The sequence below is a fragment of the Sporolactobacillus pectinivorans genome, from assembly GCF_002802965.1.
In the GTDB taxonomy this organism is placed as follows: domain Bacteria; phylum Bacillota; class Bacilli; order Bacillales; family Sporolactobacillaceae; genus Sporolactobacillus; species Sporolactobacillus pectinivorans.
Window position 1 is genome coordinate 2,661,062 of record NZ_NXGA01000001.1, and the last position, 57,671, is coordinate 2,718,732.

The following is a 57,671-nucleotide window of genomic DNA, read 5'->3' on the forward strand; positions in this document are numbered from 1 at the left end:
AAAGAAAGAGAATGTGATCTTTCTCGGCAACAGCGGTACCGGAAAGACCCATCTGGCGATTGGCCTGGGTATTGAAATGATTCAAAACGGTTTTAAAACCAAATTTATCACGGCGTCTGAATTAGTCGAAGAGCTGCTTACAGCCTATGAGGAGCAGAAATTAAATGCGCTAGAGAAAAAATGGTTGAAGTTGGATGTGGTCATTGTAGATGAACTCGGCTATGTCCCCTTCTCCAAAACCGGGGCTGAGCTTCTGTTCCAATTCTTCTCAAGCCGATACGAGCGGGCCAGTCTGATTCTGACAACCAATCTGGAATTTAATGAATGGACGAGCTTGTTTGGCGATGAAAAGATGACTGCCGCACTCCTTGATCGGGTCACGCATCGCTGTCACATTCATCTGCTTAATGGGGAATCCTACCGATTCAGGCAGAGTATGAAACGGCAAGAAGACAAAGGGTAAGCCTGGAATTAGCGAAGGTTTAAGGGGGCAATGGCCCTCCCCGGGCCATTGCCCCCTTAAACCCATATTATCCCATTAATGGTATTTCAGTTTCATAAAGTGGCTCACTTTTAATGTGATCACTCTGGCTCAATATCATATTGACAAAAACAACTATTTTTGACTTCTTCTTTTATTAAAATAAAATGATTGTTACTTAAAACTTTTTGCGAGCCTTTATTACTCGCTTTAACAATTCCGTAAATGGAGCTTACACCTAGATTGTTCTTTGCCCATGTTGTAAAAGCTCCGACCGCTTCCGTTGCGAAACCATTGCCTTGATCGCTCATATCAATTGCATAGCCAATCTCAATACCATCCGATATTTCACTTAAACCAACATGACCAATTAATGTGTTGGTTGTTTTCAAAGCGACGCCATAAACGAGTGGATAAGATTGAGGATTAGTTTGATATTTTGCATTCAAGAATTCGATCACTTTTTGAGCCTCATTTTCGTTCTCATACACTTGGTCTGGCAGTTCTTCTTTCATAGTCCTTTCAATACTGTACTTGTAAATTAAGGAAGAATCACTTAAATCCAGTTCACGTAGGATCAACCTTTCAGTCTCAAGAAGGATCATAGTCACACCTCAGGTATTCTTTTCTACAAGAAATCACTTACGTTAAAATCCATTGCTGTTAAATTACACTGTACAACGCATGCTTACAATTAATTTCTTCTTTCAAAGGCAAGCCATGCCCCCAAACTAAGGAGTGTGAAACCACTTATTTTTTGTTGCCACCATAATACCCTTTTGTTCTTTGACAGCTTTTGGCGTAGCAAACTCGCCATTATCGATGTAACGATGTCAATGACTAAACCTACAACACTGAAAATCAATCCAAATATAAAAAACTGCTCAATAGTATTTGATACTTGTGGATTGATAAATTGTGGGAGAAAAGTTAAGAAAAATAACGCAACTTTAGGATTAAAAATGTCAGTCAGTGCCCCCTGTAAGAACGCTTTGCGGACACTAATCGTGTTTTTTTCTGAAGTGATGTTTATTTTTTTCCCTCTTCTTAAGGTCTGAATACCCAAATAAATGAGATAAGCCGCGCCAATATATTTTACTATTTGAAAAGCCCAGGCAGAAGTCATCAGAATGGCTGATAATCCAAAAGCTGCCAAACAGATATGCACAAACACACCTACCTGCATCCCCAACGCTGTTGCGATTCCCGCTTTTCTTCCCTCTCCAATGCTTCTGCTCATGATAAATGCCATATCCGGTCCCGGCGCGATTAAAATCACTAATGATGTAAAAAGAAAGGCGGAAAAATATGATATGTCAAACATTCAATGGCCTCCTCAATCTAAGTCGAAAGATCTTTTTTTTGCCAAAAGAGGGCTTTCTAAAAGGGTTTTCGAATACACATTGCAGTAAATCCACTGCTCTCTGTTTCAAAGCCCAATTTTTCGTAATAACTTTTCTTACCGGGGCTGGCAACTAAAGTTGGATATAATTTGTTCTCCCTTAGCATATCTAGTGATTCATTCATTATCGCTGTCCCAATTCCTTGTTTTTGAAATCCGGGATGAACAATGACACTGCATATGTAGGCATGGCGAATGCCATCTGACAAAATTCTAGCATATCCAATTAATTGCCTATTTTCATTTCTTACACAGACATTCCCCCAAGATGCTTTAATTCCTTCTTCTAATCTCTCTATTGGGTGAACATCCCAGTTGTTAGTGGCAAGAAGTTCATTCAATTCGACTGCATTCACTAACTCATTTCTTAGAATAGATGTGTTCATATATATTCTCCCTGGGTGCAGTTTCCAACCGTATCAATTTAATATTTTTCAAAATCCAGCCTGATGAATTGCTTACCATTAGGAAGTGAATACACTTTACTGCAACTAAATTCTTTGGCAGCGAATATCTTTTTTAAGCTCTGTGCATTTGCATTATGAAGAATAGTTAACAATGTATCAAATGCCGATGTGTAGCTGGAATGGCTGACAAATTCTTCATCAAGATTTTTTTGAATGGTACAAGAAACAACGTTTACACGATCCCTGTTCCGACTAATAAATGAGACAAAGGTTTCTTCTCCCACATACTCAATAATTAAATTTCCAATAAGCATCCGTTTTTGGTAACAAGAAGGAACCGTCACTTATGTCGCATTGGATAAGTAGCTTCAATTATCGATTCATTAAAAAATCTTACCATTCTGCCATTTCCTGTTGCACACAACTGCCACAGACCTAAGATAGCGTTCAGGAGAACCTATTAAATCTGCACCCAGTACCTTTGTGTTATTCTATTCCCGTCGTCTTCCTCATTCTCAAGGACCCCTCTATTGTTCGTGATCGTTTTTGCTGAGCCGATATTCTTTTTATCACAGGTAATCAAAACACGTCTCAGTCCCAGTTCTTCGGCCTTTTTTAAAGAAAGTGAGAGCATTTTTGTGGCCAGTCCTTTTTGCCGTTCGGAAGGCCTGACACCATATCCGATATGCCCGCCAAGTTTCAGCAGCTTCTCATTCAGTGCATGCCTGATTTGCAGAGCACCGTATATTTTTTTATTTTCATCGATCAGAAAATAGAGCGATGCCGGAACCCATCCTTGTTCGTACATCCGATCTGTTTTCTGGGCACCCCATTCTTGAACTAATTGTTTAAAAGGCTTACCTTCTCTTTTTGCGGCAGTTGGAATGATATTCTCCCCTGCTTTTTCCCACTCATCAATATAATTGTTATAACTCTTCTCCAGATTCATTGACGGTTCTGCCAGCTGATACATGTATACCCCTCCCTCGTTCTTAATGGTCAGATACAGGCCATTGACTGCCATTGCAATAAATGAACCGGCGGCTGCTGCCTCCACCTATGACATTCTAGTTTAACAAAATTCTCTGTTAAACTAGTCCGTTGCTCTTCGTGCCATCCTCTTCCAGCAAAATCAGCATGGTACTTCAACATAGCCTTTCAATTAAGTATAAAACAATGTTAGGCGCCAATTTATGACAATATTATATTAATTGGAAATATGATTGAAAGAGGGTTTATCCCAAATTAACTTTCTGTCTCTTTTTTTGAAAAATATGACAAAAGTTATTTTCAAAACAGTTTTGATTCATCCCGATAAACGAATAACAACTTTGATAATTGGCAATCAACAAGGTGACAGGACAACGACATTAATCAAAGGAAAATATGTTGTGAAAATGGTGGGGAGAAATGCAGAAGGGCAAGTTAATATATCTGTTAGTGAAAACGCTAAGATCAGCAAAGAGACTTTTGACTGATTCTTATCGTCAACGCCATTTCATTAAAGCCCTTAAATGCAACTTTTGGGAATCGATTACATTTATTGAGGGGGCCGATGGCAGTAAAATGAACTACATCAGCATTAAAAACCCGATGTAGTTCGCAAAGCCCGGATTTCCGGGAATTTATAAACTGGCCGAAAATGTGCGTCGGTAAAAGTTTTTGGGCATGGCAGATTCCGCCATTGATATCAATATACAAGGTGCAATGGTCCAAAAAATACCTTAGAGAAAATACCTTAGCATCAGGTTTTTTCAAGGCTTTGGTATAAAAATGCGGACACGCAATCACGAAGCCTCGGAACATGTTTTTTTTGACATGACTTATGACCCGTTACGGTACGTCTCCATCCCTTAGGTCCTGACCATTATTTCAGAATCTGCTGTTTTGTTTCCGGGCCGCAAAAGATGGTAAAGACGGCGACTATAACCAGAAAAATACCCATGAGAACAAAGATACTGATCATGCCCTGATTAATGAGCAACCAGGCGACGGCATAGGGGGTAACAATGGTAAATAACCGTCCGAAAGCCTGCGCCATTCCGTTGGCACGCAGACGAATCGGTGTTGGAAAAAGCTCCGGAACATAAACAGCTAAACCGACGGCCATTAACACATACAGACAAACCGTCATGAAAAAACCAATCACCATAATGGAAATAGGGTCTGTCTGAAAGGCATAGGCAATGCCAAGGATGGCCGTCATGAGAAATGCGCCAACGATATTCCATTTACGTCCGATTTTATCGACGGTCACCCGCCCGACATAAGCCCCAATTGGCGCACCAATCATCATCAGCATGGTAAAAACCAGTGAATGAGAAATTGTAATACCCTTTTTAACGAGCAGTGTCGGCACCCAGGTTACAAAAGTATAAACAGATGTATTGATGGCCGCAAGGATTAAACAGGCTAAAATGAACCTGATGACTGTCTGTTTATCAAACAACGCACCGGAACCGCTTTGCTTGTCCATGATCTGATGATACTGATTGACATCGTCTTCATAGCTAGTCTGGTAAGCCTTGCCGTATTTTTCTTCAGCCTCTATTTCGAATATATGAACGACTTCTTCGGCTTTTTCATATTCGCCCTGTGAAAAATACCACCTTGGCGACTCAGGCAGACTTCGCCTGAAATACCAGACAACAACAGAACAGGCACCGACAATAGCAAACATCCACCGCCAGCCAATGTTTGGAATGACTAAGTAAGCAACAAAAGTAGTGACTGGCGCCGTGCAATTGGCCAGAAAAGAAAGCGTCGCCACCCACTTTCCTCTTGAACGTGCCGGAACAAATTCTCCCAGTAAGGCAAATCCGGTCACAATTTCAGCACCGAGACCGATCCCGCTGATGCCCCTGAGTACAATCAGTGCGGTCATATTCGGCGCAAAGAAACTGGCCAGTGACGCCAGGCCAAAAATGAACAGATTAATTTGGTAGGCAAATTGACGTCCCTTCCAATCGCCGACAAAACCAGTGACAATGGATCCAATGAACAATCCGATAAAAGTTGTAGAAATAAATACGGCGTTTAATGTAACGGAGGACCAGCCCGTCTGAACCAGTTGACCGAGCACGCCAGCAGCCAGATAAACATCAAAACCGTCGAGCATCATGCCAAGCGTAATTAATGTAAAGACTTTGTACATCGTCCGAGTTGCAGGAAGATTATTAATGCGTACCTCAAGCCGTTGCTTTTCACGCTCCGAGTAGTGATGCACTGCCTCATCACCCATTTTACCCTGGCTCTCTGCTCTGCGATTGCCGATAACCCCTTCTGCATCCATATATCCTATCTCCCTTGTTGATCTGCCCGGGTTCGGCAATTCTGCCTTTACTTCGGACAGATCTTTTCTGAACAAAAATCTTTTTTCTCTTTTATGCTCTTTTTATTGTTACGCTGATCCTTCATCTCTCTGTTTTAAACAAAAACTGTACATGGTTTGCTTATGGAGTATCCGCCTAGTATAAAATTTTCCATTATATACAATGTCTGTATGTTTGGTTAAAGTACAGATTGCATATTACGCCCGGACTGTCTGCTTCTGTTCGTAAGCGCTGATTTCATCTTCATAACCCAGTGTCACCGCAATGTCGTCCATGCCCTTAATCAGCATTTCCTTCCGATACGGTTCAATGTCAAAATGATCGTGAATTCCATCTCCGGTTATGGTCTGCTGCTCCAGGCTGACTGTTAAACACAGAGATTTCTGCTGGCTGGCGCTGATCAGTCTGTCCACTTTATCCGCTTCAAGTAAAATAGTCAGAATCCCGTTTTTCTGACAGTTGTTATAAAAAATATCCGCATAACTCGGGGCAATGATCACTTTAAAGCCATAATCCTGAAGCGCCCACGGGGCATGCTCACGGGACGATCCGCAGCCGAAATTATTTCTTGCCACAAGAATGGACGCCTTTGCATACTTGGGCTGATTCAGAATAAAGTCCGGATTTTCCCGGCCCTCACTGTCAAATCGCCAATTATAGAAAAGGAACTGTCCAAAGCCCTGACGCTCGACCCGTTTAAGAAATTGTTTGGGTATAATCTGATCGGTATCGACATTAATCCGGTCAATGGGGCAGACAAGCCCTTCAAATGTCTGAAATGGTTCCATTATTTTCCCTCCTGTTTAATGGACTCCTGCGATTTCACGTACATCGGCAAAATGGCCGCAGATAGCAGCAGCGGCAGCCATTGCCGGACTGACGAGATGCGTCCGCGACCCGGCTCCCTGACGTCCCTCGAAATTGCGGTTCGATGTCGATGCGCAGCGTTTCCCGGCCGGAACTACGTCGTCATTCATTGCCAGGCACATGCTGCAGCCGGGCTGGCGCCATTCGAACCCTGCATCGGTAAATACTTTGTCCAGGCCTTCAATCTCAGCCTGTTTTTTGATCTGCTGGGAACCGGGAACGATCAGCGCACGAACACCTTCATGGACACGGCGCCCGCGGACAACCTGCGCGGCCTGTTTCAGATCACTTAGACGGGAATTCGTGCACGAGCCGATGAATACTACATCAATCGGAATGTCGCGGATCGGGGTTCCCGGTTTCAGGTCCATATACGCTTCTGCCTTTTCAACAGCCTGGCGCTTTTCTTCAGAATCAAATGATTTGGGATCCGGCACGACATCACCGATTGAAGCACCCATTGACGGATTTGTCCCCCAGGTGACCTGCGGCTTGATTTCATCCGCATTGATTTCAATCGTCCTGTCATATTCAGCGCCTTCATCCGTAGCTAGAGCCAGCCAGCCCCGGGCTGCTTGTTCAAAAGCCTCGCCCTTCGGCACAAACTGTCTCCCTCTCAGATAATCTACTGTCGTCTGATCCGGACTGATCAGGCCTGCGCGTGCCCCGGCTTCAATCGACATGTTGCAAACAGTCATCCGTTCTTCCATGGACATGCTTCGAATGGCTGCTCCGGTATATTCAACAATATGGCCTGTTCCAACGGCGATGCCGAATTTTGCGATAATCGCCAGAATCAGATCCTTAGCCCCTACGCCAAAACCTAATTCTCCGTTTACTTTAATCTGCATCGTTTTCGGCCGTTTCTGCCAGATCGTCTGAGTCGCCAGAACATGTTCCACTTCGCTTGTACCGATCCCGAATGCCAGCGCACCGAAAGCACCATGTGTCGATGTATGGCTGTCACCGNAGATCGTCTGCCAGAACATGTTCCACTTCGCTTGTACCGATCCCGAATGCCAGCGCACCGAAAGCACCATGTGTCGATGTATGGCTGTCACCGCACACAATCGTTTTCCCCGGCTGCGTCAGGCCCAGTTGCGAACCGATTACGTGGACAATCCCCTGCATCGGACTGTAAATATCGGCAAGTTCAATACCGAAATCCTTGCAATTCTTCTGAAGTGTACGTATCTGAATTTTGGAAACCGGATCTTTTGTCTCACGGTTCGTTGTCGTCGGCACATCATGGTCGACCGTTGCAAACGTCCGATCCGGACATCTGACCGGCCGATGATTCATCCTCAGTCCCTCAAATGCCTGAGGTGAGGTCACTTCATGAACAAGATGCAGATCAATGTAAAGTAAGTCGGGTTTTCCCTTCTCCCGGTGCACAACGTGGTTTTCCCACAGTTTATCAGCGATTGTTCTTGGTTTCACCGTGTTTCCCCCTCATTTTCATTTGTTAGTCTGCAAAAAATGCAGCATTTGTTTTCTTAATCTAAAAAATTCAGTTAACCTTGGCTGCCTGTTGAGCAATAGCGTTAATCACTTGATCTGTCATTTCTGAAGTGTTTACCAGTGTTGCGCGATCCGCACTGACATTCAGATCCGGTGTGTGATAACCCTGTTCAAGCACGTTTTGCACCGCCATTTCGATCAGTGCGGCCTCATGGTCCATATCCAGCGAGTAATGCAGCAGGAAAGCAGCCGATAAAATGGTGGCAAGCGGATTGGCCTTTCCCTGACCGGCAATATCCGGCGCTGATCCGTGAACCGGTTCATATAAGCCCAGCTTATCGGTCCGCAGGCTTGCCGATGGCAGCATACCGAGTGATCCGGTAATGACGGAAGCCTCATCACTCAAAATATCGCCGAACATATTCTCCGTCACAATGACATCGAACTGGCCCGGATTAACGATCAGCTGCATTGCTGTTGAATCGACCAGTGCATGGCGGACTGCAACGTCCGGATGGTGCTTCGCCACTTGGTTGACGACTTCCCGCCACATCCGGCTCGACTCCAGCACATTGGCTTTGTCGACTGAAGTCAGCTTCTTTCTTCTTTTTTCCGCCATCTGGAAGGCTTTCTCGACAACACGCTCAATTTCGTGCTCGCTGTAGACCAATGTGTCGACAACCTGCTCCTTATGTTCCCCGCGGCGCTCACTCGGTTTGCCAAAGTAGAGCCCGCCAGTCAGTTCGCGGACAATGACAAAATCAACAGGCTCAACATAAGACCTTTTTAGTGGCGACGCATCGATCAGCGGTGCAAAGGCTTTTGCCGGGCGGATGTTGGCGAACAGCCCCAGCGCTTTGCGAATACCGAGCAACCCCTGCTCCGGCCGCACATTCATCGATTGCCCGTCCCATTTCGGCCCGCCGACTGCGCCGAGCAGAACTGCGTCACTCGCCAGACATTGATCGATTGTTTTCCGTGGAAGCGGCGTTCCGTCTGTATCAATCGCCGCCCCGCCGATCCGTTCTTTAACAAAACGTACATCATGATGAAAAGTTTTAAAAAGATAATCCAGCACACTGACTGCTGAATCCGTGACTTCCGGCCCGATGCCGTCACCCGGAAGCACCGTTATGGTTTTTGACATCATTCTGCTCCTTTTTTCCGAGTCAAATAGAAATTTTTTCATTCTTAAAAAAAGAGACAAGATCATCATCAGAAATATTTTTCTGGTTGTCCGCCATCTTTTTGAAGGCTTGAAAATAGGCATTGACGAAATGATCAGGAATGTGAACACCCAGCTCCGATGCTTTCTCTACAAGTGCGTGCCGGCCGGAATGTTTTCCAAGGACAAGCCGGGTTTGATCCAGTCCGATCATCGATGGAGACATGATTTCATAGGTTCTCGGATCCTTTAGCACACCATCCTGATGAATGCCGGCTTCATGGGCAAACGCGTTAGCACCGACAATCGCCTTGTTAGCCTGAATCGGGCTGCGCATGAGCTCGCTGACCATATTACTCGTCCGCTTAATTTCCTTCAGGTTCAACTGTGTCATGACATGGAAAACATCTTTCCGGACATACAGCACAGCCGCCGCCTCTTCCAGAGCTACATTTCCCGCCCGTTCACCGACTCCGTTGACCGTGCACTCAATCTGGCGGACTCCGGCTTCAACCGAGGCCAACGTATTGGCCGTGGCCATGCCAAGATCATTATGGCAGTGACAGGAGAAGCACACTCGGTCGCTATCTGCAACGTGATTCCTGATGTACCGGAACATATCTCCATATTCCCCAGGTGTCGCATAACCGACTGTGTCGGGAAGGTTGATGACTGTTGCTCCGGCCGTCATCACTGCATCAACAACTTTTGCCAGATAAGCCCTATCACTTCGGGAAGCGTCTTCTGCGGAAAATTCAATCTGCGGGAAAAACTTCTTTGCATATTTTACAGACTGGACAGCCATTTCGAGAATTTCTTCCGGTTTCTTTTTCAGCTTATAGGCCATATGGATCGGCGATGTTGCGATGAACACATGCACTCTTGGGTTTTCGGTGCCCTTCAGCGCTTCCCAGCATGCATCGATATCATGTTTCATGCATCTGGATAGACCGGTCACCGTACTGTCTTTGATCTCATTTGCAATATCACGCACAGCCTTAAAATCATCAGGCGATGATGCGGGAAATCCTGCTTCGATCACATCGACGCCGAGCCGTTCCAATTGTTTGGCCACCCTCACTTTTTCTTCAACGTTCAGACTGCATCCGGGTGCTTGTTCACCGTCACGCAGCGTCGTGTCGTAAATTTCAACCTTTTCCATTTTCCTGCTCCTCTCTTTTCAGGTTTTAATTTCGCTCTCCATCGTGTCTCTCTATCTGTTTTGTTTATAAAAAAAAGCCAATCCTCCCCCGTACCCGGTCGAACGACCGGCTTGCAGGGGCGAAAAGGCTTCTTTTCACGGTACCACCCAGCTTCTGATACTCTTTGCAGAATATCAGCTTAACGGCATCCCCATCTGATCAATCAGACTGGTGACGTCTTTTTTTTAACAAGTGTCTGGAACACTTGGCCCGTCCTACTTTTTTCAGACAGACACTCTGAGGTGAGTTCATCATTGGGCATGCTGCCGGATTTCACCCTGCACCGGCTCTCTGGAAGCAACAGCGTCAATGATTTTTTCCTCGTCACGGATTTATTTTATGATCCTGAATTCGAATGCTTTTCAAACAGGTTTGTGCCATACATGTTACTCGTCTCAAAAGATTTGTCAACCGGAATTTTTTCTTTTTTTGAAAAGAACGTTAAATTCATAAAATTTCGTTGACATTCGTTTAGCCCAATGTTATATTTGTCCATACCAAATTCAGAACATTCCCAAGTGAGGGTATTCTTATGCTGAACCTGTTCGATGAACGAGTCTTGTATGTCGTGATTATTATTTAGGGCCCTGGCAATCGCTGAAAAATTTAACGATTGTCCGGGTCCTCATTGACATCGAATGGGAACCGGAAAGAGCTCCCGTTCATGATTGAACGGGGGCTCTTTTTTTAGGACAACAAGCACAAAAAGAAAGGATGAAGAAAAATTGAGAAGTGATGAAATCAAGAAAGGATTAGACAGGGCCCCGGCCAGAAGCCTGCTGCGGGCAACCGGTATGGTCAAAAATGAAGAGGATATGCGAAAACCATTTATCGCTGTCTGTAATTCCTACGTGGACATCGTGCCCGGACATGTGCATCTTAGAAAACTGGCCGACGTCGCCAAGCAGGCGATTCGAGAAGCTGGCGGCATACCGTTTGAGTTCAACACGATCGGTGTGGATGACGGGATTGCGATGGGTCATATCGGCATGCGTTATTCCCTTCCCAGCCGGGAACTGATTGCCGATGCAGCAGAAACAATGATCAACGCTCACTGGTTTGACGGCGTTTTCTACATGCCAAACTGTGACAAAATCACACCGGGCATGCTGCTTGGCGCCGTTCGCACCAATGTCCCTGCCATATTCTGTTCGGGCGGTCCGATGAAGGCCGGTCTGTCGGCGCAGGGCAAAGCGCTGACTCTGTCTTCAGTCTTTGAAGGGATCGGTGCCTTTAAAGAAGGGCGGATCACAAAAGAACAATTTCTTGATATCGAAGCTTCTGCCTGTCCGACCTGCGGCTCCTGTGCCGGCATGTTCACCGCCAACTCGATGAATTGCCTGATGGAAATGCTCGGTGTCGCGCTTCCCGGAAACGGCACGGCATTGGCTGTTTCCGAAGAACGGCATGACCTGGTCAGGCGGTCGGCTTTCCGGTTGATGGATTTAGTGAAGAACCAGGTCAAGCCTCGTGATCTCATCACCCCGGAAGCTGTTGACGACGCATTTGCCCTGGACATGGCCATGGGCGGGTCGACCAACACGGTGCTGCACATGCTGGCTGTAGCCTCCGAAGCCGGCATTCATTATGATTTGAACCGCATCAATGAAGTTGCTGAAAAAGTACCTTATCTCGCAAAAATTGCTCCGAGTTCTGCATTCTCCATGCAAGATGTTCACGAAGCCGGCGGCATCTCCGCAATTATCAAAACCCTCATCGATATGGGCGGCATTATTCACCCTGATCGGATCACTGTTAGCGGACGAACACTTCGTGAAAATGTCACAGACGCTCAAATCAAGAATCCCAAAGTCATTCATCCATTAGAAGATGCCTACAGCAAAACAGGCGGCCTGTCTGTTCTGTTCGGCAATCTTGCGCCAAAAGGTGCCGTGATCAAGGTCGGGGGCGTGGATCCGTCGATTAAAGTCTTTACTGGGAAAGCAATCTGCTTTAACTCACATGATGAAGCCGTTGAAGCGATTGACAATCATACCGTCCGAAAAGGCCATGTCGTTGTTGTACGCTACGAAGGACCGAAAGGGGGCCCGGGTATGCCGGAAATGCTGGCACCGACCTCATCAATTGTCGGCCGCGGACTTGGAAAAGATGTCGCTCTGATCACGGACGGCCGTTTTTCCGGAGCATCCCGCGGTATTTCAGTCGGCCATATTTCACCGGAAGCCGCATCGGGCGGTCCGATTGCCCTTGTTAAAAATGGCGATACAATCACAATTGATCTGACCCATCGGGCGATCCATCTTGCCGTATCAGACGAAGAACTTTCTGAACGGCAAAAGCAGCTCAAACCTTTTGTTCCGAAAGTCAAAACCGGTTATCTGGCCCGTTATGCCGCACTGGTTACTTCTGCTCATACCGGAGGCGTCATGAGACTTCCGGAAGCATGGACGAATGAATCGAAAGAAAAGGAATCAGCGGCACCATTAACTAAGTGAAGACGTTTAAGGATGATGAAAAGAATGGGGTGAATCGCGTCACCGGCTTGTCGATTGGTGCTTTAAATCACCCGTTCACTTTTCAAATTCTTTGAACTTCATCAATAAATAGAAAAAAGGATACACGAAAACAGAAGGGATTGAAGACATTGAAAGTTATCGTTTCAACGGGGAAATTTTTAGGAAAATATTTTGCCTTATTTGTTTTGGCAGCTGCAGCCATCAGTTATTTTCAACCCAGTTTAATTACCTGGGTACTGCCTTACGTTTCCTATTTGCTGGGCATCGTCATGTTTGGGATGGGGATGACTCTGAAGCGGTCCGATTTTGCCGAAGTTTTTAAACGACCGAAAGATGTTATTGTCGGCGTTTGCGCGCATTATCTGATCATGCCGCTTGCCGCTTACGCGCTCTGCCTCGTTTTCCATCTTCCGAGTGCTGTTGCCGTTGGTGTCATCCTCGTCGGTTGCTGTCCCAGCGGAACATCGTCCAATGTCATGTGCTATCTTGCAAAAGGCGATGTTGCGCTCGGTGTCTCGATTGGTGCCGTCTCCACACTTATCGCGCCAGTCATGCTGCCCCTGATTCTCTGGCTGCTTGCCGGACGCTGGGTGAAAATTCCGACAGGATCGCTCTTTATCAGTGTCGTTGAGATCGTGATCATCCCAATCGTTCTTGGTGTACTTGTCAACACATTGTTTGGTAAAAAAGTTGAAAAAGCTACCGAAGCACTCCCGCTTGTATCAACGCTATCAATTATTATGATCGCAGGTGGCGTAGTAGCGGCAAACAGCGTGACATTGTTCGCCGCCAGCACGCTGATCCTCATTCCGGTAATCATTCTGCACAACCTGCTTGGGTATACTTTAGGTTTCTTCTTCAGCAGGCTGCTCGGCATGGATCATCCTAAGAGCCGCGCGATCACGTTCGAAGTCGGCATGCAAAATTCAGCATTAGGTGTCACATTGGCGATGGCTTTCTTCTCGCCGATTGCAGCCGTACCCGGAACATTATTCAGTGTCTGGCATAATATGTCCGGATCCGTTCTGGCCTCTTACTGGGAGGGAAAAAGCAAAAAGGAACGTGCAAAATCAACGGTTAAAACCGCACCAAACGCTGTAAGCTGAATCAGGTTCATGATCATAGATTCAGCAATAGTTGCTCATACGGACTTCATTAATATTCTTACAGGCGTGTCAGGCAAAAACTTGACGCGCTTTTTTGCGTTTCGTATCAATTATTAGAACGACGCGCAGAAAAATGGAGTAGAAAAAACCGTGTCTGAGTAAGCAATGAGATTACCCAATTGTTCCCGCAGACTATGGTTTTATTTTTTTCTTACGACAAACGTGATTGCCTTAGTCCTCAACAAAACCGGCTTTCCCTGCCTTCTAATCTCGAATTCCAATGGCTTTGTAACAACCAATAATTCTTCCCAGTCCTTGTATATCTTCCGAAGTATCCTCATGGTTTGTTTTATAGACAGGTTCACTTCAACGAGTACATCCCGATGCTCTCCTGTTTTCTCATCGACCTCTTCTTCTTCAGTATTCACAATAATACAATTGATCCCTTTACTCTTCGTTCCTTCTTCCATACGGAACAGAACATTTTCAAAAGTTTTCTGAGAGTCCACATGTTCTAGGGCAGAAACGGCAACGATATAATCATATTCTTCCGGGTGAATGATGAAATCTGAAATATCCATTTTATAGGGATTGATGAGGTCTGCTACGTGATGCTGCTCACTGTACTGTATAAGCCGTTCTATCGCGGAATCAAGTAAATCAACACAGACTACTTTTCCACCTTGACCATTCAGCCTCTGTGCCATAGGAATACTGTTTCTTCCTACACCACAGCCAAGGTCCAGCACTGAAACATTCTTTTTGTCATCAAATTGGGCCATTAAATTCATAACCGTCTGCACAGGTTTGTTTAACCAGGACCCCGGTTTAAATAGTGTGAAATTTTCGTAGCAGAAATCGTGGTACGTTTTTTCTTCATCTCTGATATACTGAATACGGTCTTTATCCTGATTCATGATGTCCTCCGTCCTGCACCGGTTTCACAATTTTTTCTTCATATGTACGACCTTAAGGTTTATCCCGCCCGGCTTATGCACTATTTCCTGATCAAAAATATGAAAGCCGATTGATTGATAGAGTTTCAGGTTACGCCCGACGTTTTTACGCACCCGGCAGACTGCCATATTCTTTCCATTTCTTCTAGCAACCTCTTCCATCTGGTACACTATCGTCTTTGCGATACCGTGTCCCTGTCTTTCAGGAATGACCGCCAGCCGGTAAAAATACACATCATCACGCCGCAACATAAAACGGACCATTCCGACAGGAGTAGATCCGTCATCATAGGCGATCAAAGCTTGTTCACTGGCCGCCAGCGATTTTTGAATCGACGCGGCCGTCTCTTTCATAGCACTGGATGGCGCTCCCGATTTCTGATATTCCGCAAAAGCACGGATCATTAAACTGTGAATGAGTGCTGCATCGGAACACGTCGCAAGTCTGCAATGGATCACGATTACCTCCTTAAACTTGATAGAATATGTACGTTAAAGTAGCGATCACAGATAACGATTGGCATAACCACCAGCGGGGAGAATGACTGCCCTGTCTCTTATTATAGAATAGGTTTCCAGCAGGTCAACAACACCAGTAAGCTTCTTTTTTTAACCTCTGCGATCTGATATCATTAACTGTGAACCGGGATCATTTAAAGATATTGCTAGACTGCCTTCTTTCGGGGACGTCTTTGCGAAAATTAAGATCCTCTCCGTTTATTAAAGTGAACGTTATTTTCTAAAAAAGATACGGGGGAAAAGAGATGCGAACTCCTCAATCCTTAGAAAACAGTTTTTCTGCTGTTGAATTACAAAAACTCAAAAAAAGCTTTGAGGAGGTTAAGCCAGAATCCATATTGGATCGGATTCAGATGACTGCTGAGAGCAGGCGTTTTGTGGAGAATGACAGTTTCGCCCTTTTGATTGCGGTGATCGCCGACCAATCGGTGAAATCGGAGGTGGCATGGGACTTACCCAACAGGCTCAGCAAAAGGATCGGGATGGATCACTTTAACGCTGAATGGATATTCAATAATATTGAAAACGTTAAAAACGCCATTGCGAAAAAACCGGCACTTCACCGTTTCCCCGGGAAGATGGCCGATTATATTTTTTCCCTGTCAGCTGTCATAGAAAACAACTACTCTTCTCCAAGCGGACTGCTGAATAATTCTTTGGATTACAACAATTTTATCGTGAATATAAAAGGAGTTTCCGGCATCAGTGACAAAAAGGCTAATTTTCTATTTTTAATCCTACTGCTGGATTTTCATTATGACTTTAAAAATATAGAGAATAGTACTGTCCTTTTTGATACGCATGTTGAAAAATTTTTATCCAAACGATTCAACAAAAAAATCACCAAAACAGAAGCAGACGAAATTTGTCATTATGTTTCCCCGGACAATCCGGCTCTTTTTTGTCCCTATATGTGGCGTATAGATCGTAAAATGAAATGATGAATAATATAGTGTATCAAGTCTCTTTATAGAAATCAGACCGATCAAAACGTTTACAGTGGTAGTCTTCTATTATTCACTTAATACCGCCTTTTTTTCTTTGAGAGATATACCATTTTTTGAAGAAATCCGATCTTCAAGACGCGGAATGATCAAATAATAGATCAGTGTTCCAGTCAGGCCTATGCCTGTAATAATGAGCGAGGTCGCAAGTGTCGGCAAAAAGGATCCGATAGTTATCGTTAACGATGCAATCAGCATCGCTGTATTGTATTTCAGTCCATTAATGGCCATATATGTACTTCTGGCACTATCTGGGGGAATGGCCGCAGTATAAGACTGTTCAACAGGCACACGAAATACTTCCCCGATCGTCAGAACAATCATGAAACCGATCAGTAACCAGATATTATTCGCATACGACAATACGCCATAACCGATTGAGAATAAGGTGCAGCTGAAGATTAACGTCGTCTTGTCTTTCATCAGACCGCTTAATTTGGATACAAACAGGACGAGTAGAGCAACCAGAATCGTATTCTCACTTCTTAGAAACCCCATCATAGTCAGTCCATTGACCGGCCAGAATAATACAGTCTGGGTTGGCATATCCCTGCTCAGCCGGATACCGATATAATTGGTCAGCTGCAGCTCCATTGAGAAAACAAGGACACCGGCCAATACAAAGAGAACAAAGAGTTTATCCTGGAAAACAGTATGATAGTTTGAAAATAACTGAGCGAGGTGTTTCGAAAAGCCCAGAGTACCAACGTGTCCGATATGGCTTTCCTCAATAAAGAATGCAACGAGAATGACCACTTCGCATTCAACAACACACAAGGCGATAAACAGTTCAAAAAGATAATGCTGGAATAGCAACACACCCAGTATCCCGCCAATTGCGATAGACAGATTGTTCGCCCAGTACGTAATCGAATACATCATTTTCCGCTGTTCAGGCGTACTGACATCAATCAGCATCGCGTCATTTGCCGGACCGGCAAGTCCCCAGGAAATACTGTTCACAACCATCATCATAAAAGTGACCGATGGGGAAACAAAAAATGGTGAATTGCACAGCATCATGATGATAAAAGCTGTGAGACGTGCTATTTCAGCGCAAAGCATCACTTTTTTGCGGCCAAACTGATCGGATAAATAGCCGCCAAGAAAAGAATTGGCAATACCTATAAAAACAGTAATCAGCAGCAGCAGGCCGGTTGACTTGGCACCAAAATGCTGTGCCAGATAGATTGTCATAAATGGAAAAATCATTCCACCGACAAAACGGCTTGTGAATGTTTCGATGATTCTGATCTTAATATTTTTATGAAAGTCTCTGAATCTCATATTATTCCTTCTTTCCGGCCAAACACATTGGAAAACAGTCAAAAAATACCGCTGACCTGCAGTACCTTTACTTTATAGTGAAAACATCGGGAAAACCAAGTATAGCATGAAATAACGACGGGAGGAACCCAGTCGTGTTCCTTTTTTGAAATAGCGGCTCTGTCTCTCTGCTTACCCACGGGTGGCCGGCTCTAAAGAATCAGGAAGGACTCCATTCCATTTAATTGGAATTGCCGTGGAACTTGCGGATTATTAACACCCAACAGCATTGTTTTTATAAGATGAAGAAAATAATGTGCTACGATAGAATCAAATATTATTTTTATATCTCCTTTGAATCTCAGTCAAAGAATCGAGGCGAGAGACCGATGAAGATTAAAGTCAATGATGTGACTTTATTTTATGAAAAAAGCGGAAATGGTCCGTCTTTGATCCTGCTGCATGGCAACGGGGAAACGCATCGTATTTTTAATAAAACGATCCGCAGGCTCTCTGAATCTTATACGGTTTACGCGATTGACAGCAGAGGCCATGGAGAAAGTGAAACAGTAAAAGACATCAGCTACCAATTAATGACTGATGACATCGCCTGCTTCATTAAAAAATTGCAGATTGACCGGCCCATATTAGTCGGTTTCAGTGATGGCGGCATCGTCGGCCTCTTGCTGGCAGGGCAGTATACTGGACTATTATCAAAGCTGATCGTCTGCGGTGCCAATTTAAATCCTTCAGGCATCAGATCAAACTACCTCTTTCTTTTTAGGTTAGCCTATTTGATCACGAGAGACCGGAAGATCGGCCTGATGCTTCGAGAGCCAGATATCTCCGCTGATGATCTAAAAAAAGTAAAGCTTCCTGTCCTCGTTCTGGCAGGAAGCAAAGATTTGATCAAGGCCGATCATACCCGGTATATAGCTGAACATTTGCCTAACAGTACACTGCAATTACTGGATGGAGAAAATCATACCAGTTATGCCGTCCACTCAGAAAAATTATATCGGACTATTTTGCCCTTTTTAAAACAGTGAAATGAAGCAGAATTTTTTTATAACACCTGAACATGCTTCATTTAACATCGTTTAAATCAAAATGTTGTTCTTTCCGTAACTCCAACAAATAAGAAATGATTTCTCTTCTTCTGATAATGCCAATAAATACCCCTAAGTCATCCACGATCGGTACAAAGTTCTGCCTCAGGGACGTCTCAATGATATCGTCGACTTCGACATCGATCGAGATCGCTTTGATGTCCCTGTACCTTGGAACCTCTTTCAGCAAAACCTCCCGGGTTCCCTGAAAATCAAGCCCTTCATTATCCCTTAATTCCCACAAAAGGTCTCCTTCGGTCAGCGTGCCTACATAAATCCCTTTTTTGTTCAAAACCGGGATCGAAGAATAACGGTAATGCTCCATTTTTTCCATGGCCTGACGCATCGTCCAATAATCGTATACAAATTTGACTTCGCTTTTTGGTGTGATCAAAAAAGCAGCATTCATCACATATCCACTCCTGACTGGCAAAAATCTCTCACAATAGTCTTTCGTGATCATAGTATACGCTTTGTGCATGAGTTATGAAAACGTTTCATTACAAGTTGAAGACTTTTATGTTATAACTTTTTTAAACCCTTATTGAGCTGTATCGCTACGTTTCTATTGTACAGGAAGGAAAAAAACCAGATCAAGAGATACAGAGATAAAAATGAAAATAGCGGCCAGAAGATAAAGGAATAACCAGTCTGGAACCAGCCAAGCCATTGTCCGGCAATCATAAATCCAATGATCATGAGCAGAAAGTGCAATCCGGTCCGCCAAAATAGAAAAAGGGCAACCCTTTCTTTCCGCAGATTTTTCTTCCCCGATTCGAAAACAAATGAAATAATGCCGCAATACGCTCCGAAAGCCATCGACCCGAGCAGTTCTTTAAGCATTAATCCCGTACTGAGTACCGGAAGTCGGAGACGCAGTGCAATGATCAAATAAACAGCGGTTGAAACGGCTCCAATACCAAAACCGATCAATACATTCCGAAATATTTTCAATAAGTGAGCGATCCAAGCCATCCTTTTTACCTCCTTAAAAAAGTCTTTTTTTGAGATCAGCGACATATTTTCTAGACACAGTCTCTTTCCACTCATTCTTAAAATTCAGCATCAGATTACCGCTGAAACCCGCCTCAAAGAAATCCATCCAATCGATGTTTGCGAGGCAGTATTTCGATATGCGTATGAATCGGCCGGAGTTGGCATGTGTTTCAAAGTATTTCAGAGATTGTTTATAAAAATACTTTCTTTTTCTGGAAACGGCTACAATCTTTCCGTTCTCAGTCATTAGATGTGACACTTGCTGCAACGGTAAAATGTACTGACGGTCATCTCGCACGACCGCGATAGTGCCCTTTGATTCGTCGGTTTCAACGATTTTCCGGATTCGCTCCACTTTTTCCGTCACTCGCCGTATATGCATGACAACCTGCTCCTCAAGCAACTCCGGATCGATGTCTATATTCAGTTTCAACTGAACCCCTCCTTCCCTTTACCTGCATTTTAGCAGTTTCAGGTGGGGAAGAACCGTGTTCTCCGTAACATGTCGGATTTTTAGATTGAGAGGCCGATTTACAAAATAAACCGGTAGTCTGGATGATTTGATTTCGTTTTCAAGTTGATACTTGTATTCCCGTGTCTTTATACCAAGGTCACGAAAAACCCTGATACTAATTTTTTTGACCAACAGCAGCTTCTATAATTATACCCATGAAGAAATGGTGCTTTGCTAAAAATCCTTTATTGGTACAGATTTTCAGACACCTTGTTATAATTTTCCGGGAATCTAGGTTGATAAGCATAAAAAAACATAGCGTGGATGGCTATGTTTTTTTATTTCAAATATTTATGATCTTATTGAAACTAGGCTGACTGCTTGATTAATTTTAAATCAGTGCTTTGACAGCATGGAGTGCTGCCTCGTAATCCGGATGCTCTTGCATTTCTTTAACATACTGAACATACCGGATCGTATTATGTTCATCAAGGACGAAAATGGAACGCATGTCCAGCTGAAGTTCCTTGATCAGAACGCCGTAACTCTGGCCAAAGGAACGGAATTTATAGTCTGACAGGGTGTCCAGATTGTCAATTCCGGCAACCGTGCAGAAGCGGCTCTGTGCAAAGGGCAGATCCACAGAGATGGTCAAAACAGCAACAAGTTCACCAAGTTTTGCGGCTTCCTCATTGAAACGGCGTGTCTGGGCGTCACAGACCTTCGTATCCAGCGAAGGAACAACAGAAATTAATTTAATTTTTCCTTCGTAATCCGAGAGACCGGCTTCCGTAGTCAGATCTTTGTTGATTCTGAAATCTGGGGCCTGTTCGCCCACCATTAATTCCGGGCCGATCAAAGTAATTGGACTGCCGCCAACCGTTGCAACTCCCGTACGTTCCTCGGTCATTGGATATTCCTCCTTATTTTTTGTTACACGTCCGTGATTAGCATCAGATAGTATGCCTACTTCAAATGTACAAAATGAGAATGGAATCCGTCAACAGATCTGATCGTTCCACACGCATAAATTACAGTTTAAAACTTATTTAACCGCTCGCAGAAAAAGGAGACAATTATTAGAGACCCAGCAGCATAACTCAGCCTTTGTATTCATAAAGTGCCGACTGGCCGCCAAAATCGTTTTGGCTACCGGAATTCTGACTGAACCATTGGCTGGCCGGTACTTTCACACAGTATTTCTGTATCCATGCCGTGACACTCGGATTCTGCGCTCCATCCTGTCCGCTAGAAATCAGGAAATATTTTATTTCTCCCGCTTTGACCATTTTTTCCAGCTTGGTCACATTCATTGCAGGATCACTGCCCTGGAAGCCGCCCATGGTCATAACCGCATAATTTGTCTTAAGCATGATCGAATAGGCTGACTGCGCTCTCTGAACAGCTAGAATGAATTTCTCTCCATGATCATTTTTTTCAAGATAACTGAGCAGCTTGTTATCTACCTGCCCGCCCATTCCGAAACCGAAATTACCTTGCCGTCCTGCACCTGCATTGCGGCGGAAATTAAAGTCTCCATTCATCCTACTTCCGCTTTTGTTTCCGTTCCACTGCTGAAATGTTTCTGATCCCTGCTGAGCTATTTGATTCCGGCCGTCGCCTGCAAAGTTCATTGAACGTCCATCACCCATTTGCTGTGGAAATCCGCCCATTGCCCCGGCAGTCACCGAACTCGGTCCGGCCGAAGGAATGGAACTGTTTGTCTGGTTCAATACTGCGGGCATGGTCCAATAGAAAGGCGGAAGAAGCAAAGCACACAAACCTGCAATAGCAAGCCCCCGCTTGGCCCCCTGTTGATTGCTCGTCCGCCAGATCAGCCCAAATACAAGACACAGAACCCCGGCAACCGCCGTGAGTGCCGTCCAAACCGAAGAGATGTTGTTTTGATAGAAGATCAGTGCTTCAAATAACAGGGTGATACAGGCAGCCACCGGCAGAAGCAGGCTGGTCCAGGAATTCCTTTCCAGCTTAAAGAAGGACCACAGCGTGATGGCTTCAATTCCCACTAGTGCGGCAATCGGCGGTCCCATCAGGCTGAGATAGTACGTATGAATAAAACCGGCAATACTGAAGAAAACCATTGCAGGAAGCAGCCAGGCCAACCAGAAAATAGCAAAGGTATGCTGCTGCGTCAATTGCCTCCTGCGAATAAAATCAACGACAAGGCCGATCAATCCGAACAGAGCGAACGGCAGCAGCCAGCTCGCCTGGCCGGACAGAGATTTTGAGAACAAACGGAGTGGGCCGGCCTCCCCGGTACCAAACATGCCGCCCTGCTGCCCCCCTGCCCGCATCATATTTCTCCCCGACATTTCTGCTTGCCCCTGTGGCGGAAACATACTATCTCCGCTTCCAGATTGATCAGTCTTGGAAACAGACGTTCTTGATCGATTGGCGGCGGACGTCCCCCCCTGCATACCTGTACTGCCCGAACTCCGCTGCCCGGTCAGCCGTGAAATCCCATTATAACCGAGAGCCAGTTCAAGTACGGAATTCGTCTGACTGCTTCCGATGTAAGGACGGTTGCTGGCAGGTACCGAATCGACGATCACTGCCCATGACAGGGAAACTGCGGCAAGGACAACGGTAGCCAGTCCTAAGTGGATAAGCTTTTTCTTCCAGCCTGTTTTCATGGCCAGCCAATAGAAAAGATATACGGCCGGAAGTACCATAAACGCCTCGAGCATCTTGACGTTAAAACCAATGCCGACAAGCAGGACACTGATGATCAGCCAGCGCATTTTTCCACTGTCGGCCGCTTTGACAACCGCCCACGCGGCAATCATCAGAGTCAGGATTAAGATACTATCCACATTGTTGGTTCTGGCAACAGTTGTAAAAATCGGTGTCAGTGCCAGTGAAATCCCGCTGATAAAGGCAGCTGTCCGACCGGCTTTCTTCTTGACCATCTGATACAGAATCATGCAGGAGATAACACCTGCCGCTGCTTCCGGGAACAGGACGCTGAAATTGCCGAAACCGAAAATCTTTGCGCTCAACGTCTGAAGCCAGAGTGCGACCGGCGGTTTGTCCACTGTAATAAATCCTGCCGGGTCAAATGACGCATAAAAGAAATTGTGGAAATTCTTCATCATGCTCTTGACCGCTATAGTGTAGTATTCATTTGTTCCGGCCTTGTTTAACAGAAAAAAATTCAAAAGCAGTGAAAAGACAGTAACGGTAAGAAAATAATAATCCAATGTTTTTTTCTTCAACCTGTCCAAGCAAAGTTCCTCCTCAGCCGTTGCGTTTTTGATAGTTCAGAATGGCCATCTCATAGTACGATTGTCACCTAACTGTCTTAAAATAAGCTTAACTTTTCTTTTCTTTTCCATAAAAATGGATAGTGTACCGGGAAACTTAAAACAGCCACCCGTGAAACAGGTGACCGTTTTGAATTTTTACAGATCATCATTCATCAAAAGTATATATGGTTTCATTTCATAGTTGACAACCGTGATTAATGCGTTTATGATGAGGTCAATTGAATAACTTTCCTACTTATCCAGAGAGGCGGAGGGATTGGCCCAATGAAACCTCAGCAACCGGTCGTTGTAGACACGGTGCTAATTCCAATAAGTGTTTTGCTTTGAAGATAAGTTGAGAAGATCTAAAAGATCGCCTTCTCTTCTTTTCTGAAGAGAAGGTTTTATTTTTTCACACAAGAAAGGAGCACATGTTAAATGAGTGCTTTATTACGACAGGTTGTGGAGATTAGACGTCAAGAACTTATTGATCAGCTGATCGAGGCAGATGTATTCAAAAAAGACGGAAAGCAGCTTTTTGAATTGACGTTAACAGAACTGGAAAACGAATACAGATCCCTTCGATCAAGGTCACATTTTTAAAAAAGGACCGACAAAAAATTCAAGCTTTTTTCAGGTCAGAGAAAGCTTTCACCTCCGGTTTTAGATTTGGGTGTTATGCAGATAAAAAGGACCAGGGCAATGAGGATGTTCATTTGGACTATACGATCCTCCGACTGTGAAAACCGATATTTTTTTGTGTGACGACTGATTTATTTACAGGATGACCGATATTTTTCCGTGACGGCTGATTTATTTGTGGGAACCTAATTTTTATTATTCTAGTTTTTATAAATGAGCCGTGGTACGGCAAACGAGTGAGATGAGTCCTTCATTTCATCTCACTCGCTAAGGTTATTGCTGAATTTCATTGCTTCAGTTATACCCGAAAGACACCGGCAAGATTTGTACCAATAGGGCTTCCCATACCGGTACACGCATCCCATCCTGTACGGGCATCATAAGCGTTAGCTTCCCGGCTTGAATCATTATTTCCCTTTGTGATATCTCGCAGTGAAGAACGTGAAGATCCTCCATATAGCGTGGGATTCATAAATCCAACCGGGCGGCCGAGATCCTGATTGATCAGAGCGATAAGTCCTGCCCAAAGCGGTGCAACAGCACTGGTCCCGCCAATGACTGTCCGCTGCCCGTCCACTAAAATCCGGTAACCCGTTTCGGGATCCGCATTGCCGGCAACATCCGGAACTCCGCGACCAACCTTTGCCCCTGGGTTGGCAGAAGGCGGCACTTGAGCGGACATCTGCCATTCGGGAAGAGCAAAATATTGGCTGACGCCGCCTCCCGTGCTACTGTCCGGCCCGTCATTCCAAACGGTTTCGTCCGCAATGACCGCCCCTGTCCCTTCCAGCCTTGTGCCGCCACAGGCAAGATTATTCGGGCTGGATGCGGGAAAATCTACATGAACGAGACCGTCATCGACACCATCAGAAGAACCGCGATCCCCTGCCGCACTGCAAATTGTGACACCGAGCGCACGAGCGTCTTGGAACGCACGATCCATCGCTTGCATCGCCTGTTCTGACCAATTACTCTCCGCACTGCCCCAGCTGATCGAAACAACAGAAGGTTTATTTTCGTTATCATGAACAGCTTTGTTGATTGCATTCAGAAAACCAGCATCCGTATTGGAAGCGAAATAAACAGCGATTTTCACTCCCGGTGCAACCGCCCCCGCTACTTCAATATCCAGAACAACTTCACCATCCGCACCATTGGCGTCCCCAGTCGGCTGATTGCCGGCACCATTCACCGGAACTGCAATCACTACCGGTGCATCAATACCCAATTCTGTAAAATATTCGTTCAACTCACTTGGATTATACCCACCTCCCAGTTCAATAATCCCGATACATTGCTGACTTGCCTTGCTGTCGGTGGGAAAACTGTATAGTTGAGCGACTTGCTCTGGTGTATACGATTTCGATGTCTGCCGACTCTGAACCGCGTTCTTAGTCTCACGGAGAATCTGGAAATGCGTTCTTGCCTGGGGACGATTGTCAAGTCCAAAAACATTTTCAATAATCCCGGCAAGGTCCTTTGGAATTTTGATCGAATCGCTGTGCCCACGATAGGTAAAATTCGGATGTTTGTATCGCTGCAACTGAACACCGAACGCATGATTAAAATCAGCCGTTTTGCCTGAAAGAATGATCGTTCCGGCAGCGCCATTAACCTCTTTCACACTTAAATGATGGCCCTTTGCAAAAGATTCCACCTTTTTCAAATCCTCCTGGTCTGCTCCGTAAGAACCGGCAAACTCTTCCCGGCTCAGCTGCTTTACCTGTTTTTCACCAAACAAATGGTCAATCGAAGGGCGGCGCACAAGAACAGTGACTGTCATTTCTTCGTCCGGATCTGCCGGCCCGATTTTTTGAGCATTCACTACTTGAGAGCGCTCACTGTGAGGCAATGGCATTTTCTGCGAGCTTTCCTGTCGATCTTGTCCATTCAGCGAATGTTTATCCATAATCTTTCTCCTTTTGATCTTGTTTAATTTTAATTTATCATAATCTTCTCGCTTTTTCATGATGCATTCGTTCGATTTTGTTCCAAGTAATAAAAATTTCCACCCCAGCGTGATAGATTCCATTTACAAAAGGGAGACGTAGCCTAAAGAATAAGGGAGAGCCCATGGAAACGGCTCCCCCTTATTTCTAAACTTCTTCGTTTGATAGATTACTATTTAATAAATAACAACTGGTTCATTTTGCGTGAGATTATCATAGACCTGTTTCATAACATTCGGCGGGGTATTGACGCAACCGCCCGATCCTTGGTTCAGATAGGCATTAGGTGCCCAGTTATGGCGCCAATAGGCATCATGAAAACCGCATCCGCTGTCCGTAAATGGTGCCCAGTACTTCACTTTTACTGAATAATGCGGATCACCAGATTCGCTGCCTACAAGTGTTGAAGGGGATTGTTTATACATGATATACCATACTCCCTTAGGCGTATCTTCATGGGTATCCTGTCTGCCCGTGACAACATTGGTCGTCACCTTTAATTTACCATTTTGATAAATCCAGATACGTTGCTGTTCAATGGACACTTCTGCGTATGTGTCGCCGATACCGTGATTCGCTGTAACATGGTAACCAATGCCGTAAGTGCTGTAACCGACTCCGTACACATTATAGGCGCGCAGCGACGTATCCCCTTTTTCTAAGGCATCCTGAATCCGTTTTGTTTCGGCGGGAACATCAAGTGCCCATCCATAGGATTGTCCTTGAACCGAGATCACCGACCCGGAATGCGTTTTGAATTGAAAATTTTTATTCAACGTTGACTGGGAACGGTTGATCGCAGCGACTCTATTCTCAAGGCCGCTTGTGTCAATCGTCATCTTCATGTCTTTGGATACCGTCGCATTTTTAATTAAATCACTGGCTTTTAGTGTGTAAGTTGTATTCTGAACTTGGTAAGCGACAGACTTCTGAACAAGTTCCTGCAGTTTTTTCTTTTCATTCTTAACAATTGTGCTGTCCGATTCGATCGGCACTGAGCGCACAGCTTTCAAATGGATCACGCTGTAATACTCATGTTGATCATAATCTTTTAATAGTTTGGCAGTATCATATTGTTCGCCCCCTACACTATTAGAAACAAAGATTCGGCCCTGATTCAAAGAGGCCCGGGCATCCAACGGTGCTTTAAGACTTTTGTTCATTAACGCAATTTTGGCCGCTACTTCTCCCCTCAGCTTTTGGCTGCGTTCATTTTCTGCCTTTGAAGGCACCAGTGAATAGTCCTTTGCAACTGAAGAAGGCCACCACGTCTGCTGTTTTTTTAACAAACTTCTGACTGAAGGCAGGTCGTTGTTTGTAAAACCCGCCTTCGTGCCCTTTTCATTTACAATAAGCTTGTCGCCGATATAGACTTCATTTTTTAAAACCAGTGCCTTTAACTTTTTTATTGTCTGATCAGCTGTCAGTCCACCCACGTCTGTTCCATTGATCATGATTGAGTGGTTAAACCGGGTTGCCTGATAATAGCTCAGCCCCGCTATACCCACAATAATAAGTACGACAAAAACAGTGATGCTGCTTATAATAATGATATTAATCTTGCGAATGACCATTCACCTCAAAAAAAAGATTTACTCACTAAACGTTTTATATTATGAAAATGTTTCAAGCAATATTAGTTATATATAAAATAAAGGAATTGGTTCTTTTTAACAAGTCTTATCCATTATTCGAAAACCAGATCCGGCGGAAAAAGCTCGTATCCCTTTCTCATAAATGACTTCCAGATGCGAATTTTCCGGCAAGTTAAAAAGTCGGAAGAAAAATAATTCTCCCGACTTTTAATCCCTGTTCTATTTATATTACAAGCATCAATCAGGTAAGTAATGAGTATGAATGCAGCCAGCACCAGCACCATTATTTCCAGAGACTTTTTCAACTGCTCCGTGTAATGAACCCAACTTTCAATCAGCATTTCTTTTGTCATGAATAACAAGAGACAGCACAAACGCAAAGGGAAAGAGCAACAATCCGAAAACGTACCATTTTAAAAAATTCCGGCCTTTTTCAAATGCTTTGACCGCTGGATAAGTTGAAAACAGTCCAAGCAGCATGACACCAAATGCTCCATACAATCCGACGGCCGTGTAAAAATTCTGTCCGTTAATCATAATATCTGCCTCCTCCACGATTACAGCAGTTCACCATATCTTCTTTTATACATTGTTTTAAGGAATGTCGCCAGCAGCATGTAGCAAATGATCATGCCGATCAACCATGGAAAATAAGAAGCAGGCATTGCCGACATCCCCAATATGTGCCCAAAAGGCGTGTAAGGGACAATGGTTCCAACCGCGATGGACGCGGAAGTAAACAGCAGAACCGGCAGCGACGCCCTGCTCTGTATAAATGGAACCTTGGGCGTGCGCAGCATGTGGATGACAAGGGTCTGCGACCACAGGCTCTCTACAAACCACCCGGCGTTAAACAGAGTGACGAACAGTCCGCTGTTGGTGCCTTGAACCCCGTACGCTCCACCTGCAACAGCCGGACAAATGACAAAGAACATAACAATGTAGGTAGTGATATCAAACACTGAACTAGTTGGCCCCAGCCAGATCATAAAACTGCCGATCGAAGAAGCATCCCATTTGCGCGGAACCTTGAGATAGTCCTCATCCATGTTGTCCCATGGAATCGCGATGCAGGAAATGTCATAAATCAGATTCAGAAAAAGGATCTGAATGGGCTGCATCGGCAGGAAAGGAAGGAACGCACTGGCAGTGACTACCGAAAACATGTTGCCGAAGTTGGAACTAGCCGTCATTTTTATATACTTAATTATATTTCCGAAAGTACGGCGTCCTTCCAAGACACCCCGCTCAAGCACCATCAAGTCTTTTTCTAACAGGATAATATCTGCAGATTCCTTTGCAATATCAACTGCTGTATCAACTGAGATACCGACATCTGCCTTGTGCATGGCGGCGGCATCATTAATCCCGTCGCCCATGAAACCAACGGTATGGCCATTTTCCCTTAAAATAGTGACAATCCGCTCTTTTTGCTGCGGGCTGAGTTTTGCAAAAACGCTTGTGGTTTCCGCAGCTTCGGAAAGCTCTTGGTCATTCATCTTGTCAACATCTGTACCCAGCAGCAGGTTATCGACTTTCAGTCCAACTTGTTTGCAGACGTATCGAGTCACCGCATCGTTATCACCAGTCAGCACCTTGACAGCCACTCCGTAATCGTTGAGTGCCTTGATGGCCGCCATTGACGTATCCTTCGGAGGGTCGAGAAAGGCCAGATAGCCGATCAGCACCATGTTGGATTCATCTTTTACAGAAAAGATGCCTTCAACAGACGGATTGGTTTTCTGCGCGACAGCCAGAACGCGCATGCCTTCACCATTGATTCTTTGTGCCGTCGCAAGAATTTTCTTCTTAATCTCATCGGTCAGTTCAACAATCTTACCGCCATACTCGGCGTAGGCCGAGATCGACAACATTTCTTCGATTGCGCCTTTCGTAATCAGCTGAGTCTTACCGTCATGGTCACGGATGACAACGCTCATCCTTCGCCTGTTGAAATCAAACGGAATTTCGTCCACCTTAGTGTATCGTTCCTGCATGGAACGGTAGGGCTCAGATTTAGCATGATTGAGAACCGCAAAATCCATAAGGTTTTTAAGCCCCGTCTGGTAATAGCTGTTTAAAAATGCATGGCGCAGAATTCTTTCATCTTCATGACCGTCAATGTCCAAGTATCGTTCCAGGACGACTTTGTCCTGCGTTATTGTCCCGGTCTTATCTGTACAGAGAACATCCATCGCCCCAAAATTCTGCATCGAATTAAGATGTTTGACAATCGTCTTTTTCTTCGCCATCGCAACCGCGCCTTTTGCAAGGTTGGTGGTTACGATCATCGGCAGCATTTCAGGTGTCAGGCCGACTGCGACAGAGAGGGCAAATAAGAACGCCTCAAACCAGTCACCTTTCGTAAAGCCATTGACAAACAATACGACAGGCACCATGCACATCATGAAGCGAATAAGCACCCAGCTGACTGAGTTGACGCCCTTTTCAAAGTTTGTCACAACTTGCTTTCCGGTGATGGTCTTGGCCATGGAACCAAAACAGGTATAATCGCCCGTGGCGAGAACAATGCAAGTGGCGGATCCGCTGACAACGTTGCTGCCCATGAAGGCAAGATTAGGGAGATCCAGCGGATTTTGACTGTCATCCTTTACTGAACGGTCATACTTCTCAAGCGGCTCACTCTCGCCGGTAAGAGAGGACTGGCTAACAAACAGGTCTTTGCAGGCGATCACACGAACATCAGCCGGTATCATGTCTCCTGCCGCCAGAAAGACAATATCTCCGGGAACGATCTCCGCAAGCGGCACTTCCTTTTTGCCCTCTTCACCGCGGGAAACGGCTGCTGTTGTATGAACTAAAGCTTTAAGCTTCTCGGCAGAATTGTTGGAACGCGTTTCCTGAATGAAACGAAGCAGTCCACTAATAACTACCATTGTGCAAATAATGATAACTGTCGAAGGATCTTTCTCTCCGGGCGCCGCGATAACGACATCAGTGATAAACGAAATGATCGCAAGTATAAAAAGCACAACCGTAAAGGGATTGACGAATGCCCCGATTAATCTTTTATAGACCGATTCCGGCTTCTGGTGAGAGATTTCGTTGCTTCCGTATTTATCTCTGAGATCCTCTGCAGCTTCTTCGTTGTATCCGGTCAAATGGGTATTATACTTTTTTAGCAATTCTTCTGTTTCCATTCTGCTCGCTATAATCAATTCATTTGCGACAGGCGATACAGAACGTGAAACGTTTGAAATAATTTTCTTTTTCATGGTCCTTAACCTCCGATTCTTAGTTTATTAGCTATTTAAGCCGCCACTATTTCCTGTGGATAAACTAAAGGAAGAAAAGGCACAAAACGCAGGGGATAAGCGCTCCTAACCTCTATATCAGATTCAATGAGAAAAACAGACAGGGAGATTCATTGCACTCTCGTACCTTATTTTTATCGCAGGTACTTCGCCCGTCGGGTTTTATGCCCTTACTACTTCCTTCATCCATTTTCCTCACCTCATTTTCCTTTTAAACGATCAATTAAAAATCCGGCAGTATTCCTTTCAGAAATTAAAAATCCCCCACCAAAGCTCAGACGCTTGGCAGAGGATTAACATTTCTGTCTACAAAACACACCTTTTAAATAAAGCATGTTCACGTTCAAGCTTTAGCTTCGCAGGGCGATGAAATTGCATTAAACTATGCCTTGTTTTCGACATAGTCTGTTTACCTTCTCATAGTGTTTCCACTACTCCGCGGCAGCAATCCGTATCCCTGCGGTAGCCTCACCTACCGTAATTATTCAATTGCCTTGTGTATTATAAGGCGATTAACAGTGTAATGTCAACATATTTATAGACCGTACGCCGAATTTACAGGTGGAAAAATGGGCTTCATCATGACTATTTTCTTTATGGACATCTTCTGAATTGAAAGCGTCTGTTGACAATATGCAATTATTTTTTGACAAAATGTCATTTTAAGCTGTTATAATGCTTATGGATGAACAATGATCTTAACATAAAGTTCGTAAATGCCTTCCTACTTTAAAAAGAGGCTTAAAAAAAGAGAACAATAGAGATGAAGGCCATCCATGTCTGAAGCAAGAAATACTGACCAGATCGGTTCGCTGCTAAAAAAGTTGTTGAAACAGCGGTCATTATCTATGCGGGAACTTAATAAACTCACGAAAACTGATGTAGCCGCGACTCAAGAATAATAAACGGTAAACGGAAAGCTAGCCCGAAACATTTGTAAAAATTTGCTGAATCTCTCGGTGTCTCCGCTACCGATTTATTTGTATCGGCAGGTTATCTTCAGGACCGGAAGAACAAGCGGTACATTCAGATAATGATCTCCATTCATCCACCATTCAAAAGGTTCTCAAGTCCTCTAATCCGTTCAATCAAAAATTCACTTTTGACCGTCTGGAACATCAATTAGCCAATTATGAACAATTTTCAACAACAGAAGAGGGAAGAAAAATCATTTTGACGGATTTTGAGGAGAAGCTTCAGAAAGTAGGCAGTATTGATCTCTTCATCAGCCACCTAAAGAATATGTTTAAAAAAATTCGCCAGAAGAAGGAGACTCCGTATTAACTGGCGATAATGGAGGGTGCACTGCTCTATTTTACCTGTTGATGTCATTCCGGATTACATTTTTCCGATCGGCTATTTAGATGGCGCTATCGTTTACAAATTGCCATGCTGTCGCTTCAAAATAGAGTAATAGTACAAGACTTGCAAAGCGGCATTTCAGCAGAGATAATTAGTCCAAGTGTGCCAACCAAACTTACTACTGATCAGACGCGGCAAGTTCCCAGGTTTGTAACGAATCCTGTAGTTATTAGTCTAGGCGTCATCGGGGTCTGTAAAATTCAGAAATCATTTTTTCTGCAGCACCGGACTGAAATCTATACTTCATTTTTACTGTGCTATTGTACCATTAAATTTCGAACGATCATACTTGGAAGGGGACTCTTTTTTTATGACTATCTTGCAGACTTTGATCTTTGCTATCGTTCAGGGAATAGCTGAACTATTTCCTATCAGCAGCGTGGCTCACGGGGTACTTGTTCCCTACGTCTTTCACTGGAATTTAAGTCCGACATTTCTGAACCAACACTTCTTAGCTTATGTCGTCATGCTCCACCTGGGGACGGCGATTGCGTTGTTCCTGTTTTTCTGGAAAGACTGGTTCGCTATTATCCGTTCGCTCTTTACCGGGAGTAAAAGAGTTTTGCTGCTGCTTATTGTTGCAACAATTCCTGCCGGCGTCATCGGTGTAGTTCTTCAAAAGCCTATTACCCATATGTTCAGTAACGTAACCAGTGCGGCTATCTTTTTGCTGATTAATGGATTTTTCCTCTTCTTTGGAGAGAAAATCCGCTCGAGAGGACAAAAAAACATCGAGGATCTGACAATGGGGCAGGCTTTCATCATTGGCCTCTTCCAATCGCTCGCTCTTATCCCCGGATTTTCACGGTCCGGATCAAGCATGATTGCAGGATTTTGGATGGGACTTAAAACTGAATCTGCAGCTCGGTTTTCCATGATCATGGCGACGCCGATTATCGCGGGTGCCAGCATTCTCGAAGTACCTAAAATCTTAAAAGCCCATACTCCCGGACTGATGCAGATGTCTTTGCTGGGTGGCCTGATGGCTGGAATCTTCGCTTTCATCAGCATCTGGATCTTGATGAAATGGTTTAAGAAAAAAGAAATTCGGGCAATGCGGCCATTTGCCTATTATTGCTGGGCCGTCGGTGCACTCGTTTTAATCAGTCAATTATTATAATTTTTTTATTAATCCTGAAATACAGCCAAAGCAGTATATATAATGTGCAAACTTAGAGTAAAGAATCATCTCAAAAGCTATTGCATCAGAAAAGATATAAACGATAACCTTAAATTTTAACAAGGGAGCAGCAGTCGTGGCACAGATTAGCACAGACAGTGAATCACGTCATTCACTGAAAAAATCTAAAAAACATCATAAAGTTTTGCGCTATACTCTTTTAATTCTGGCGGCTCTGATACTGGTAGCGGCGGGTGTCTTTGCCTATGAATCACACCAATTAAGTCCACAGACTCATTTCAGTCACTTAAAAGCTATTGGGAGCCCTAATAAAAACAATAATGCGCTCAGTAAATATAAAGAAAAATCAGGCGTTTTCAATGTACTCCTCATTGGCTCCGACGCTCGCAAAACAGACCCGGCCGGGCATACAGATTCAATACTGCTTATTCATGCCGATTTGAACAATCATAAGTACGACGTGCTGAGTATTCCTCGCGACACGCGTGTCTATATGTCCGGATACGGCTACACAAAACTGACTAGTGTCCAGTACGTTTCACAGATTAATCACGGCACAAAGCAAGGAATTCTTGATGCTATAAGCGCTATCTCAAATCTCACCGGCGTTCCGGTCAACTATTATGCAGAAACGAATTACTGGGGCCTTCAGGACATGGTTGATGCGATCGGTGGAATACAGATGAATGTTCCTTTTAATGTCACACTGACTCATCCATGGTATCCCGAAGATAAAAACATGACCTTTTCTGCCGGGATGCACACGCTCAATGGTAAAATGGTAACCGAAATTGTACATGAACGCGATTCGGTCCCTGGAACTGATTACGGGCGCCAGCAGTTACAGGAAGCTGCGTTGATCGGCATTGCGAAAAAAGTAATGCAGCCTTCAAATATCACCAAATTGCCGGCCCTGTCTCAGTCTACATCAAAATTTCTTATTGGGACCAATATGACCACGGACGACATGATCAGTATGGGCCTGGGTGTCAGGAGTGATTTCCATCCGGAGCAGCAAATCCAATACCATCAAGTCAAAGGTCAAAATGCGGTCATGTACGATGACATTTTGAAAGCAAATAATGACGAGGTTGTCCTTGATCCCGGTCAATTAAAATCTGTTGTCCAGAAATATTTTACAAACTGAGTACAAGGAATTCCAAGTAATTTTTCAAAAACGATAAACTTTTAACAGTAAAAAGCCGCATTTTTCGATTGAAAAATACGGCTTTTTTTACTGTCCTGCGTAGAAACAAATTCAGAGAACGTCCAAAAGAGGAAATTACAAAAGACTAGACTGATATTTTCTTATAAGAGTTAGTCCTATTAATTTGAATACACAGTACGACTAAGCGTGTTCCATTCATTCGAAGGCATCATATCCAAATTCCAGAATCCAAAACCTGCCAGATGGTACTGATTGGATAAGTTTAAAAACGCTTTTATGGACCGGTCGTCTGTCAGCCAGGCCTCATAATTTTTATTTTGCTCGGAGTAGGAAAAATAATAGGTAGCATTGGCGGGCTGCCATTCTTCGGGATGATGCGTTTTCAGCAGATTGCTGGCGTATGCACTTGATAACGCCTGGCTGCCCAAACTTTTCCCGTCTACCCCCACCTGCCAAATTCTTGTATATGAAGGAAGTCCAAGCACCAGTTTCTGTGCCGGAATATCCGTCTGAATCAATTGTTCTATATTTTTTCTGAGCCATTGAAGCGAAGTGACCGGACCGGGGTAAGGATCCGTTGACCAATGTTCATCGTAGCCCATAAGAACAATATAATCACAATACATTCCGATAAGTTTGTTAAACGATAAATAACTATTTTGTCCGCCGAACATTTCCGGCTGCAAATCAATGGATAAAGTGATTTGATCCAGTTTCAAGGTTTTCGAAAAATCATTAATCAGCACTGTAAAAGCCGACCGGTCCTTTACAGCAACATTTTCGATGTCGAGATTGATCCCGTCTAAATGGCTCCTTTCCGCATCCAGTCTAATTTCCTGAATCACCTGCCCCATTTTATTCCGATCTGTAAGAAAACGGCTGATTTCTCCGGAAGATTGCTGCTGCATGGCCACCCTTCCCCATACCTTCTTCCCTTCACGATGTAAGCGAGTGATCATCTCAGGTGCCAATACTTGTTGTGTCCCATAGGAAGCGTTTATTGTGGCAAAAAGCGGAGAAATGATATCAAGATGCTTATATCCGGCTACTTGAGTATTGCTGCCGCTCAACCAACCAAGAGAAATCTCCTTTGCCTTCGTTGCTGTAGCTATTTTTCCTGTTGTCGAATGAAATGAACTGATTTCTGCATCCATCCAGTATATTGGTGCACTGACATTTTTAGCAGTTGTATCCTGATGAGGATAAAACGTTACAATGAGAGACGGAATGGCGAGCACAGGTACTGCTAACAGAATGGCAAAACGCAACATTAGCTTTATCAGTCGGTCTGTAGCATTTGATAGATCGTTTATAAGCATCACTCCTGACTGCATTGCTACTAATGAACCTATGTAAAAACACTCAAAAGTAGAATTGACAATCAGAGCCTGAATACTATTTTTGATAAAGACAACCTTTTCTTTTTTATATCATTATTGTCGCCTGTTTTACGATTGAACTTACTCTTTAGGTAGTGGTTGACGTCCACCTAACATTTTACTGCACTGGTTTCTTTTCATCAATCAGGTTTTTTTTAAACCAGTAAAACGCCAAAATCAAAGCAATAATTACCAGGATAAAAATGAGGCTGATCCGCTGCTGCCTTTGAAATACAGAGCCGGCAATGCCGAAGCCGATTATTAGAATTCCGATGATTCCTGAATAAGGCTGAAGCGGCATGGTCCAATGTTTAACCGAATAGGCTCGCCGGTTTTTCATATCAGAAAGAATGATGTTCAGCCAATTTAAAATAAGCATCGTACTGGAAGCCGTTGCCAGGTATTCATAAACAGATTTTGGCAGGAAATAAGAAAGGACATCGATGACAATTAACAGTCCCAACGTTAATAACAGCCCATAGACGGGGATATCTTTTTTATTTCGTTTATTAAATAATTGGGGTGCCGCATGATCCGAAGCCAGAGCAGCAAGGATGGATGTCATCGAGTAAAGTGCGCCGATCATCGTAGAAAAGGCTGCGGATAAAATGATCAAGTTGAACAGGCCGCTGACAAAGGAAATATGAGCGGCAGAAAGGGCGGTCACAAACGGGCTCTCCGAGGGACCAATTGATTTCCAATGAGCGATCGATAAGATGGAAACAACAGAAAGAAGGTAAATAACAATCAATGCAAAAACAAGTGTATAGCCTGCTTTCGTTACATCGCCTTCGTTTCGACACTTATTGGCAATCAAACCAACTATTTCAATGCCGCCAAATGAAAGCAGTACAAAAAGCATGCTCCCCCAGAAGCCGAAAAAACCATTCGGAAATAAGCCCGCCTGAAACGGATTATGGACAGACAAAGAATGTAAAAATGAGGGCCTATTCCCGATGATAAGCATGAATGCCATCAGTATGAAAGCAAAAAGAGCAGACAGTTTAAGGACAGCGAAGAAAGACTCTATTGTTCCGAAATCTTTAATCCCGAGCAGAATCACACCGATTCCAAAACAGGAATAACCGGTAAAAAACAGCCACAGAGGAACTGTGGGGAACCAAAAGCGGGTAAATGTGGATAAAGCTGTAATTTCGCTGGATACAATCAATAAGCCGGCGAACCAGTAAATCCACCCAAAGACGAAAGCGTACGCTTCACCATAGGCTTTTTCAGCATAAGTCCGAAACGATCCGCTTTCCGGATCATTTACTGTCATTTCTGCCAGTGCTGAGAATACAATCAAAGCGGCAAAGCCGGCGACTAAATAGCTCAGTAAAACGGACACACCGGCGGTACGGATCGATAAACCAGATCCGAGAAAAAAGCCGGCTCCAATAACCGAACTGATACCAATTAGACTGAGCTGCCACCATGAGAGATAAGAGCCCTTTCCAGACTGAACATTTTTCTGTTCCTGACGGTGAGCCATGTTTTGAATGGGATGATGGGACATTTTCATATGTTGGAGCCCCTCTTTCAAATATGCGTTATTGTAAACATCTCCGTTAAATTCATACATTACCATAAAAATTTTTCATTTGAAAGCTTCCTTAGCCAAGACCTGTTAACTAAGATAGCTCCAGCCACCAACGTATAATGATGTCGCATTTTACGTTTTGCTTTGCAAACCTCCCTTCGATTCCGAATTTCAATTTTATTATTTTGAAGGAATTTGTCTTTGCCACTCGAGATATCCAAAAAGAAGGGCTGAAAAAAAATAATTGTACCGCGTCGAATCAACTTTGCTTTTCGCTCTGGTTCACGCCGGTTTTAATATGATCGGAATTATTATTGCTTTTATAATGGGAATGCTCCTGGCGCTCACATACATTGTCGGCCGCAGGAGCTTGACTCCCCCATTAATCAGCCATATACTTATTAACCTGCTTATTAAGCCTCGGTTATTGATGTTCATTATACGTGTACTCAAAAATTGTTTAATTTATAAACGAAGTTGCTCATACCGTGTTTCTTATTTCGTCACTTATCGCTGCACACTTGAGGCAGAAATTTAAGCGAAAGAGCGAATTACTATTGACAGATATAAAAGGGGGTTTTTTATGAAAAGAATCATTTCGGTTTTTATTGGTATTGCACTCTTATTATCTCTGGCAGCCTGCAGCAGCCAGTCGGGCCAGTCAGACAAATGGGAAAAAAGTATTTCAGCAAATAAACTTACCCAGCAGGAAAAAATTGCGATCGATTTTACGCAAAACTTATACAGCGGCAATAAATCCAAACAGATCGCAACGATTAATCAATATGCTGCTCCAAAAACTATCAGCAGTTTAAAGGATAAAATAAAGGTTGGAGGTTTCCAGCAAACATTTCATTCTGTTGAGGTCATTAAAGGAGCCCAGGCAAAACTCAAAGGCAGAGAATATTTTCTTGCCCTGCTCGAGATGAAAGATTCAAAAAGCGTTGTTAACAAACGCATTGTCATCATGCCTGGTGACAAGGTCCTGCACATTCTTTCAGGAAATGTACAGACTTACAAAAAAGAACTCGGAAGCTGATCCGTATACATTAAAAAAGGCTATCGATTCTGGATTGCCGCAATGCAGTAATTGTTCATCGAAAAACGTAAAATTAGACTAAGGCTGTTACGATCATGTAACAGCCTTTTTTGGGTCATCTTTCCTCAAATTGAGGCGGGAGTCTCCCGACTGACTATTAGTTGCTCCCAACCGTGTGTAAGTCGCTCCTAACCGCATATTAGTTGCTCCTAATCTTTCGGATGCCATGCAGCTCCTCTTTAAAAGGAAAATAAAGCGTCATCCCGGAACAGGCGACAATAAGACCAAAACAGAGCAGAATCCACGGAACAGATAGTTGGCCGGTCAGGAATGAGCCAAAAAGTGCGCCCAGGGGAACAGTACATGAGCCAAGCATCGCGTTAAAGCTATTGACCCGTCCCCTCTTGTCATCTTCAGTAATCAATTGGAAAGTTGTTCCAATGCCGATACTGGCAAAGCTGATCCCCAGACCCAGTAATCCGAAGAAGAAAGTCAGCGGGATAAAATTCGGCAGTAATCCTGCTAAGATTAAAGCAGTACCCTCCAAAACAAGGCCAGCCAATGACAATCTGATCTGGTTACTGATATGGCTGAAAAGAATGATCACGCTTCCCAACAAAGCACCTATCGATATTGCCGCGTCCATCCAACCCAATCCTGTCGATCCGAATCTTAATTGATGACTGATGACAACAAGGAAAACTTCAATCGGCGCGAGAAAGAAGTTAATGATCACACCACCCACCAAAGTAAGGCATAAAAGACGTTTCATTCGAAATGTATAGAAAAGCCCCTCTTTAAATCTTGTAAAAAATGATTCACCACGCCCCGGTTGATTTATTGGAGGAATTTTCAGAAAAAGTGAGAAGAAAAAAGAAATAATAAATGATAGACCGTTTAAAACGAATACTGAACTGATCGATAAAACCGAGATCAATATACCGCCGATAACTGGCCCCAATATAGTCGAAAAACGCCTAATAAATTCAAAAATCGCATTCCCTGCTGACAAATTGTTCTTATCCAAAACAAGCGGAACTGTAGAAGAAAGAGCAGGTGAGAAAAAAGCATTCATCGCTGAAATCATGACAAGAAATAAATTAATTGTAATCAGTGAGAAGTGCCCTTCTAAAGTCAGGACAGCGATCACAAACATAACCAGCCCTCTGACAAAATCTGAGATCATCAATATTTGTTTCTTTATATTCCGATCAGCAAAGACACCCGCCCATGGCATAACAAGGATTGAAGGAAGTGTCATGCAGATTACACTCATCCCAAGGGACATGGCTGAACCCGTCTGCTTCATAATCGTCCACATTAGGCCGATATAATAGATCTGATCCCCGAAGATAGAAATACCCTGCCCTCCAAGCAATAGTAAAAATTGACGATTTTTCAATAACCCATTCATCATATTTTCATCATTCCATTTATATAGAATTAATATTTCTATTTATATCGAATATAGAAGCAAAAATTAGCCATTTTCCCTCATCAGACTAATCTTTAATCAGTGACTGAAGCATTTGATTCATTAATTTTTTGATTTGTTCATTCCTGACTTCGTAGTAGATCCGATTTTCTTTCCTGACCGGCCTTACAAAACCATAGTACGAAAGTGAGGATAAATGATGAGAAATTGTTGAATTGGAAAGATGCAGCTGCTGCCCTAGTTCATAGCCATAAAGCGGCCTCTGATTCAGCAAACGGATAATGCTGATGCGCTTCTCGTCTGCAAGCACTTTGAAAGCCTGATCCACTTTGCCCCTGTCCGCAGAATAGCCTTGTTCTTCAAATGGGAGCTGCCTGAGGCCAAATAGGAAAAGGCAAAAATTTTCAGTACTGGTCGTAAATGACCAATCATCGTAGAATACAGAGGGAGCAAGAACAACCTCATTCATCTGATCGACAGGCATCTGATACTTCTTTGAAACGAGCTGTAAAAACTTTTTTTCACCATGTGTTTCCGCAAAATTTTTTACCTTATTGATTGTAACTTGCTGCTTTTCCAGGAAACCGCTTAATTCATCCTTCATCAATTGAGACAAAGTATACAGAAGCTTTATCAGGCGCTCTTTTGTTTCTTCTTTGTGGACATACAGATAGAGCAGCTTCCATTTTTCCTGTTCCGGCAGATTACTTTGATCAATGTTGGTCGTCGTTGTTTCCAGATTTACAGGATTAATCGTGCCTTCCGGTCCATAACCTGTGTGAAGAAAATAGGAAAACAATTTACGACTGGGAAGCTGCTTCAATGATTCGAGAAAAAGATCGATGTCAGCATAGACTTTTTCATCCCACGCAAAACGTACTAAAGTTAATCCCAGGTAACTCTCATAGTTAAAAAACACGTCCAGCTCTTTTTTTACATCCTGAGGTAAAATCGCCCTCTTTTGCACAACCCACTGTTTCAACTCAATCGGTTTCTCCTGAAAACCACGTGATTCGTCTAATTGGATTCTATCAGGTGTCGTCACACGAAACATCGCGGCGAACAGTTCAAAGACAGGAGATGTAACATAATGAACTTCAGGCATTGCTGCTTCCATTGAATCACTCCAATAGCCAATTTTGTTTCATGTCGAGTGTGAAACATTCGATTTATATAAAAACATACATTTTATGACAATGAAATTATAGCACATCTTTAGCATTCGTTGAATCCTATTCTCAGCAAAGCCATAAATATTTTAGGAATTAATCATTGGTCACAGTTCACGTCAACTTCCATTCAAGTTATTTTAAAAAAATAAAAGATTTAAAATGATTCACGCAGTCTTTATAATTTTAATTAAGAACGCAAAAGCACCCGGAGTTAAGGAATTATTATAGAATATCATCATTTGCAGGCAGTTAATCGGCACAAATAAACTTTTTACTGAACTCTTTTTCAAATGTTTAAAAATTTTTTAAAGCTGTAATTTATAGTCGGCAATTTAAGAGAGTGGGGATAATAATGAATGCATTTCTCACGGTGATACCGATAATACTTATTAGGTTCGGGCTTCTAAACATTCTAGACAAACGAGCATTAAAACGTGCAGCTTACTTTCCCCCACTAATAGGGGGTGAGAAAGTGGCATTTTGGTTCTATCAGATTGCAAACATTCTCATACTCCTGTATTTACTTTTTCTTAGAATCAGGAATGACTCATTTTGGTATTACGCAGGCTTGATCATATACAGTCTAGGGATCATTCTTTGCATCATATCCGTAGTAGATTTTGCAAAACCGAACAAGAATGGAATAAATTTAAAAGGGCTTTATCGAATGTCGCGTAATCCTATGTACGTTGCCTATTTTATTTATTTTTTAGGTTGTGTGCTGCTCACGCGCTCGCTGATATTACTGACACTACTCGTAATTTTTCAAATATCAACTCATTGGATCATCCTTTCAGAAGAAAGATGGTGCACCAAGGAATTTGACGGAGAGTACGTAAAATATATGCATAGAGTGAGACGCTATTTTTAGAGGCATAAGACGCTTCTATTAAATGTCTATAACCCGGTTTAGAACCAAAATTGACAATGAACACGCGTAATCGAAGCGACCTTGGAAGTGTTACCGAAAGCAGAATAAAATGTTATACAACTTAACACATTCAGCCAGAAGGGAATTTTACTATGTCGGAATCAGATATTACGAAAAGAGCAATTTCCCAAGCACTTGAGCACTTATGCCATAAAAAGCGTTTTGACAAGATTAGTATTTCCGACATTACTCAGGCCTGTGGTTTGAATCGACAGACTTTATATTATCATTTTGCCAATAAATATGACCTGCTGGATTGGACATACCGCCGTCTGTCATTCCACTATTTAGAGGAAGGCACGACGCTCGATAATTGGGATGAGCACGTTTTAGCGATGCTCGTCACCATCCAGTCCCACCGTGACTTTTATCGGAACACGACATCCAGTGATCCAAGCATTTTGGCAAATAGTTTTTCTGTAATCACTAATAAATTGTTTGCAGCGCTCATCAATCGTTTTGACTCGGAAAAACGCATTCAGGAAAGCGATGGTATATTTTATTCAAACTTTTTCTCTTATGGCTGCTGTGGTATTCTGCTTTCCTGGATTATGCATGGTTTTAAAGACTCTGCACAGACTATAGCGAACCAATTATTCCGCCTGGCAAAGGACGTCGAAATACTGGCATACCGCCTGCTGCAGGAAAAAAATCAAACCATCTGACATGTTCTCTAGACGATTTCATGATTTTGTCTGAAAATCACACAAATAGCGATAATTGCTGCATGTAGTTTTTCTCATACTGGTGTACATTGAAATCAAATCAGGGAGGGGTTATCGATGGTTAAAAAGAGAACAGGAATACTAGCGGCCGGTGCAGCGGTAATAGGTATCACCTATGCCGCAAAGAAGTGGCAGCAGAGTATAAAATCGATGAAGGAAAAAACTGCGGACGAGGAAATAAAGTCCCGCTATTATGGTGAAAAGCAGGTCTACTTTATCGGTGGTGGAATCGCCAGTTTAGCGGGTGCTGCTTTTTTAGTTCGTGATGCTCATTTCGATGGCCACAACATTCATGTTATTGAAGGGATGCCTGTTTTAGGCGGAAGTAATGATGGTGCCGGTTCTGCAGCGCAGGGCTTTGTCTGCCGTGGCGGCCGAATGTTAAATGAAGAAACCTATGAAAATTTCTGGGATTTATTTAAAAGTATCCCCTCTTTGGCTATGCCGGGTAAAAGTGTAACGGAGGAAATTTTAAACTTTGACCACCTGCACCCCACACATGCCCAGGCACGTTTAATTGATAAAGAACGCAATATTTTAGACGCCCATTCAATGGGATTCGATAACGATGATCGTATCGCGATGATCAGACTATTAGCGACAAAAGAAAACAAGCTGGATAATTTAACGATTCAGGATTGGTTTGGCCCGCATTTCTTTGAAACAAACTTTTGGTATATGTGGCAAACGACCTTTGCTTTTCAAAAATGGAGCAGCCTGTTCGAACTACGGCGTTACATGAATCGCATGATTCTGGAATTCTCGCGCATTGATACGCTGGAAGGAGTCACTAGAACACCCTACAATCAGTATGAAAGCCTTATCCTGCCACTCAAAGCTTATCTTGATAAATATGGCGTTGATTTTTCCATTAACCGGACGGTAACAGATGTTGATTTTAAAGATGATGATACGATTACTGCCACTGCGTTACACTTTGACGATGGCTCTTCTCTGAAGTTAAAGGAAGGCGATATCGTGATCATGACCAATGCCTGCATGACCGATAGCGCCACTTTGGGAGATTGGGATGTACCTGCCCCAATACCTGAAGAACGTCCCATTTCAGGCGAACTATGGTATAAAATTGCTCACAAGAAAGCAAACTTGGGAAATCCGGAACCATTCTTTACACATGAAAAGGAAACAAACTGGGAGAGCTTCACGGTTACATGTAAAGGCAGCAAGCTTTTAAAACGTATTGAAAAATTTACTGACAATATTCCCGGCAGCGGCGCGCTGATGACTTTCAAGGATTCGAACTGGTTAATGAACATCGTGATTGCCGCTCAGCCTCACTTCAAGGCGCAAGATGCAGACACAACCATCTTTTGGGGATATGGATTGTATACGGACCGCGTTGGAGACTATGTGAAGAAACCTATGAAGGAGTGCAGTGGTGAAGAAATCCTTTATGAACTGATCTGTCATTTGAAATGGGAAGAGGACTGGAATGAAATAAAGGAAGAGGTCGTTAACGTCATCCCGTGCTATATGCCTTATATTGATGCACAATTTCAGCCAAGAGCCATGTCTGATCGCCCGTCTGTTGTTCCAGAGGGAAGCACTAATTTTGCCATGATCAGCCAATTTGTTGAAATACCAAAGGACATGGTTTTTACAGAAGAGTATTCTGTCCGCGCTGCGCGCATTGCGGTATACAGTCTGTTTCATATTGACAAAGAAATTTGTCACGTAACACCCTATAATCGGAGTCCGAAAGTGCTGGCAAAAGCCATACAAACAATGTATCGATAAATCTTGCAAAGTCTTCAAGCTTCGCTCAGTCAGGTAGCTTCATTACTGCCGCTGAAAGACCTTAATTCAAAGTATCACGAATTTTTTAATTCAGTGATGCAAAAAATCCCCCTGGATTGTCATGCACCCCGATTATTGGATTTTGATGTCCAACATTTTGGGATCAGCACAGATCTGGGGAAATTTTTTAGTTTCTAGCCTTCAAAAGTAACCTTAATTATCATCTTAGCTGATCTAATGCGGCCCGCACCGCTTCTAGATCACAAAGGGCGGTATATTGGGATAGAAAATAAAGTAAACATACCCGCTTACCCAAGTGAAAGAAATTATATTCTTTCCAAAAATTCGTCAAAGTATTTGTAGAATTCTTCCTTGTTTGCCAGATGAACATTGTGATTCGGATCTGACATTTCACGGGGAAGACAATTCTGGATCAGAGATTGCATGTTAATAAAATCTTCATCTGATACGGCATCGTTGCCTTTTGCTCTGATTAGCAATACGAGGCATTTTATGCTGGGCAGCAGTTGAAACCAATCTTCATAATACGCAATGTTGGCAGCCACGGCCTGAGAGCTGAACATCATCTGATAGCCCGCTGCAGTTTCGATCAAACTGTTCATAAAATATTGATAACTTAGAGTCGAATCCGTCGCTTGTTTTATAAAATCCATTGCTTCGCTTAAACTTGAAAATGGTAAGGGCCAATCTTTTGTCAAAGGGTCCTTAAGCTGATCTAACGATAATTTTTTGAGCTCTTCAGTTTCTGGTAAAGAAGGGTCAGCCGCTGCGGACTTATCAAGAATAGCCACTGCTTTTATACGTTTAGAATATATTGCTGCTAAATACCCAGCTACTGCTCCCCCCATGGAATGCCCTACCAAGATGACTGAATCTACCTTTAAAAAATCTAATAGTTCAATAATATCCTCAGCCATTTCCTTAGCAGTATATTTCGCTATCGGTTTACTGCTCAATCCGTGTCCTCTTTGATCCGGAGCAATGACCCTGAACTGTTTGCCATAGTGCTGGATAAAATCAAACCAGGTTTCCGCTCTTCCATATCTTCCATGGAGACAAAGAATAGTCGGTCCATCGGTTTTTGTATCAAAATAAAACATGTCAAGACGCTTCAAGTGAGCAATGCTTCTATAAACTTTTGTTTTTCTCATACCATTCCTCTTCCATTCGTTTATATTTGAAATTTAAAAGCAATTACAAATAATCGATCAGCTGATCCAAAGTGTTAATTTCTTTAAAGGGCTGATAATCATTGATGCCCTTTTTAAAATGACGATTGACCCAAACTCTCTGCCAATTCATCTTTTTTGCAGGAACAACATCCCACCAAAAACCTGTTGCTATATGAATATGAGATTCATTGCCTATTTTATTTTGAACCTGCCTAAAAAAGCTCATTTGAGGTTTGTATGCCTGCAGATCCTCTGCTAAAAAAACTAAATTGAAATCATGGCCCAGTGATTGAAGGTTATCATTCATAATACGCCAATCAGAGTTTGACATGATGGCTGTTCGATAGCCTCTCCTCTTTAACGTTTCCAAAGTGGATTTTACTTCGGGGAATGGAAGTAGTTCCTTATGTATTTTTATCAGCCGTTCATATTCCCTGGTCAATTTATCAACTTTCAATTCCATTTCACAATATTGGAGCGCTTTGTAAATAATATTGCTGTACACGATGAAGGGCTCTTCACCATACATCAGGCGATCTTCATAGTTCCCATAGACATTAACTAGCGAGTTTTGCTTCATTCCATATTCGAGACCTATCTTTTCGAGTTCATTCCAAAAAGGGGAAGTATCAATCAGCGTTCCGTAGCAATCAAAAGTTAACAACTGAGACATTAGGGTACCCTCCTGAACAGATTTTGAGAAAACTTGAACAAGCTTTTTTTATGTCAGTTAAAGGCGATACAACTATTCGCAGGGGGACAGATGGTCTGTTGGTATCCACCCTTTTTCACCTTCAGCCGTTTCCCCATATGTCCACTCATTTAAGTTTTTTAATCCGCTCAACTGTTTACCTTTTTTTATAGTGAGCTCATGAGCAGAATAACCTTGAAAGACTTTTGCGTGTTTTAATGAGTTGGGTGCCGATAAAATCTGTTTTGGAACCCATCCCTCTTTGTTCGAATCCACAGATTTACAAAATATCCAATTTGGGTACTGATGATCCTCTTTTCCATAAATCACTTCTTCATTTTTTTTCAGGATAATAGGATCCGGATAACATGAGTGATAATCTCTGATAACCATGTACTCCTGCATCTTAGAACTTCCTCCAATCAGGTCATCGTGTTTTATCATTTCAACGTTTTCCTCATTCACGATATGAATCCAGACTGAGTTTTCAATTTTTTATTTCTTCCACTCTGTCCAGCCATTCATCAATCAGGCAGTTAAAAAGCTGCGGCTGTTCTATTTGTAAATTATGACCTGCACGATCCAGTACTGCTACTGTTCCTCTCGGGTATTTACCGACAAGTTTCAAAGCATCTCTATAGCCAACTGAAGAATCCTGTCTCCCCAAAAGAAATACGCTGGGCTTATTAAAATCGAACTGGTCGATTTTAAAAGAAAATGCGTAATGATTCTTGACCTTTATTAAAAATTCTTCATCAGCAATTTTACAACCAGTGAGTATTTCTTTACTGAATCTTAACCAATTATACTCATCAAGCACAACCGAGTTCGATTTAAAGTCCATCAATGCTTCATCTGGCAAAGTTTTAATAAATTCATTATCGATGCTCATCAGTTGATGTTTATCAACAGACCGATCTGCCTGAAAAGGTACAATGCAAGGACATATGAATGCTGCACCCAGTATGTGTTCTTTTTGCTTTTGAATGATGCCCCGGGACAAATAACCGCCGTATGATTCTCCAACGATTAAATAATCCTGACCATGGAGCACTGCCTGAATAAACTCTAAAACAGCATTCAGCATATCATCAGAGCTTCGAATCGCTTTATAATTTTTGGTTAATCCCATTCCGGGAAGATCAAAGTAAATACGGCGCCATCCCTCTCTTTTACTAAAAACAGGCTCCATACACCCGCTGAGCAATCGGTGATCAGGTGTGTAGCCGTGTATCATCAAAACAGGCACGCCTTCCCCTAAATCTTCATAATAAATTTCAGCCTGACGGACTTTGCAGTATGCCACCATTCACCCCTTCTTTCTCAAGCAATTCACGGATACGAAAATACATTCTTGCGAAAATACGTTCTTATGTTTCTGTTCATTATCGTAATTTAAATAATGAACATTGTCAACAAGAGTTTTTGCTTGACTCACGCTCCGTAAATTGCCCTTCTTTCTGCGTTTTCCTGATAAAAAGCAGCAGAAAGATGCCCAGCACTGCAAGAAAAGCCACGGAAACATAGATTAAAACAGGGCACCCCTGCTGGATGAACAAGCCGCAGACTGTCGGTCCAAGAAAAAAGCCAAGAAAAGTGAATGTCTGTAAAATCCCGTTTGCTGAACCGCGGCGCTCTGCCGGAAACAGACCATTTATAAAGGACGGTAAAATGGTGGTCATGCACATATAACCGGACATCACGCAGATTGCTGAAGCCCATATGGCAAAAAAGAACGGTAAACGGAGCAGCATGAATCCAGCTCCCAAAAGAAATAAGGAGAAAAACGCCACCCTTTTAAAATGGCCGGCGTCTGCATCACGCGTCCCTAACCTCATGATCATCACGCCTATCGCCAGGGCGGGGGCAAAAACCATCCATAAGTTTCCGATGCCCATATAATGGGCAAATTGATCCGGCAAAACAAAAAAGAGAGACGCCATAATGAAATTATAAATGACGCCCAAAAAGCTGATCAGAAGCAGATTCCTATTTTTTGCTGTTCGTCCAAAAAGGATCCATGGATTGGCCGAAACAGCCGGTGAGACGGAGTTTTCTTTTGCAAAAAAGACCATCATCCATAGAGACAGTCCGATGAGCCCTGCTGCCCCAAGGAACATCCATTTCAGACTGATCCATTGATACAGAATCGGACCGGCTATAAAAGCGACAACCGCAGAAGGTGCGACAATCATACCGACGAAACCCATTGCCCGATTATTTATTTCTACCGGGGTTATATCCCCGACCCAGGAGTAAGCAATACCCATGATCGCACCACTCCCCTGCAAAGCACGGGCAAAAATAAAAACATAAATATTGGAAGTGAGTCCTGCCAGAAGCAAGCCAAAAAACAATTGGATAAGGCCAAGAATCATTAGCTTTTTTCTGCCTGCTTTATCACTCCAAACACCATAAGGGATTTGGAAAAAACTATTTGTCAATCCATAGATTCCAAGCGCCAGTCCGGCTAAAAATGAATTACTGTGGACCAGCTGCCTTCCGAATATTGAAATAAAAGGGTTCAACATAGTCATTGAGATTTCACGAAGCCCCATGATTACACCGAGAAGCGCTAAAAATTTATGATTGATCCGTTTTCCAATCAATGGAGAACCAGTGCCCATTTTTTTCATCCCAATCTTGACTTATAATTTGACCGATTCATTCATCATGCAAAGTCAAACCAACGACTATGCGTATAAAAAATTAATCATCGTTCATCGTGAACCTCTGCACCCATCGTTTTGAATTGCATACTTCTCCACTTCTAGAATGAACCGTTCATTCATAATACTACCAAAAATTATATTCTAAATTTTCGTCTAAGGCCGGCAGGGATTTAGAATAAGTTGTTTTAAAAAATATTTAGCTTTACATCATTGAATCAAATATTCATCATTTCATTTATTATGGTACTGATTATATTCGCTCAGATTTTTATTGTCAACGATACATACAGGTTATTTTTTAACATCCATCTTAACAAGTATTGACATTATTCTCTATTCAAGTATATTTGTAATGAATGGTTCATTCAAAACTTTACTTAAGCAAGAAAGCAAGAAAAAATGAAGGTGAAATCTTGAAAGACAGTGAGAGACTTAAAAAGGTTGCCGAAGCCGCGGGTTTCTTGTTTATCAGGCCGGGCTACGCATCGACAAAAATGAAGGACGTTGCCAATCAGGCAGATTTATCTGTGGGGACACTGTATAATTTATTTGAAAGTAAAGAAGCCCTGCTCGATTTTGTTTTTCTCTGCAATCTGGATCCGGAGATCCCTTATAAGGATTTCGATTTCCCAATCAAAAGGACCAAAGAGAAAGACTTAGTCGGTCAAATAAGTGATACTTATAAAAAAATAACCCGGAATTTTGAGGAGAAGTTTGTATCTCACAGTACAAACACGTTAAAAGATTTATTAGATGACTTATTCAACATCATGGAATTATATGGACAATACTTTTTAATTATAGAGAAAAATCTCACCATCAACGCAAAGCTGCTTGACCTGCATACTAATTATAGAAAAATGCTGTTTAAAAATGTTCATGACTTTTTATCCAAAATGATCAATCAGGGTCAAATACGGCAGCTTAGTTATCCATCTTATGATGCGCGGTTGATTATCGATACGCTTATGTGGTGGTGCGCACACAAACGATATGACTCTTTTGAACTTGAGACGAATTACTCCAGCCAGATCACGAGAACGGTTGTCATTGGTGCACTCTTAAATGCCTACAAGAATTAGCTATGCTTGCATGTTTATTTCAGACGAGTTTTACCGAAATAAGCAGTTTTTAAGAGAATATTCTATATGATCGATCAGCTCGCCCATTCAATCGGTGTAGAGGGCACTTCTAAAATGCTCTCCCCTCTTTCCTCAGTTATTTAATCGTTCCTCAGCAATCTTAAACGCCCTATCGTCTTCGCGCTTGTTAATGGCAACAATCTGGACAACCTGAACTTGTCCATTAACGATACGAAAAATAATTCTTAAGCTAATACGTCTAAGCTTGACCTCCTTGCATTGATAAAGCTTTACTTGTTGAAGCAAGTTTTTAAACAAGCTGGTCAACACATTGATGACAATCGAACTACCGGCTTGTTATAAAGCTGAGAATTCAAACAAACTTTTTTAACCCGGTTAAAAATTCTCGTCATCATAAGACATCAGTCACCAGCATTCAAGCGGAGTAAGCCGACGAATATGATAACTCGGTTTTTTAAGTAACTTTTGTTCAATGCGCTGCCGTGTGGCCGGTACACAATTTATCAAGTTATCAGTTCTCTCAGTAACAACCTCCCTCTTCGTGGAAAGAAGTCTCGTTCATGTTTCTTTCTGTATTTCTTACGGATCTTCTTAGCTTCTTCAAATCTACATTCGGTTAAGAAAACAACATCTTGAGTACGTCTTCTCTTTCCAATATCACCAGCATCTATTGACTCTCTGGCTTGATCCATAATTTACTGAAATCGGCCCAACCATATTCATCAAAATTAATTCCGGACACTACAGATTGAAAAAGCTGCTTTTTCCTGACGTTGTAGAGGTGGCAGAACAAATGATTTCTTATCAAATACTGTTCAATCTTTTTAAAACAACGCAGAGATGATAATCCATCCGAGACTAAGAAGTGTTTGATCACGTTCTTGATATAGATATTCTGATCGTCGTTAAGAAAGAGTTCAGAGATACTATGAGGCTTCATAAAAAAATTAACGAGTGAAAAAGTTAAATCATTTTCTAATATCTCTCCGCCAAATAATATGTCCGCTTGCTGTAAAACAGACGGTTCATCAAGAACTGAAAGAGACACGCAATTAATCTTTAAGTTGATACCAACTATCTGTGCCCTCTTCTTTATCCATTCCGCGTCATCCCTTCGATAGCAGAGAAGGGTCAGATCCTCGCCATGATATCCACTTTTTCTGAGGTAACCAAGGACTTGTTCAAAACCAACGGAGCCGTTCAGATGTTCTTGGCGACTCCCAATCAAAATTCTGTTTTCAGGTAAATAGCGGTCACCACCGAGGTCATCAACCAATTTTTGTCGGTCAATGACGGCAGAAAAAGCTTCACGAAAATAAAGATTACGTTGGATGCCTTCTTTTCTCTGATTAAAAACAAGATAACGGAACCCGTTTTCATGGCTCTCAAAGTTCTCTTCTGAGAATTTACCAGATATCACATAATCCCGACGGCTGTGATTCGCCGATCGAGTGAAATAAATTTCTACTTTGTCCAAAAGTGCCCGTTCTTTAAAATAATTGGAAAAACGTTCCAGCAGCAGATGATTTTGATCATAGGAACACACTCTAAATGGACCCGAGCCTGAAATATTGGATGAATCGAATCCGACATCTGAAGGGAGAATGGCCAGCGGAATGGTAGCGATAAAATGAAGCAAATGTGTTTTAGTTTCCGAAAATATCAATTGAACTGTATAGCGATTGACAGCTTTAACTGAGACTAATGATTTTAGGTACCAGAAGCAGGACAGTTGACTTTTCGATGTTGAAAGGCGCTGAAAAGTGTAAACGACATCACCGGCAGTAAGCTCTTTTCCGTGGTGGAATTTCACATCCTTTCTAAGGTAAAATATCCATTTTTTAGAATCCTGACTTGTCTCCCATGCATGTGCAATATTAGGTTCAAAATTTCTGTTTTTACTGTTATAAAGGACAAGCGGTTCATAAATCTGATGAATCAGGCTTGCTTCGGTAGCACCGACAGCATGGGCAGGATCGAGTGTTACCAGGGGACGGGCGATCGGAACCCGAAGAACATCAAGGAAGAGTTTATCTTCTCGTTCAGTAAGGAAACCAAACTGCTGCTTTATTAGCGCCTGACAATTTTTTGCAAGCTTTTCAGGTAAGTCATGACTTTTTGAGAAAAGTATAACTTTCTCCAGATGATCTGTTTTTATTGCCTTAAGTAAAATTGGGGGAACAAGAACATTTAATGATTGATTGAATGACATTTTCGATTTATGCCCTCTGCCACTCCCAGGCTTCCAACTGATCCATTTTTTTGTCTCCAATTCGCGGAGAACTGTTTTGGTGTATCGTTCCGAGCAAACAAGCAAAACGGAAATATCTCGTATAGATACTTCCACTTCGCTGTGGACAGCTTTGTGGAAAAGATGAATATACAGTTCGGTGTAATAATCCAAAAGAGTCATAGAGTGACATTCCTCCCGAAAAGGTGATGCAATTTATTTTATTCTACACTTTTTAACACCCTTTTTTTATAGAAAAATAGTCTTACAGGAGGTGTGTAAGACTTGAACACGTTTATGTCTCTGCATCGAAATATTAAAACACGATTGCTGACCTCATTTCTCTCTCGCTTTTTTGGGAATATGATCTTTCCTTTTATGGCCATTTATTTTGCTGTTGCCTTTGGAACGGCAACAGCCGGATGCTTAGTGCTCATTATTGTGATCGTCTCCTCAGTCTCAAGTATTTATGGCGGTTATATTGCGGATTGCTGGGGTCGGAAGAAGGTAATGGTCATCGCTCAGGGCATTCAGATTGTAGCACTCGTCATCATGGCAATTGTCAATTCAGCCTGGCTGACTTCTGCATCAGTAACTTTTGCCATGATGCTTATTCAGAATATCAGCACAGGGTTATTAAATCCTGCAGCGGAAGCCATGTTAATTGATGTCAGTACCCCAAAAAATCGTCAGTTCATATACAGCCTGGATTACTGGTCAACAAATCTGTCAATCGCCGTGGGAACCATAATTGGAGGTGCCCTGTTTCAGCACTATCGTTTCATTCTATTTTCGGGTTTAGCTGTTTCGAGTATCGTCATTTTTGTCCTCATCGAATGGCTTATTAAAGAAAGTGATGCGGTGAGCAAAGCACCTAAAATTAATACATTAACGGGATCATTGAAAGAATTGAGTCGTAACTATTCAACAGTGATGAAAGATCGCCTTTTTGTCATTTTTTGTATTTCTCAGCTTCTTGTAGTTTCTCTTGAATTCCAAATGAATAATTATATAGCCGTGCGCTTACAGGACCAATTTCGGACTGTGTTGTTCGGCCGCCTCACGATTGACGGATTAACGATGCTGAGCTGGATTAGAGTAGAGAATACATTGCTTATTGTTCTGTGTACGCTGCTGATCAATCAATGGATGCGACATTACTCCCCCCTGCATGTTTTATATCTTGGAATTCTGTTTTATGTATCAGGCTATACTCTTATTACGTTTAGCAACCAGTGGCTTGTTCTGCTTTTGTCGATGCTTATCGCTTCACTGGGAGAATTGATGAATGTTCCCGTTTCCCAGATAATTCTGGCCGAATTAGCCGGCGAACACGATCGCGGGGCGTATATGGCTGTCCATGGATTTGTTTTTAAGGGTGCCAAAATCATGGGTTCATTAGGCATGATTGTGGGTGCATTTATTTCTTCCTATATGATGGCTGTATTATTTTTCTGCATGGGCATTGCAGGACTCTACGGTTTCTACAGGATAACAGGAAAGCTCAAAGATAAAGCCGCTATTGTTACAGGGGGGTGACCACGGCCTTAAAAAAATGAAAAAAGCAATCCTTCACGGCCAAAGAAACCGCCGATAGATTACTTTTTGTTTTTTATCTTTCTGAAATTATAGACCTGATTTATTCTTATAAAGAAAAGAACAGAAAATCTGCTTTTCGATTTTTAATCCACGTTAAGAAAGTGATCTGCCCTTCCCAGTTCGTCCTTATTCAGGAGACTCTATTCACCGAATCCGTATGCTGTTTCCGCAGCCGCTGGCTGATTTCAGCATAGGAACCAAGATGCGGCCCTTTGAAATGATTTTTCGCATAAACAAAGAAATAAATAGCCAATAGAACGATTGCGCCAATAAAAACTTTGCCTGTGGCGTAATGCAAAGTGTACGTTTTGGTGATGGCCACATCGTTAGGAGAGATAATCATCAGAACCACTAAGAATACGATCCAGACGCAGGCGATCACGTGAACCGGAATACTCCAGTTTCTCAGACTCCACGGGCCGTCGTCTTTTTCTGTCCAGATCCCCTTAAGTTTCGCTCTCAACTTGAGAAAAATAGGAACGAAATAGGATCCATAAAGGCCGATGACACTCAGAGAAGTAATCACTGCATAAACGTTGTTGAAGATACCTGACAGAAATGCGATCAGGGCGACCAGCCAGATCGCATAATTCGGCGTATAAAACTTTTGAGAAACATGGGCCCATATTTTTGAGAAGGGAAGTCCCTTGTCCCGGCTGAAGGCGAAGACCATTCGCGATGATGAAGTGATCGACGACAGACCGCAGAACCACATGGCAATCGTAATCATCCACAGCATGGCCTGGCCGAATACACCGCCCACAGCCTGCTGAATAGCTACGATAAACGCGTTATTGCCCGCACTGGCAACGGCCGCCGGATTTTTGATTGACATCGTCACAATGGCTAACAGAACAAAGCCAAAGAGCCCGGAGATAGCAACGGAAAGGTAAACACCCCAGGGCGCTCTGACTTTTGGATCGAGCGTTTCCTCACTTGTATGCGCCGAGGCGTCATACCCAGTCAACGTCCATTGTGCCTGTAATAAACCAACAAGAAAAGCGAACCAGTAAGGCATGCTGCTGCCTGTCTGTGTCGAGAAGCTGGCATCAAAGAGATAACCGACATTGTGATGGGGCCCGAAAGCCGTAAGGACACCGATAATTACAAAGACGCCGATGATATGATAAATTGCGGAAACGGAATTCAATTTGGAAACGACATTGATCCCGACATGGTTCAAGAGAGCATGCATGATTAGAATCACGGCATAGGTCACCAATGTTTGTGTATGTGTGGGATTGCCGAAAAGCAAGGCGGATGAGAACCCGGCGCATCCAAAGTCAATGCCGGCGACGATCGTGACCTGTCCGATAATGTTCAGCCAGCCGGTAAACCAGCCCCATCTTGGTCCGCCTAAAATAGACGCCCAGTGATAAATCGCGCCTGATGTCGGAATCGACGATGTCAGTTCAGCCATTGCTGCGGCAACAAATAAAACAAACAGTGTGACCAGCGGCCAGCCGACGCCCATGATGGCCGGCCCGCCTTGATTGAAGCCATAGCCATATAACGTGACGGCACCGGTAAGAATTGAAATAATCGAAAAAGATACCGCAAAGTTAGAGAAACCTCCCATGTCACGCAGCAATTCCTGCTTATAACCAAATGACTTAAGATTGTCCGACGACGTTCCCTGGGATCGGGAATGACGGACGGATCGATTTGCTTTCACAATGATTGCAAACATGACAACTAATAGAATCAAATTAACAAGAATGCCGAATGCCAACATAGGTCATAATCTCCTTCTATCTAAGTTATGTACTATATTTTTAACCAAATGCTCTTATAACCAACTAATCATGCGAAATGTCGTACATTACTATTAAAAGCAGCGTCTGTATAATGTTATATTATCTAACATTATTTTAAAATAAATCCACACAGCAGAGAAAAATTGAGTTAATATAGGATTACAAGGAAGTTTTCTTTCACAATATGTTATAAATCATAACATATAAATCTATTTCTGCAAGAAATTCATCCAAAAAATGAAAAGAGCCTATCAAATGTCAGAGAATAGTATCCTAAGCGTGGGTATTGACATCGGGACATCGACAACTCAATTAGTCCTATCAAGGTTAACCATCCAAAATATGGCGTCTTCATTTTCGGTGCCTCATATTGCGATTTCAAAAAAAGAAATTATTTATCGGAGCAATATTATGTTCACTCCCCTGATCAACCAGTATGAAATTGACTATAAAAAGATCGAAAAATTTGTGTCCCGTCAATATCAGCGCGCAGCGATTAAAAAACAGGATATTCAGATGGGAGCCATTATCATTACCGGGGAAACAGCCAGAAAGGAGAACGCTGAAAAAGTATTAAAATCACTCAGCCATTATGCGGGAGACTTTGTTGTAGCCACAGCCGGTCCGGATCTGGAAGGCATGATAGCCGCAAAGGGTGCAGGCACCAGCCGGTATTCAAAAGAAAAACAAGCACCAGTGATCAATCTTGATATCGGCGGAGGCACAACTAATCTGGCTGCATTTGACGGTGACCAAGTACTTGATACGGCCTGCTTTGATGTGGGCGGAAGACTAATCAGGCTTGATCCGGTAACCAAAGAAGTGACCTATCTTGCTCCGAAAGTTAAACAATTGATCAATAGATTAAACCTGAATATCCATGAAGGCAGAATCATCACTGCCAAACAATTAAATCCGATTATCGATACTTTGGTCCGGATACTGGAAAACAGTGTTGGTCTAGGCGAAAAGGATTCTTTTTTTGATTTATTTGTCACGAACCATAGCTTTTCCAAATTAGATCCATCGCAAATCAAAACAGTCACATTTTCCGGTGGCGTTGCTGATTGCCTGTGGAGCAAGTCACAGGACAGTCCCTTTAAATATGATGACATCGGCGTACTTTTAGGCCGGGAGCTGCGACAATCTCTTATTTTTAATCAGAAAAATGTCCTTCACTCAAAAGAAACGATCCGGGCAACCGTTGTGGGGGCCGGATCCTATACAATTGATGTCAGCGGTAGTACGATTTCATATACACAGGGCGTCCTTCCCTTACGAAATATTCCAATACTGAATATTTCCGTAAAAAAAGAGAAGCTGAATGCCGACAGCCTTGCTGAAAGTATCAAAAATCAGCTGAACTGGTTCCGTGTAAAAATGGAACTAAGCAACGCAGCTATTTCACTAACTGGTTTAAAAAGTCCGACCTTTGAAGAGCTGCAATCCTGTGCAAAAGGGATTATAAAGGGATCGAGCGGGCTGATCGACAGAAGATTTCCATTGATTGTCATCACTTATGAAGACATCGCCAAGGCGTTGGGACATAGTCTCTTTGCCTATCTTCCGCCAAACTACCCTTTTGTCTGCATTGATCGCGTCAAGGTGGAACATGGCGATTATATCGATTTGGGCGAACCTATCGCTCATGCAACCGTCATACCTGTCAGTGTTAAAACATTGATATTCAACTAAGTAAAGAGGGAACCTCATGATATTAAAAACGAAACTCGCCGATCGGGTCTATACTTTTGACTCTGTAAAAGAAGTGCTGGCAAAAGCAAATGAATTGAAATCAGGTGATCAACTCGCTGGAATAGCTGCTGAAAACGCCCAGGAACGTGT

General features: G+C 42.9%; 50 protein-coding genes, 1 pseudogene and 2 riboswitches (1 of these 53 cut by a window edge). Of the genes and pseudogenes, 19 read left to right on the top strand and 32 right to left on the bottom strand.

Annotated elements, in window-relative coordinates; translation table 11 throughout:
* Positions 1–463, top strand: a 463-nt coding sequence (locus COP04_RS12905) for an ATP-binding protein (protein WP_157800401.1), incomplete at its 5' end; no start/stop codon positions are given.
* A 119-nt stretch (positions 464–582) separates the two neighbouring features.
* Here COP04_RS12905 and COP04_RS12910 read toward each other — a convergent pair.
* The 4 genes from COP04_RS12910 to COP04_RS12930 form a co-directional block, all read right to left on the bottom strand.
* The gene (locus COP04_RS12910; RefSeq protein ID WP_100488403.1) at positions 583–1,086 is read right to left on the bottom strand and encodes a GNAT family N-acetyltransferase; all 504 of its coding nucleotides are present in this window, start codon (positions 1,084–1,086) and stop codon (positions 583–585) included.
* Positions 1,087–1,175: 89 nt separating this feature from the next.
* Positions 1,176–1,805: a LysE family translocator gene (locus COP04_RS12915; RefSeq protein WP_100488404.1), complete on the bottom strand. Its 630-nt coding sequence runs from the start codon at positions 1,803–1,805 to the stop codon at positions 1,176–1,178.
* A 56-nt stretch (positions 1,806–1,861) separates the two neighbouring features.
* Positions 1,862–2,269, bottom strand: a complete 408-nt coding sequence (locus COP04_RS12920; RefSeq protein WP_100488405.1) for a GNAT family N-acetyltransferase — start codon at positions 2,267–2,269, stop codon at positions 1,862–1,864.
* A gap of 481 nt (positions 2,270–2,750) precedes the next feature.
* Positions 2,751–3,347: a GNAT family N-acetyltransferase gene (locus tag COP04_RS12930; protein ID WP_239984857.1), complete on the bottom strand. Its 597-nt coding sequence runs from the start codon at positions 3,345–3,347 to the stop codon at positions 2,751–2,753.
* A 166-nt stretch (positions 3,348–3,513) separates the two neighbouring features.
* Here COP04_RS12930 and COP04_RS12935 point away from each other — a divergent pair, with 166 nt between their 5' ends.
* On the top strand, positions 3,514–3,768 hold the full coding sequence (locus tag COP04_RS12935; RefSeq protein ID WP_162297101.1) for a hypothetical protein: 255 nt from the start codon (positions 3,514–3,516) through the stop codon (positions 3,766–3,768).
* 389 nt (positions 3,769–4,157) lie between these two features.
* Here COP04_RS12935 and COP04_RS12940 read toward each other — a convergent pair whose 3' ends face one another.
* From COP04_RS12940 to COP04_RS12960, 5 genes and pseudogenes are all read right to left on the bottom strand, one after another.
* Positions 4,158–5,582 (bottom strand): MFS transporter, encoded by a 1,425-nt coding sequence (locus tag COP04_RS12940; RefSeq protein ID WP_100489673.1) that lies wholly within the window; start codon positions 5,580–5,582, stop codon positions 4,158–4,160.
* A 237-nt stretch (positions 5,583–5,819) separates the two neighbouring features.
* Positions 5,820–6,410 (bottom strand): 3-isopropylmalate dehydratase small subunit, encoded by a 591-nt coding sequence (gene leuD, locus COP04_RS12945; RefSeq protein ID WP_100488408.1) that lies wholly within the window; start codon positions 6,408–6,410, stop codon positions 5,820–5,822.
* Positions 6,411–6,425: 15 nt separating this feature from the next.
* A pseudogene (leuC, locus tag COP04_RS12950) lies at positions 6,426–7,929 on the bottom strand (3-isopropylmalate dehydratase large subunit).
* A 70-nt stretch (positions 7,930–7,999) separates the two neighbouring features.
* Positions 8,000–9,097, bottom strand: coding sequence for a 3-isopropylmalate dehydrogenase (gene leuB / locus COP04_RS12955; protein WP_100489674.1), 1,098 nt, complete (start codon positions 9,095–9,097; stop codon positions 8,000–8,002).
* 22 nt (positions 9,098–9,119) lie between these two features.
* Positions 9,120–10,277, bottom strand: a complete 1,158-nt coding sequence (locus COP04_RS12960) for a 2-isopropylmalate synthase (RefSeq protein ID WP_100488409.1) — start codon at positions 10,275–10,277, stop codon at positions 9,120–9,122.
* Positions 10,278–11,042: 765 nt separating this feature from the next.
* On the opposite strand from COP04_RS12960, the gene ilvD reads away from it, so the two are divergent.
* Together ilvD and COP04_RS12975 are read left to right on the top strand one after the other, a co-directional pair.
* Entirely contained in the window at positions 11,043–12,773 is a 1,731-nt protein-coding gene (gene ilvD / locus COP04_RS12970; protein ID WP_100489675.1) for a dihydroxy-acid dehydratase, read from the top strand.
* Positions 12,774–12,922: 149 nt separating this feature from the next.
* Positions 12,923–13,900 carry a bile acid:sodium symporter family protein gene (locus tag COP04_RS12975; RefSeq protein ID WP_100488411.1) on the top strand — a complete coding sequence of 326 codons (978 nt, stop codon included), beginning with the start codon at positions 12,923–12,925 and terminating at the stop codon, positions 13,898–13,900.
* 200 nt (positions 13,901–14,100) lie between these two features.
* Here the strand turns inward: COP04_RS12975 and COP04_RS12980 are convergent, their stop codons facing one another.
* Both COP04_RS12980 and COP04_RS12985 read right to left on the bottom strand, forming a co-directional pair.
* Positions 14,101–14,817 carry a class I SAM-dependent methyltransferase gene (locus COP04_RS12980; protein ID WP_100488412.1) on the bottom strand — a complete coding sequence of 239 codons (717 nt, stop codon included), beginning with the start codon at positions 14,815–14,817 and terminating at the stop codon, positions 14,101–14,103.
* A gap of 24 nt (positions 14,818–14,841) precedes the next feature.
* Positions 14,842–15,315, bottom strand: a complete 474-nt coding sequence (locus COP04_RS12985) for a GNAT family N-acetyltransferase (protein WP_338062849.1) — start codon at positions 15,313–15,315, stop codon at positions 14,842–14,844.
* Between the two features lie 305 nt (positions 15,316–15,620).
* On the opposite strand from COP04_RS12985, the gene COP04_RS12990 reads away from it, so the two are divergent.
* On the top strand, positions 15,621–16,316 hold the full coding sequence (locus COP04_RS12990) for a hypothetical protein (RefSeq protein WP_100488413.1): 696 nt from the start codon (positions 15,621–15,623) through the stop codon (positions 16,314–16,316).
* Between the two features lie 72 nt (positions 16,317–16,388).
* On the opposite strand, the gene COP04_RS12995 is transcribed toward COP04_RS12990, so the two are convergent.
* Positions 16,389–17,666 carry an MDR family MFS transporter gene (locus tag COP04_RS12995; RefSeq protein WP_100488414.1) on the bottom strand — a complete coding sequence of 426 codons (1,278 nt, stop codon included), beginning with the start codon at positions 17,664–17,666 and terminating at the stop codon, positions 16,389–16,391.
* Positions 17,667–18,034: 368 nt separating this feature from the next.
* Here COP04_RS12995 and COP04_RS13000 point away from each other — a divergent pair, with 368 nt between their 5' ends.
* The gene (locus tag COP04_RS13000) at positions 18,035–18,694 is read left to right on the top strand and encodes an alpha/beta fold hydrolase (RefSeq protein WP_100488415.1); all 660 of its coding nucleotides are present in this window, start codon (positions 18,035–18,037) and stop codon (positions 18,692–18,694) included.
* Between the two features lie 37 nt (positions 18,695–18,731).
* On the opposite strand, the gene COP04_RS13005 is transcribed toward COP04_RS13000, so the two are convergent.
* The 5 genes from COP04_RS13005 to COP04_RS13025 form a co-directional block, all read right to left on the bottom strand.
* A complete protein-coding gene (locus COP04_RS13005) occupies positions 18,732–19,163 on the bottom strand; it encodes a CBS domain-containing protein (protein WP_100488416.1) in 432 nt (143 codons plus the stop codon).
* Between the two features lie 113 nt (positions 19,164–19,276).
* The gene (locus COP04_RS13010; protein WP_157800294.1) at positions 19,277–19,729 is read right to left on the bottom strand and encodes a DUF3021 family protein; all 453 of its coding nucleotides are present in this window, start codon (positions 19,727–19,729) and stop codon (positions 19,277–19,279) included.
* 13 nt (positions 19,730–19,742) lie between these two features.
* A complete protein-coding gene (locus COP04_RS13015; protein ID WP_100488418.1) occupies positions 19,743–20,183 on the bottom strand; it encodes a LytTR family DNA-binding domain-containing protein in 441 nt (146 codons plus the stop codon).
* Positions 20,184–20,595: 412 nt separating this feature from the next.
* Positions 20,596–21,114 carry a thiol peroxidase gene (tpx, locus tag COP04_RS13020; RefSeq protein WP_100488419.1) on the bottom strand — a complete coding sequence of 173 codons (519 nt, stop codon included), beginning with the start codon at positions 21,112–21,114 and terminating at the stop codon, positions 20,596–20,598.
* A 190-nt stretch (positions 21,115–21,304) separates the two neighbouring features.
* A complete protein-coding gene (locus tag COP04_RS13025) occupies positions 21,305–23,449 on the bottom strand; it encodes an ArnT family glycosyltransferase (RefSeq protein ID WP_100488420.1) in 2,145 nt (714 codons plus the stop codon).
* A gap of 274 nt (positions 23,450–23,723) precedes the next feature.
* Positions 23,724–23,827, top strand: a riboswitch (SAM riboswitch).
* Positions 23,828–23,908: 81 nt separating this feature from the next.
* Here COP04_RS13025 and COP04_RS13030 point away from each other — a divergent pair.
* Positions 23,909–24,073: a Fur-regulated basic protein FbpA gene (locus COP04_RS13030; protein WP_100488421.1), complete on the top strand. Its 165-nt coding sequence runs from the start codon at positions 23,909–23,911 to the stop codon at positions 24,071–24,073.
* Positions 24,074–24,410: 337 nt separating this feature from the next.
* Here COP04_RS13030 and COP04_RS13035 read toward each other — a convergent pair whose 3' ends face one another.
* The 4 genes from COP04_RS13035 to mgtA all read right to left on the bottom strand — a co-directional run bounded on the left by COP04_RS13035 (position 24,411) and on the right by mgtA (position 30,892).
* Positions 24,411–26,021: a S53 family peptidase gene (locus COP04_RS13035; protein WP_100488422.1), complete on the bottom strand. Its 1,611-nt coding sequence runs from the start codon at positions 26,019–26,021 to the stop codon at positions 24,411–24,413.
* 216 nt (positions 26,022–26,237) lie between these two features.
* On the bottom strand, positions 26,238–27,635 hold the full coding sequence (locus COP04_RS13040; RefSeq protein WP_100488423.1) for a L,D-transpeptidase family protein: 1,398 nt from the start codon (positions 27,633–27,635) through the stop codon (positions 26,238–26,240).
* Positions 27,636–27,986: 351 nt separating this feature from the next.
* Positions 27,987–28,193, bottom strand: coding sequence for a hypothetical protein (locus COP04_RS13050; protein WP_100488425.1), 207 nt, complete (start codon positions 28,191–28,193; stop codon positions 27,987–27,989).
* A gap of 20 nt (positions 28,194–28,213) precedes the next feature.
* Entirely contained in the window at positions 28,214–30,892 is a 2,679-nt protein-coding gene (gene mgtA, locus COP04_RS13055) for a magnesium-translocating P-type ATPase (protein ID WP_100488426.1), read from the bottom strand.
* Positions 30,893–31,260: 368 nt separating this feature from the next.
* A riboswitch (M-box (ykoK) riboswitch) is annotated at positions 31,261–31,418 on the bottom strand.
* Between the two features lie 813 nt (positions 31,419–32,231).
* Between mgtA and COP04_RS20300 the strand changes: the two genes are divergently transcribed.
* The 3 genes from COP04_RS20300 to COP04_RS13070 all read left to right on the top strand — a co-directional run bounded on the left by COP04_RS20300 (position 32,232) and on the right by COP04_RS13070 (position 34,581).
* A complete protein-coding gene (locus COP04_RS20300) occupies positions 32,232–32,345 on the top strand; it encodes a DUF1232 domain-containing protein (protein WP_239984858.1) in 114 nt (37 codons plus the stop codon).
* A gap of 258 nt (positions 32,346–32,603) precedes the next feature.
* Entirely contained in the window at positions 32,604–33,413 is an 810-nt protein-coding gene (locus COP04_RS13065) for an undecaprenyl-diphosphate phosphatase (protein ID WP_100488427.1), read from the top strand.
* Between the two features lie 136 nt (positions 33,414–33,549).
* Positions 33,550–34,581 carry an LCP family protein gene (locus COP04_RS13070; RefSeq protein ID WP_239984859.1) on the top strand — a complete coding sequence of 344 codons (1,032 nt, stop codon included), beginning with the start codon at positions 33,550–33,552 and terminating at the stop codon, positions 34,579–34,581.
* Positions 34,582–34,760: 179 nt separating this feature from the next.
* On the opposite strand, the gene COP04_RS13075 is transcribed toward COP04_RS13070, so the two are convergent.
* Together COP04_RS13075 and COP04_RS13080 are read right to left on the bottom strand one after the other, a co-directional pair.
* Positions 34,761–35,921 carry a glycosyl hydrolase family 18 protein gene (locus COP04_RS13075; RefSeq protein WP_157800295.1) on the bottom strand — a complete coding sequence of 387 codons (1,161 nt, stop codon included), beginning with the start codon at positions 35,919–35,921 and terminating at the stop codon, positions 34,761–34,763.
* 178 nt (positions 35,922–36,099) lie between these two features.
* Positions 36,100–37,503 (bottom strand): amino acid permease, encoded by a 1,404-nt coding sequence (locus COP04_RS13080; protein WP_157800296.1) that lies wholly within the window; start codon positions 37,501–37,503, stop codon positions 36,100–36,102.
* A gap of 283 nt (positions 37,504–37,786) precedes the next feature.
* On the opposite strand from COP04_RS13080, the gene COP04_RS20805 reads away from it, so the two are divergent.
* Both COP04_RS20805 and COP04_RS13090 read left to right on the top strand, forming a co-directional pair.
* The gene (locus COP04_RS20805) at positions 37,787–38,059 is read left to right on the top strand and encodes a CPBP family intramembrane glutamic endopeptidase (protein ID WP_420852792.1); all 273 of its coding nucleotides are present in this window, start codon (positions 37,787–37,789) and stop codon (positions 38,057–38,059) included.
* Between the two features lie 45 nt (positions 38,060–38,104).
* Positions 38,105–38,560, top strand: a complete 456-nt coding sequence (locus tag COP04_RS13090) for a hypothetical protein (RefSeq protein WP_100488431.1) — start codon at positions 38,105–38,107, stop codon at positions 38,558–38,560.
* Positions 38,561–38,759: 199 nt separating this feature from the next.
* Here the strand turns inward: COP04_RS13090 and COP04_RS13095 are convergent, their stop codons facing one another.
* Positions 38,760–39,977 (bottom strand): MFS transporter, encoded by a 1,218-nt coding sequence (locus COP04_RS13095; protein ID WP_100488432.1) that lies wholly within the window; start codon positions 39,975–39,977, stop codon positions 38,760–38,762.
* 85 nt (positions 39,978–40,062) lie between these two features.
* Positions 40,063–41,112, bottom strand: a complete 1,050-nt coding sequence (locus tag COP04_RS13100) for an ArsR/SmtB family transcription factor (RefSeq protein WP_100488433.1) — start codon at positions 41,110–41,112, stop codon at positions 40,063–40,065.
* Positions 41,113–41,519: 407 nt separating this feature from the next.
* On the opposite strand from COP04_RS13100, the gene COP04_RS20535 reads away from it, so the two are divergent.
* The 3 genes from COP04_RS20535 to COP04_RS13115 all read left to right on the top strand — a co-directional run bounded on the left by COP04_RS20535 (position 41,520) and on the right by COP04_RS13115 (position 44,581).
* Positions 41,520–42,038, top strand: a complete 519-nt coding sequence (locus COP04_RS20535) for a methyltransferase family protein (protein ID WP_100488434.1) — start codon at positions 41,520–41,522, stop codon at positions 42,036–42,038.
* Between the two features lie 152 nt (positions 42,039–42,190).
* A complete protein-coding gene (locus tag COP04_RS13110) occupies positions 42,191–42,763 on the top strand; it encodes a TetR/AcrR family transcriptional regulator (RefSeq protein ID WP_100488435.1) in 573 nt (190 codons plus the stop codon).
* Positions 42,764–42,880: 117 nt separating this feature from the next.
* On the top strand, positions 42,881–44,581 hold the full coding sequence (locus COP04_RS13115) for an oleate hydratase (protein ID WP_100488436.1): 1,701 nt from the start codon (positions 42,881–42,883) through the stop codon (positions 44,579–44,581).
* A 326-nt stretch (positions 44,582–44,907) separates the two neighbouring features.
* Here the strand turns inward: COP04_RS13115 and COP04_RS13120 are convergent, their stop codons facing one another.
* The 5 genes from COP04_RS13120 to COP04_RS13140 all read right to left on the bottom strand — a co-directional run bounded on the left by COP04_RS13120 (position 44,908) and on the right by COP04_RS13140 (position 49,092).
* Positions 44,908–45,753: an alpha/beta fold hydrolase gene (locus COP04_RS13120; RefSeq protein WP_100488437.1), complete on the bottom strand. Its 846-nt coding sequence runs from the start codon at positions 45,751–45,753 to the stop codon at positions 44,908–44,910.
* A gap of 43 nt (positions 45,754–45,796) precedes the next feature.
* Positions 45,797–46,447, bottom strand: a complete 651-nt coding sequence (locus COP04_RS13125) for an HAD family hydrolase (RefSeq protein ID WP_100488438.1) — start codon at positions 46,445–46,447, stop codon at positions 45,797–45,799.
* Positions 46,448–46,519: 72 nt separating this feature from the next.
* Positions 46,520–46,909, bottom strand: coding sequence for an SH3 domain-containing protein (locus COP04_RS13130; protein ID WP_239984860.1), 390 nt, complete (start codon positions 46,907–46,909; stop codon positions 46,520–46,522).
* Positions 46,910–46,952: 43 nt separating this feature from the next.
* Positions 46,953–47,771 (bottom strand): alpha/beta fold hydrolase, encoded by an 819-nt coding sequence (locus COP04_RS13135; protein ID WP_100489678.1) that lies wholly within the window; start codon positions 47,769–47,771, stop codon positions 46,953–46,955.
* A gap of 106 nt (positions 47,772–47,877) precedes the next feature.
* Positions 47,878–49,092 (bottom strand): MFS transporter, encoded by a 1,215-nt coding sequence (locus COP04_RS13140; protein ID WP_157800299.1) that lies wholly within the window; start codon positions 49,090–49,092, stop codon positions 47,878–47,880.
* Positions 49,093–49,550: 458 nt separating this feature from the next.
* On the opposite strand from COP04_RS13140, the gene COP04_RS13145 reads away from it, so the two are divergent.
* The gene (locus tag COP04_RS13145; RefSeq protein ID WP_157800300.1) at positions 49,551–50,219 is read left to right on the top strand and encodes a TetR/AcrR family transcriptional regulator; all 669 of its coding nucleotides are present in this window, start codon (positions 49,551–49,553) and stop codon (positions 50,217–50,219) included.
* A gap of 688 nt (positions 50,220–50,907) precedes the next feature.
* On the opposite strand, the gene COP04_RS13155 is transcribed toward COP04_RS13145, so the two are convergent.
* Entirely contained in the window at positions 50,908–52,653 is a 1,746-nt protein-coding gene (locus tag COP04_RS13155) for an ABC transporter substrate-binding protein (RefSeq protein WP_100488443.1), read from the bottom strand.
* A 102-nt stretch (positions 52,654–52,755) separates the two neighbouring features.
* Here COP04_RS13155 and COP04_RS13160 point away from each other — a divergent pair, with 102 nt between their 5' ends.
* Positions 52,756–54,009, top strand: coding sequence for an MFS transporter (locus COP04_RS13160; RefSeq protein ID WP_100488444.1), 1,254 nt, complete (start codon positions 52,756–52,758; stop codon positions 54,007–54,009).
* Between the two features lie 190 nt (positions 54,010–54,199).
* Here COP04_RS13160 and COP04_RS13165 read toward each other — a convergent pair whose 3' ends face one another.
* On the bottom strand, positions 54,200–55,804 hold the full coding sequence (locus COP04_RS13165; protein ID WP_100488445.1) for an amino acid permease: 1,605 nt from the start codon (positions 55,802–55,804) through the stop codon (positions 54,200–54,202).
* A gap of 277 nt (positions 55,805–56,081) precedes the next feature.
* Between COP04_RS13165 and eutA the strand changes: the two genes are divergently transcribed.
* Positions 56,082–57,521: an ethanolamine ammonia-lyase reactivating factor EutA gene (eutA, locus tag COP04_RS13170; RefSeq protein WP_100488446.1), complete on the top strand. Its 1,440-nt coding sequence runs from the start codon at positions 56,082–56,084 to the stop codon at positions 57,519–57,521.
* Positions 57,522–57,537: 16 nt separating this feature from the next.
* Positions 57,538–57,671, top strand: the beginning of a protein-coding gene (locus tag COP04_RS13175) for an ethanolamine ammonia-lyase subunit EutB (RefSeq protein WP_100488447.1). It continues 1,237 nt past the right edge of the window; the window shows 134 of its 1,371 coding nt (coding positions 1–134); it begins with the start codon at positions 57,538–57,540; its stop codon lies off the right edge, out of view.

Excerpts from the sequence above, each read along its gene's own strand:
- COP04_RS12910 (WP_100488403.1), bottom strand. The coding sequence starts at position 1,086 with ATGATCCTTCTTGAGACTGAAAGGTTGATCCTACGTGAACTGGATTTA.
- COP04_RS12915 (WP_100488404.1), bottom strand. The coding sequence starts at position 1,805 with ATGTTTGACATATCATATTTTTCCGCCTTTCTTTTTACATCATTAGTG.
- COP04_RS12920 (WP_100488405.1), bottom strand. The coding sequence starts at position 2,269 with ATGAACACATCTATTCTAAGAAATGAGTTAGTGAATGCAGTCGAATTG.
- COP04_RS12940 (WP_100489673.1), bottom strand. The coding sequence starts at position 5,582 with ATGGATGCAGAAGGGGTTATCGGCAATCGCAGAGCAGAGAGCCAGGGT.
- leuD (WP_100488408.1), bottom strand. The coding sequence starts at position 6,410 with ATGGAACCATTTCAGACATTTGAAGGGCTTGTCTGCCCCATTGACCGG.
- leuB (WP_100489674.1), bottom strand. The coding sequence starts at position 9,097 with ATGTCAAAAACCATAACGGTGCTTCCGGGTGACGGCATCGGGCCGGAA.
- COP04_RS12960 (WP_100488409.1), bottom strand. The coding sequence starts at position 10,277 with ATGGAAAAGGTTGAAATTTACGACACGACGCTGCGTGACGGTGAACAA.
- COP04_RS12980 (WP_100488412.1), bottom strand. The coding sequence starts at position 14,817 with ATGAATCAGGATAAAGACCGTATTCAGTATATCAGAGATGAAGAAAAA.
- COP04_RS12990 (WP_100488413.1), top strand. The coding sequence starts at position 15,621 with ATGCGAACTCCTCAATCCTTAGAAAACAGTTTTTCTGCTGTTGAATTA.
- COP04_RS12995 (WP_100488414.1), bottom strand. The coding sequence starts at position 17,666 with ATGAGATTCAGAGACTTTCATAAAAATATTAAGATCAGAATCATCGAA.
- COP04_RS13000 (WP_100488415.1), top strand. The coding sequence starts at position 18,035 with ATGAAGATTAAAGTCAATGATGTGACTTTATTTTATGAAAAAAGCGGA.
- COP04_RS13005 (WP_100488416.1), bottom strand. The coding sequence starts at position 19,163 with ATGAATGCTGCTTTTTTGATCACACCAAAAAGCGAAGTCAAATTTGTA.
- COP04_RS13010 (WP_157800294.1), bottom strand. The coding sequence starts at position 19,729 with ATGGCTTGGATCGCTCACTTATTGAAAATATTTCGGAATGTATTGATC.
- tpx (WP_100488419.1), bottom strand. The coding sequence starts at position 21,114 with ATGACCGAGGAACGTACGGGAGTTGCAACGGTTGGCGGCAGTCCAATT.
- COP04_RS13030 (WP_100488421.1), top strand. The coding sequence starts at position 23,909 with ATGAGTGCTTTATTACGACAGGTTGTGGAGATTAGACGTCAAGAACTT.
- COP04_RS13035 (WP_100488422.1), bottom strand. The coding sequence starts at position 26,021 with ATGGATAAACATTCGCTGAATGGACAAGATCGACAGGAAAGCTCGCAG.
- COP04_RS13040 (WP_100488423.1), bottom strand. The coding sequence starts at position 27,635 with ATGGTCATTCGCAAGATTAATATCATTATTATAAGCAGCATCACTGTT.
- COP04_RS13050 (WP_100488425.1), bottom strand. The coding sequence starts at position 28,193 with ATGATTAACGGACAGAATTTTTACACGGCCGTCGGATTGTATGGAGCA.
- mgtA (WP_100488426.1), bottom strand. The coding sequence starts at position 30,892 with ATGAAAAAGAAAATTATTTCAAACGTTTCACGTTCTGTATCGCCTGTC.
- COP04_RS13065 (WP_100488427.1), top strand. The coding sequence starts at position 32,604 with ATGACTATCTTGCAGACTTTGATCTTTGCTATCGTTCAGGGAATAGCT.
- COP04_RS13075 (WP_157800295.1), bottom strand. The coding sequence starts at position 35,921 with ATGCTTATAAACGATCTATCAAATGCTACAGACCGACTGATAAAGCTA.
- COP04_RS13080 (WP_157800296.1), bottom strand. The coding sequence starts at position 37,503 with ATGAAAATGTCCCATCATCCCATTCAAAACATGGCTCACCGTCAGGAA.
- COP04_RS13090 (WP_100488431.1), top strand. The coding sequence starts at position 38,105 with ATGAAAAGAATCATTTCGGTTTTTATTGGTATTGCACTCTTATTATCT.
- COP04_RS13095 (WP_100488432.1), bottom strand. The coding sequence starts at position 39,977 with ATGATGAATGGGTTATTGAAAAATCGTCAATTTTTACTATTGCTTGGA.
- COP04_RS13100 (WP_100488433.1), bottom strand. The coding sequence starts at position 41,112 with ATGGAAGCAGCAATGCCTGAAGTTCATTATGTTACATCTCCTGTCTTT.
- COP04_RS20535 (WP_100488434.1), top strand. The coding sequence starts at position 41,520 with ATGAATGCATTTCTCACGGTGATACCGATAATACTTATTAGGTTCGGG.
- COP04_RS13110 (WP_100488435.1), top strand. The coding sequence starts at position 42,191 with ATGTCGGAATCAGATATTACGAAAAGAGCAATTTCCCAAGCACTTGAG.
- COP04_RS13115 (WP_100488436.1), top strand. The coding sequence starts at position 42,881 with ATGGTTAAAAAGAGAACAGGAATACTAGCGGCCGGTGCAGCGGTAATA.
- COP04_RS13120 (WP_100488437.1), bottom strand. The coding sequence starts at position 45,753 with ATGAGAAAAACAAAAGTTTATAGAAGCATTGCTCACTTGAAGCGTCTT.
- COP04_RS13125 (WP_100488438.1), bottom strand. The coding sequence starts at position 46,447 with ATGTCTCAGTTGTTAACTTTTGATTGCTACGGAACGCTGATTGATACT.
- COP04_RS13130 (WP_239984860.1), bottom strand. The coding sequence starts at position 46,909 with ATGATAAAACACGATGACCTGATTGGAGGAAGTTCTAAGATGCAGGAG.
- COP04_RS13140 (WP_157800299.1), bottom strand. The coding sequence starts at position 49,092 with ATGGGCACTGGTTCTCCATTGATTGGAAAACGGATCAATCATAAATTT.
- COP04_RS13155 (WP_100488443.1), bottom strand. The coding sequence starts at position 52,653 with ATGACTCTTTTGGATTATTACACCGAACTGTATATTCATCTTTTCCAC.
- COP04_RS13165 (WP_100488445.1), bottom strand. The coding sequence starts at position 55,804 with ATGTTGGCATTCGGCATTCTTGTTAATTTGATTCTATTAGTTGTCATG.
- eutA (WP_100488446.1), top strand. The coding sequence starts at position 56,082 with ATGTCAGAGAATAGTATCCTAAGCGTGGGTATTGACATCGGGACATCG.